Raw genomic sequence first — 57,671 nt, forward strand, 5'->3', positions numbered from 1 at the left:
ACCCGGTTGTCGCCGTCCGACAGCGTGATGCTGTCGCCCGCGCCGCCGCCGATCACCGCGTCCGACCCGATGCCGCCGGTGATCGTGTCCGCGCCGTCCCGCGTCGTGCCGCCGCTGCTCAGCAGGACCGCGCCGAGCGTGGTCACGTCGTGGCTCACGCTGCCGCTGTCGCCGAGGATCAGGTTCGCCCCGTCGCCGGCCGTGATCGCGTCCGCGAAGCCGCCGCCGAGGATCATGTCGACGCCGCTGCCGCCGGTCAGGGTGTCCATGCCGTCGGTCGCGTCCGACAGGCTGACCAGCGTCCCGCCGATCAGGTCGATCGAACCGCTGTCGCCCAGCAGGCGGTTGTCGCCGTCGCTCACGCTCGCGCTGTCCGCACCGCCACCCATCACGACCACGTCATCGCCGGTGCCGGTCGACAGGATGTCGTCCCCGTCGCGCGCATCGGCCACACCGGTCACGACCAGCGCCGCGAAGCTCGAAACGTCGTGCGAGATCGTGCCACTGTCGCCCAGCACCACGTTCGCACCCGCGCCGAGCGTCAGCAGATCGGTGCCCGCACCGCCCGCGACGAGATCCGCCCCCGTGCCCGTCGTGATGTCGTCCGCGCCGTCCGTGTCGGCCGATGCGCTCTCCAGCTGGCCGAGCACCGCGTCGATGCTGCCGCTGTCGCCCAGCACCCGGTTGTCGCCGTCCGACAGCGTGATGCTGTCGCCCGCGCCGCCGCCGATCACCGCGTCCGACCCGATGCCGCCGGTGATCGTGTCCGCGCCGTCCCGCGTCGTGCCGCCGCTGCTCAGCAGGACCGCGCCGAGCGTGGTCACGTCGTGGCTCACGCTGCCGCTGTCGCCGAGGATCAGGTTCGCCCCGTCGCCCGCCGTGATCGCGTCCGCGAAGCCGCCGCCGAGGATCATGTCGACGCCGCTGCCGCCGGTCAGGGTGTCCATGCCGTCGGTCGCGTCCGACAGGCTGACCAGCGTCCCGCCGACCAGGTCGATCGAACCGCTGTCGCCCAGCAGGCGGTTGTCGCCGTCGCTCACGCTCGCGCTGTCCGCTCCGCCGCCCATCACGACCACGTCGTCGCCGGTGCCGGTCGACAGGATGTCGTCCCCGTCGCGCGCATCGGCCACGCCGGTCACGACCAGCGCCGCGAAGCTCGAAACGTCGTGCGAGATCGTGCCGCTGTCGCCCAGCACCACGTTCGCACCCGCGCCGAGCGTCAGCAGATCGCTGCCCGCACCGCCCGCGACGAGATCCGCACCGGTGCCCGTCGTGATGTCGTCCGCGCCGTCGAGATCGGAGGCATCGGCGGTAATCGTCCCCGTCTCGGCGTCGATCCGCCCGCCATCGCCGAGCAGGCGGTTCACGCCACCCTCGACCACGAGCACATCGTCACCGCCGCCGAGGATCACGGCGTCCGAGCCGCCACCCGTGCGGATGTCGTCCGCGCCGTCCTCGGTATCCGTGGCGGACGCAAGCACGCGCGGGGCCGTCGTTCCGACGACATGCGTGATGGTGCCGGTATCACCCAGGATCAAGTTGTCGCCCGCGCCAGCGACGATCACGTCGGCATCCGAGCCGCCGAGGATCATGTCGGAGCCGGAGCCGAGCGTGATCTCGTCCATCCCGCCGAGCGTATCGCTCGCCGTTTCCAGCGAGCCGTTCAGGCGGTCGATCGTACCGCTGTCGCCGAGCACGATGTTGTCGCCCGCGCCGCCACTCAACGTATCCGATCCGCCGCCGAGCATGACGATATCGGCATCGTCTCCGGTGGTGATCAGGTCGTTGCCGTCGAGCGCGTCCGACGCGCCGGTCGCCACGAAGAGGGCGAAGGCTGCGTCGTGAGTCAGCGTGCCGTGATCGCCCAGGATCACGTTTGCGCCGCTGTCGCCGTCGACGGTATCCGCCCCGGCTCCGGCGATGACGATGTCCGCACCGCTTCCTGCTTCGATCAGGTCGGCACCGTCGAAGATGCTTGCCTGCGTGGCGGTCAGGCTCATCGCGGTGACGTCGACCGTGCCGCTGTCACCGAGAATGCGATCGGAGCCCGCGCCCGCTTCGAGCGTATCCGCACCGCCGCCGAGCAGGACGATATCGTCTCCGCTGCCGGTGATGACCGTGTCGACGCCGTCGCGCAGATCGCTCGTCGTGTTCAGAGTGCGCAGCGCCCGCGTTGCGGTGTCGAACAGAACCGTGCCGGTGTCACCAAGGACCGCATCACCTCCGTTTCCGGTGCGAATGAGGTCGCTGCCGCTGCCGCCGAGCACGATGTCGGAGCCGGTCGAGATGCCCCCCGCGACGGCGATGACCAGCGTGTCGTCCCCGGCCTGCATATCGGAGGTCGTGGCGATCTCGCCGATCTGGTCGTCTATATGGCCGCTGTCGCCCAGCACCACGTTGTCGCCATCGCCGAAGGCCACGATATCCCCGGCTCCGCCCGCGATGACGCGGTCTGCACCGCCCAACAGGGTGATCTCGTCGACGCCGTCGCGCGCGTCCGCCGCGCTCTCGGCGCGCAGCAGGGTCGTCGCGCCGACCACATGCGTCACGGTGCCGGTATCGCCGAGTACGATGTTGTGGCCCGCGCCGCCGGTCACGGTGTCCGCACCGCTACCTGCCAGGATTAGGTCGCTACCGTCACCCGTCACGATGCTGTCCGCGCCGGCCATGCTGTCCGAGGCGGTGGTCATCGTGCCGGTCAGCGCGTCGATCGTGCCGCTGTCGCCGAGGATGCGGTTCGTGCCCGCGCCCGCGTTGAGCGTATCGCCTGCGCCGCCGAGGATCACGGCATCGTTGCCCGCGCCGAGCGTCACGCTGTCGATGCCGTCGCGCACATCGGCGGCGGAAGTCGCGGTGCGCAGCACGTTGCCTGCGTCCCAGGTCACCGTGCCGGTATCGCCCAGAACGACATTGTCGCCCGCACCGCCAGAGATCGTGTCGTTCAGGCTGCCGGCGAGGATAATATCGGAGCCGCCGCCCGTGGTGATGCCGTCGGCTCCGGCAACGCTGTCGCTGGCGGTCGTGGCGGTTCGCGCGACCATATCGACGCTGCCGCTGTCGCCCAGCACCACATTGTCGCCTGCGCCCGCATTCAGGATGTCACCGCGCCCGCCGAGGATCACGACATCGCTGCCGGTCCCGCTGGTCACCGTGTCGATGCCGTCGCGTGTATTGGCAGTCGAGCTCGCGGTCAGCACGACATTGCCCGCGCCATGCGTGACGACGCCCGTATCGCCGAGGATGGTGTTGTCGCCATCTCCCGCCTGGATCGTGTCCGCCAGGCTGCCGCCGATCAGGATATCGGCGCCGATGCCTGCAATCAGCACATCGGCGGCGGCGTCACCCGCGGTGCTCGCCGCCGGGGTGAGGTCGAGATAGGTCGCCGAGCTGGCCTCCATCCGCCCCGCGACCACGTCGATCAAGCCACTGTCACCGATGGCGCGGTTGTTGCCCGCCCCCAGTTCCGCTCGGTCCGCGGCACCGCCGAGGATCGCAATGTCGTCGCCCTCGAGCGCACGCATCGTGTCGCGCCCATCGAGTGCGTTGCTGTCGGAGGTCAGCGAGATCAGCGTCTCCGCCCCGATGGCGAAGCGGATCGTACCGCTGTCGCCGATCGCGGCATTGTCGCCCGCGCTCAGGTCCATCTCGTCCGCGCCGGTACCGGCGATGACGAGATCGGCGCCGGTGTTGGAGCCACTGGCAACTCCACCGCTCAGCGCGACGACGATCCGGTCGTCGCCGTCCTCGCTCGACGCGGCCGAGCTCATCTCGCCCGTTTCGCGATCGATGCGGCCGCTGTCACCCAGAACCCAGTTCGCGCCGCCGCCCATCGCCACTAAGTCGTCGTCGCCGCCGAGGATGACGCGATCCGCACCCTCAAGCAGCGTGACCGTGTCGCGACCATCGAACGTGTTGGTCTCGCTCGACATGAAGCGCAGATCCGTGCCACCGACCTGGTGGGTGATGTTGCCGCTGTCGCCCAGCACGAGGTTGTCGCCCGCACCGCCCGACAGGGTATCCGCACCCGTGCCGAGGATGACCAGATCGGCCCCGCCACCTGTGGTAACTTGGTCATCACCCGAGAAGAAATCGACCACCCCGGTCATGCTGCCCAGCGTCGCGTCGATCGTGCCGCTATCGGCCAGCACGCGGTTGACGCCCTCGCCCAGGTTGGCCGTATCGTCGTTGCCGCCCAAGATGACGTGATCGTTGCCGTTCGTGGTGGTGACGATGTCCGAACCGTCGCGCACGTCGCCGGTGGAGCTCATGCTGCGCAGGACGGGCGTGCCGCCGGTCCAGGTGACCGTGCCCGCGTCTCCGAGGACGATGTTGTCGCCCGAGCCGACCGAGATCGTGTCGGTGAACGAACCGCCGATGACCAGGTCGACGCCGCCAAGCGCGGTAATCGTGTCGTCGCCAGCCGTCGAGCTGCTAGTCGTGGTCGCGGTCAGCAGCGTCAGGTCCAGCGTTCCGCTGTCGCCCAGCACGATGTTGTCGCCCGCGCCGACATTCGCCTCGTCCCGGTCGCCGCCGAGGATCGCGTAGTCGCGCCCGGTGCCGGTCGTCAGCCTGTCGAAACCATCGGCATTGTCGCCGGTCGAGCTGAGGCTCAGCGCCGTGTTGTCGGTGACGAGGAAGGACACGCGGCCGGTATCGCCGAGGATGACGTTGTTGCCGTCGCCCAGCGTCAGCACGTCGTTGCCGTAGCCCGCGATCACCACATCGTTGCCGATGCCGGTCGTGATCGTGTCGCTGTTGGCGGTCGTGGCATCTGCATCGGCGCGGGTTTCGGCCACGCCGGTCACCAGGTTCAGCGTGCCGGAGCCGCCGAGAACGCGGTTCAGGCCGTTTCCGAGATTGGCGATGTCGTTGCCGCCCCCGAGGATGACGTCGTCCTTGCCACCCAGCGTCGTGACGGTATCGCCCCGGTCGCCGCTATCGCTCACCGATTGCATGGTGGAGGTCGCGAGGGTCGTCCGGTCATGCGTGATCGTGCCTGTATCGCCCAGGATGGCATTGTCGCCCGCACTCGCATTGACGGTATCAGCCTGGCCGCCCGCGATGACGATGTCGCGGCCCGTGCCGGTCGTGATCGTGTCGCGTCCGGCGAAACCGTCCGCCAAGCCGGTCATGAAGGCCGAACGGGTCTCGATCGTGCCGCTGTCGCCCAGCACGCGGTTGTTGCCCTCGCCCAGATTGGCCGTGTCCGCACGGCCTCCGAGGATCACGAGGTCATTGCCGCCCAGCGTCGTGACCACGTCATCGCCGTCGCCGGTCGCGCCGACCGACTGCATGGTGAAGCCAACGAAGGTCAGCACGTTGTGCCGGATCTCGCCCGTATCGCCGAGGATCGAGTTGTCGCCCGCCCCCGCGTCGATCACGTCCGAGCGCGAGCCGCCGATGATCGCGTCTGCCGATGCCCCGGAGGAGATCGTATCGTTGCCGCCGAACTCGTCCACCGCGGAAATCAGCACGCCGGTGAATGGCGTGATCGTGCCGGAATCTCCGAGCACCGCGTTGAAGCCATCGCCCAGCGTGATCGTGTCACCCTTGCCGCCGCCGATCACCCGGTTGGTATCGTCGCCTGCCGTGATCTGGTCGCTGCCATCGAGGACGTCGGACGTCGCCGTCATCGAGTTGACCAGCCCCGCCGCGACGATGTAGCCGATGCGACCCGTGTCGCCGAGGATGCTATTCTCGCCCGCACCTGCCGAAATCGTGTCGTTGGCGGAGCCTCCGACGATCATGTCCGTGCCGCTGCCGGTGGTGATGCTGTCGCCGCGTGCATCCGTGTTGGACGCCGATTCCAGGTAGCCGCTGACCAGCGAGATGGTGCCGCTATCGCCCAGCACCCGGTTGAACCCGTCGCCCAGATCGGCCGTGTCGGCCTTGCCGCCGAGCACGACGACATCCTCGCCTGCCCCGGTGGTGACGGTATCGTCGCCATCCTCGGAGTTGTTGAGCGAGAACAGGTCGACGGCCGCGAAGGTGGTGGCGTCGTAGCGGATCACGCCCGTGTCGCCGAGGATCAGGTTATCGCCTTCGCCCGCGATGACGGTATCGGACGCGGCCCCGGCGATGACGATGTCGATCTCGTCGCCGGTGGTGATCGTGTCGTCGCCCGCGTCGATCGCACTGTCGGTCCGCACGCTGCCAGTCGTGGCGTAGATCTGGCCGGTATCGCCCAGAACGACGTTGATGCCCTGGCCAAGATCGGCCACGTCGTCGTTGCCGCCCAGGATCACGCTGTCGCGACCACCACCCGTGGTAACCGTATCGGCACCGTCCGCGCCGCCGAGGCTCGAGAACACGGTGATCAGCGTCCCGGTATCCGCGGTCATGTAGAGGTCGCCCACGTCGCCCAGCACCACGTTGTCGCCATTGGCGAGGTCGAGCGTGTCGTCGCCCGAACCGCCGATGATCAGGTCGCCATCATCTCCGGTCGTGATGGTATCGTCGCCGCCGCGCGTGTCCGTGCGCGCGCTGAGCAGGAAGATGTCCTGGCGGATCGAGCCGTTGTCACCGATCGCACGGTTGATGCCTTCGCCAAGGTCGGCGGTGTCGTCGCCGCCGCCCAGGATAGCGAAATCCGCGCCGTCCAGTGCCGTGACCGTGTCGTTGCCGTCCTCGTCGGTGATCTGCGCGTCGAGCCGAATGATCATCGCGTCGATCGCGGCCAAGTCCGCGGCCACGCGGGCCGCCTCCTCGGGGCTCGCGTCCTGCGCGGGCAGGAAGTTGATCTGGGTGCGCCGCGCGGCGGCATCGAAGGTGATTGTCCCGTCATCGCCGAGGATCGCGTTGCGGCCCTGGCCGACCGAGATCGTGTCGTTCTCGGCCCCGCCGATCACCAGATCGGCGCGGTCGGTCAGCAGATCGCCGCTGGCCGACGCGGTGCCGGTCAGGATCGTGTCCGCCCCGCCCGAGAAGGTGGCGATGGCCGTCGCGGTGCCGCCAACCAGATCGATCGAGGCGAGGTCGCCCGACACGATGTTGGTCCCGGTGCCTGCGTCGATCGTGTCGCTGCCCTCGCCGCCGAGCACGACGTCGTGCCCTCCGCCGGAGGTGATGATGTCGTCGTTGCCGAACTGGCTCGCGACCGAGACGACCTGCAAAACCGCCTCGAGCGGCCGCGACCCGATGACATTCGCATGGTCGCCGATCAGCGTGTTGGTGCCCTCGGTATCGGTCAGCTCGTCGACCTGCCCGGTGCCGCCACCGCCGCCGATCAGGATGTCCTGACCCGCGCCGCCGGTGATGGAGTCCGCGCCCTGGTTGGTCGAGGTCACGCCCGATGCGGCGACGCCCTGAAGCACGCGATTGCCCGACAGCGTCAGCTCCGAGAAGTCGCCGACCATGATGTCGGACCCGCCGCCACCGGAGATCGCGTCGCTCTCGCCACCGCCGAGCAGGATGTCGTTGCCGCCATCGCCCGAGATCACATCGTTGCCGTCCGACAGGTCGACCGCGTCCACGACCACCACGCCGGGGAAGCTGAGATGCAGGTCGGAACTCGCCACGTCGATCGCGACGCCGTTGTGGCTGACCGAGAGGCGGCCGCCCGAGATGAGGTCGTTGCCGAGGTTGCCGCGGATCTCGTCCGCACCGTCGCCGCCCTCGATCACATCATCGCCGAAATGACCCCAGATCGTGTCGGTGCCCGCGCCGCCGATGATCAGGTCCGCGCCATCCTCGGCCGCCGCCGCGTTCAGCGCCTGGTCTGTGGAGAGGCCGTCCGCGCTCATTGCCGCGCCCCAGCCATAGGCCCGGTTCACTCCGTCGCCCAAGAAGATGCGGTCGGAGCCCGCGCCGCCCTCGACCAGCACGTCGTCGCCATTGGCGGTGATCGTGTCGTCACCTGCACCCGCATAGATGCGCACCTCGCCCGACGCGCCGCCGGTCGAAATCGAGTCCGCGCCCGCGCCGGTGAAGATCGTGTGATCGCCGGAGCCGACCGTGATCGTGTCGCCGTCGCTACCCGCGATCGCCTGGGTGTCGAGCGTATAGTTGGACTTCAGCTGCTCCAGCGTCATGCCCAGATCGCCCGCCGCACGGGCCATGATCGCCTCGGCCGCGGCCTTGTTGAAGCCACCGGCCGCGAATGCCGCCGCGAACTCGTCGCGCAGACCGTAATCGTCGTCGCCGAAGATCAACGTGTCGCCGGTTCCGCCCACGGTGATGGTGTCGCTGCCCGCGCCGCCAAAGATCCAGTATTCGCCCGTGGCACCCGCGCCCGCGGTGATCGTGTCGTCGCCCTCGCCCGCGAAAACGACGTGGAAGCCATGATCGGACAGCGTGATCGTGTCGGTGCCGCTGCCGGTATAGGTCAGCGTGGGGATCGGATTGCCGCCGTTGTTGGTCATGCCCGACATGTCGATGGTGTTGTCGCCATCGCCGCCGGGAATGATGATCGCGTTGGTCGCGGCGTCGAGCGAGGCGGTCTGGCTGACGCTCCCCGCCTGCCAGGAGACGCCGACGGGCGAGTTCGGACCAGTGATGATGATTGTGTCGTTGCCGTCCTCGACCTGGTTGGTGAAGCTCAGGCCGGACCGCGAGCCGACATTCAGGATCGCGGTATTGTTCGTCTCGGACACGTCCGAGGAAATCTCGCCCGGAATGGGCAGACCGCCGAAAGTGAAGCCCTGGCTGAAATTGAAGATGTTGATGGAGAAGCTGGCGGACAGCTTGCCGACGCCGATCTTGCCGCCAGCCGATGCGCTGAAGCCGAAGCCCGCCTCACCCTTGAACACCAGTTCCATCGCCTCGACGAAATCGCTGGCGTCGAGCGCGGCCTCGCCCACGCGGATGACCTCCGGAATGCGCAGCTTGCCGTCGTTGTTCGGATCGTTGAAGCCGAGACGGAAATAGGCATTTCCGTCACCGCGCAGGAAGGCGGACGCAATGGCGATCGAGATCGACGCATAGGCGCTGAACCCGATCTCGAAATCGACGAGACCGCCATCGGAGCTGTCGATGAACACCCCGTCGAGCAGACGCTCGGCCTGCAAGGTGTCGATGAAGTTGACGATCCCCGACATGTCGTAGCCGACGGTGAAGCCGGCGAAACCCTTGCCGTAAACGCTGGCATCCAGCGCTCCGCGCAGCGGCGAAACCACCTTGCTCGGCAGCCCGGCGGAGGCGATCAGGTCGCCCACGATGCTGACGTCGAACTCGAAGTCGATCAGCGAATAGGTCGCGGTGACGAGGTTCACGTCCTCGTAATTGCCCAGCAGCAGCGCGATGACGTTGGACGGATCGGTGATGATCGGCAGGTCGATGGTCAGACCCTTGCCGCCGAACCGGCCATTGACCGTCGCGCTCGACGAGGTCTGGACCAGATCGTCGCTGTCCAGATCGCCCGCATTCTTCGAGCCGTTGGCAAGGCCATCCTTCTGACCCGCGAAATCGAACGTGCCGAAATTTATCCACCCGCCCGAGTCGACGATGTCGTCCACGAAGATGATGATGTCGGCGATCGTCTGCCCGATTGCGACGACAGGGAAGACGTTGGCCAAGGCGTCGAGCGCGAAGCTGATCGGCGCGGTGTTGAGCGCACGCGCCACATCCGCCAGCGGATCGATGATGGGGTCGATCGGGTCGATGATCGGCTTCAGGAAAGCGTTATAGAGCTCACGCCCATCGAGGCGCACGTCTTCGAATGTCAGCGTGTCGAGCGTGAATTTCGGGCCGGACCGCGCGGTGTCGAAGCTTGCCTCGACCACCAGTTCGGTCATCACGGTCGGGATCGCCGCGACGCCGCCGATGGTAATCGGATCGCCCGTGGTCGGGTTCAGTACCTCACCCTTCAGCTGCAATTCTGCAAAAGCGTCGGCAGAGAAGCCGAGGCCCACCAGGTCGCTCATCTTGAGGGCGGAGAGGCGGATCTCCTTGTCGTACTCGACGACGTCCGCACCCTTCATCACCGTGATGCCGCTCAGATCGCGCGCAGCGGTGCCCTGGTCGCCGAACAGGTCGGCCTCGAGTGCCGCAGTCAATCCAACACGGCCGCCCGCGTAGCCACCCTCGCCCGGCGCGGCGGTGAAGCCGCTGGCTGCCTTGTTCGCGGTGTCCACCGCCGTGGCGGAGAAGCGCAGCAGGTCGAACATGGTGAACGAACCCGCGAAGGTACCAGCGTCCACGGTGAAGTCGATCGAGATCTCCGCCTCGTCCTCGTCATTCAGGAGGTAGAAGCCCTTGGAGTCGATGCCGAAGCCGATATTCGCCGTGTAATCGAGCGACAGGTCGAGCGCGGTGCCCTCCTCGAACTCCAGATCGAAGCCCGGAATCCCGATGTCGAAGCCCGCATCGAGCGAAGCCGAGAACAGGTTGCCCGAGAAATTGAAGTTCCCGTAGAGATAGCTCTCGTTCGTGGCGCCCGACGTGTCGAGGAACGCCTGCAGGTAGGTCACGCCCGACGTTCCAAACAGATCGTTCATCGCATCGTTGACGAAGCCGGTCAGCAGATCGACCGTTGTCGGCAGTGTGCCGTCCGCCTTGGGCTGGTTGGCATATTCCAGCGCGGGCGCGATCAGGTCGTAGCGCAGATCGTCGATCACCGACAGGCCCGCCGACAGGCCGTCGCCGATCACCGGCAGCGTGATGTTGTCGAGGAAGCCGGAGATCACCTTGTCGGTCTGCGCCAGGATCAGGTCCAGCCCGTTCAGCACCAGGCGCGGATCGTTCAGCAGCTCCAGCACGTTGATATCGGACAGGCCATCGGCCAGCCCGTCGAGGTTCAATTCGATATTCGCGGTCGGATAACCCGCGCCCGGATCCTCGAAGAACGTGACGAGGTCGCCCTCGAAATTGCTCAGCACATCGTCGATGTCGAAATTGGCCGCGGTGATCCCGTCTTTGGTCTGGATCAGCGGTGCGACATAGCTGAAGCCCGCATCGTCGCCCAGCAGGCCGAGATTGTCATCGATGGGCAGGTCGATATTCACACCGATCTTCACGTCCGGGATGAACAGGTCGAGAGGGTTGGCGAGATCGCCGAGCTTCGACAGGTCCAGTTGCCCGTCATTCGCGTCGCCATCCGCGTCCGCCAGCGCGATACCGATCCGCGCCGCGTCGCCCGAACCGTCGCCGGCGTCGATCAGGGCGGTGCCGCCGGTCACGGTCGCCTCGACCGGCCCAAGGCCCAGAACCGCGTTGATGGAATTCTCGGCGCCCGCCTTCAGCTCGAACCGGACCGAGGTCTCGTCGGTGTCGAGGAACAGGCGCACCTTGCCGTCCCCCGCGCTCTCATAGACCGCGTCGGAGCGGGCGTCGGCACCGTCCAGCTCCTGCCCGTCCTCGAAGCCGAGCATCCGCGCGGCGTTCGAGCCGTCGAGCTCCTCGATCTCGAACTCGACCGTGTGGCTGACATCCATGCCTTCCAGCGAGAAGGTGATCGGGTCATAGCCCTGCGCCTCGGCGAAGTCAGTCGCCTCGACCTTCAGCATCCCGCCGTCGACGCTGATGTCGAGCAGCTGGCCGATCGCGACGGTGGTGCCCGGCACGGCGTTGGGATCGATGGCCGAACGGGCGATCGACGCATCGCGCATCGCGGCCTCGATCGCATCGGCGAGATCTTCCGCGGTGGTGCGCGCGCCGTCGGCCGCAACCGTCACGGTCGCGCTCTCGCCGCCGATTGTCACGTCGAAGCTGTATTCCAGAGCCGCGTTGCCCGGCGCGATGGTGCCGACAACAGTCTGCGTACCTGCAACATCGGCACTGTCAAAAGTGCCGGTGCCGAACAGCGCGTCGAGGCCCGTGCGGTCGCGCGCAGTCGCGTCCTGGTCCACAATCACGAATTCGCCCGTCGCCGCGTCGAAGGTGAAGGAGGTGTTGGCCCCGGTCCCGTCGCCCAGCGTCGCATTGCCGAAGCCGGTGCCGACCGCCGCATCGATCAGCGCGACCACGTCGGCAACCGTCTCGGCCCCGTCGAGGTCGATATCGACAAGGCTGCGTGCACCGGTGTCGCGGTCGATCCGGGTGATGCGAAGGTCGTTGCCCGTCGCCCCGATGACCGACCCGACCGAGGCGAGCAGCGCCAGGTCGGTCGTCGTCTCGGCCAGATCGGTCGGTTCGGCCAGCAGGCCGGACAGGTCGATGCCGAAGCTGAGATCAAGGATCAGGTCGGTCGTCAGCGACAGCTCGGCATCGCCGCGCGCATCGACGAGGCCGGTCACGAACTCGGCAACGTCCGCACCCAGGATCGTCTCCAGCTCATCGCCCAACAAGGCGGCGAGGTCGATCGCGAAAGGCACCGTCTCGGTATTGCCGTAGACGAGATTCAGATCGAAGGTCAGCACATCGGTCGCGCCGTCCCAGGCCAGCTCGACCGTGTCGTCGCCGAACACTTCCTCCAGCTGCGCATCGACCTTGTCGAGCGTCGCCTGCGGATTGTTGCGCGCGTCCTGCACGCCCTTCAGGAAGTCCTCTGAGAAATTCGCCACGTCCAGCAGCGAGAAGTTGAGGATCGGGATGTCCTCACCCAGGAAGGGCAGTTGCGTCTCGAGCGTCTCGCCGACCTGCACCAGCAGGCCCGCAATGTTCGTCAGGGTGTCGAGCGTGTCACCGGTCTGCAGCCCGATCAGCGCTTCGGCCACGGGGCTGTCGACTACCACCGTCCAGCTGTCGGTGTCGAACAGGTCGGGGGCCGCCACGGTGACGGCGTTCACCGCATCCTCGGTCAGACCGCCCAGTCCCGCGACCTCGATGGACACGTCGCCGAAATGCACGACGGCAACATTGCCGATCTCACCCGCATCGAAGGCGTTCTCGTAGATGTTGTCGTTGAGCTTGAGGTTACCACCCGACAGCACGACCTCTCCGCTTTCGGTGGTGATCGCACCGCCGCCCAGTTCGAGCTGACCCACCAGCTCGCCCGCATAGCCGTCACCGATCTTGTCGAATATCTGCTGGAGAGAGACCGAGTTGGAGAAGCTGCCGCCCTCCTCGGACGTCATCGTGGCGTAGAGCTGCGCATCGACCACAACAAAATTGTCGGTCGGCGTATCCGCGCCGATCTCCGCTTTCACCAGCCCCAGATCGGCAGTCGCGCTGAGCGAAGTCGCAGCCGCGTTCACCCGCCCGAAGACGGAGGTGTCCTGCAGGTAGACGTGATCCGCGAAAGTCGTGGAGCGGTCGAGGTCCCCGCCATTGTCCGCCCGCTCGTTCAGCGCGTCGACCGCATCGCCGATCAATGCTGCCACGTCGACGGCCAGCGCGGTGTTCAGTTCGCCCGACAGCAGCACGGCGAGATTGGTGTTGAGGTCCAGCCCCGCGATGTCGCCGAAGCCCAGCTCGTCCATGTTGAACGATCCGGCGAGGCCGACCATCGCGCCGACCTCGGGCAGCAGGATGACAAGCTTGCCGTCTTCGGACAGCGACAGCTTCGTGTCCGGCAGCACTTCGTCGAGTTCGCCATTCGCCCAGTTCACCAGCCCGTCGAGGCTCAGCGCGCGTACCGCATCGTCGACGGAGGCGATGACCTCGGCCCCGGCCTTGTCGACGTCGATCAGGCTGTAGGCAAGCTTTCCGCCCGACGCGGCGACGTTCAAGTTGAACTTCTCCAGCGCCGCATCCGCCTTGGCCGCGAGATCGGCAAGGGAGGCGAAGCCGGTACCGGCGTCCACCCGGACCTTGCGCTTGACGCCCGCCTCGTCGGTCACGTCGAGGACCAGTGCCTCCATGCCCGCAAGCTCGGTCACGTCGATATCCGCGGACAGTGCCGAGGTCACGGCAGCGAAGGAGGCCCCTGCGTTCAGTCCGAAGAAGGCCGCCTCGACCCCCGCATCCTCGACCACTTCGAGCGAGATGTCCGCCCCCGCCACGTCCGGCGTCAGCACGAACCGGTCCGCCGCATCGAGCGACACGCTAACCCCGAACGCGTCGAGCGCGGCATCCATCGCCGCGGCGATCCCGGACAGATTGGCGAACGGACCGCTGACCGTGATCGTGCTGGTCGACGTGCCGACAGTGACATCGAGGTCGAAGCTTCCCAGCGCGGTCAGCGCGGCCTCGTCTGTTTCACCACCGGTAATCGAGTCCTGCGCGGTCTGCAGCGCGACGCCCGTGTCCAGCCCCGCTGCCGACAGATCGACCTCGAAGCTGGTAACCAGTCCGACGATCGTGTCCGAAATCGGCGCCAGTGCATCGCCCAGCGACAGGTCGGTGAAGGGCAGCTCGACGTCGAAGATGTCCTGGCTCAGGAAGTTCTGGATCTGCGACACGGTCGCGCGCAAGACATCCTGCATCTGCGCGGCCCCGTAGGCTGCGAACGCATCGACCGCGGCCTCGACCGCCGCGCGGATCGTGCCGTTCGAGATGCCCGCGAATTCGCTCGCCACATCAAGTGCGACGGAGTCGGCGAAGGCGCTGACGAAATCATCCTGGGCCGAGCCGAGGATCGCCTCGACCCCCAGCACCAGGGCGAAGTCGCGATCCGTCTGATTGGCCGCGTCGAACGCATCGGCGTCGAGCACGGCACTGACCGCCTGCGTGTCCACGTCGCCTGCGATCGTCACCTCGATCAGGCGGTAGCTCGTATCGTCCGCGATGGCGGTGAAGCCCGCGCCGCCGATCTCCTTCACCGTCGTCGCCACACTGATCGGATCGACGTTGAACGAGTTGCTGAGCGATCCGGTCGAATAGGTGAAAGTCGAGCTCAGCTCGATCGAATCCACGCCCGTGGTCGCGATCTTCACCTCGGCCATGTCGATGGTTTCGAGCGAGCCGCTGACGAAGCCCAGCGACAGCGACGGCCCCGCCCCCGCGCCGTCGTAGATGCCCGCACCGCCTGCCACGATCTCGGGCAGGACGAAGTTGTCGGCAACCAGCTTCACGCCCGTCTGGGTCGTGCCGCTCATCACCGCTTCCTTGGCGATATCGAAGCTCAACTCGGTGGTGGTTCCGTCCAGCAGCGCCTGCGTCAACTCGGTGGTGTCGAGCCCGAAATCGACCGAGCCCAGCAGCACGTCGAGGTTCAGGCCCAGCTGCGCCACGTCCACGACCACGTTGACCTTGGACGTGCCACCATCGTTGGTGAAGGACACGACCGTCTCGCCATCGCGGACGACGTCGTTCAGGTCCAGCTCGAACAGCCCGCCCAGCGGGGCGGCCAGCACCGCCGTCTGCAGGTCGACGCGCAGCGCGTCCACATCTGCACCCGTGACCGCCGCCGACACCTTCGCATCGATCAGCGCGTCGAGCGCGGTTTCCAGTGCGGCCTCATCCGTCAGGTTGTCGAAGGTCAGGATCGACTCGATATCCGTGCCCGTGAAGGTGATCGACACATCGTCGAGATCGCCGCGCACGCCGTTGCTGCCCGCAGTGTCGAAAGAGCCGATATTGCTCGCGATGCTGTCCTTGTTGGCCTGCACGAACGTGTCGAGATTGGCCTCGAACGCGGCCTTCGCCGCTTCGACCGTGTCGCGGATATCAGCGAGCATCGCCTCTGCGGTCGCCTGCGCGCCGGCCAGGTCCGTAGCGCCGCCGACCGCGCTGTCGAACCCGCGCGCATCGAAATCCGATCCCGCGTCGAGCAAACCGCCCGCGACCTCGATCGCCTGGGTCAGCGTGTCCTGATAGTCCGAGAAGGTATCCTGCAGCTCCTGCGTCTGCGCATCGAGCGAACCGACCACCGCATGGAAGATGTCGAGACCGGAGGCCGCGCCGGGATCTAGGTCCAGGGTGGCATCGAGCATGATGCGCGGCTCCATCGGGACCATCTGTGCCTTCATCGCGGCCAGAGTGGCTTCACCCAGACGCTTCTTGGCGATGTTCTCGTGCTTACCCATGGTCTATGTCCCGGACAGAATCGACGGTGTATTTTCTATGCATATTGCAACCGCGGGGCGGCGAAATTGTGTCAGGGCACCAGCATGCAGCGGTAACCCGGCACGATGTTCTCGTCTTCGGTCGTGTAGTAGGCCCGCACCGTGCGCGAACCTTGATCGGCAATGGGCGAGATGTATTCCAGTGTGACCCGTGCGCTCAGATCACCATCGTCGCCTGCCCTGATTACCTGATCCGGAGCTTCGCGTAAGCTCTGTAGTTGCGTGACGGGCACGAAAACCTCGATCCGAACGGGAGCAACCTGGATCAGCGTGGCGACCGGCTGGCCCGCCGCGGTCTCTCCCGGCGCCAGCAAGCCCTCGCCGATCACGCCGCTGGCCGGCGCCCTGATCGCGGCTTTCGCGATCTGGATGCGCAGCGCCTGGGCCTGCGCCTCGGCCAGCCCCGCCGCTTCCCGCTCTCGCTCGAGATCGAACCGCGCGGTCAGGCGGTCGCGAAGCGCCTCCTCATGCGCCGCGGCGCTGATCACCCCGCCCTCGAAGGCGCGACGCGCCGAGTCGTAGAGCCGTTCAGCCACCTCGGAGCGGGCGCGCGCCGCCTCCAGCGTCGCGGTCGCCGCGGCCCGCAGCTCGGCCTGCGCCAGCTCCGCACGCAGGATGTCGGTATCGACGCGGGCGATCACGTCCCCTTCGGCTACCCGCTCGCCGGGACGGACATTCACTTCCGACAGGATGCCGGCGATCGGCTGCGCGATCTCGATGACCCGTGCAGGCAGGATCGCGCAGTCGAGCGCGCCTTCCGGTCGCGGCGGGGCCGCTTGCGGGAACTGTATCCCCTGCCCCAGAACGGGTGTGGCCAACAGGGCCATGAATACGAGCAATCTCACAGCAACGCCTCCACCGGGTCGGAGCCTGTCAGGAAGGCGAGGCGCGCGCGGGCGCGCAGGACCTCGTAGCGGCGCAGGAGCAGGCTTTCCTCCACGCGCAGCAGCTGGATCTCGCGCGCCAGCACCGCGACGGGCGCGGCCTGACCGACCGCCACCGCCGCCCGCTCCGCCTGCACCAGTTCGCGCGCCGCACGCAGCGAGCGTTCGGCGCCGACCACCGCGCTGCGTCCGTCCTCGATCCGCCGGACCAGCGTTCGGATCTCCGCCTCCAGCTCCCGCTGGAGCGAGACCTCGGCGAGCGCGGCGTCGCGGTAGTCGCTTTCGGCCACGCGGTGGGCATATCCGGTCCCCGCGCGGTTGAAGATCGGCACGCTCAAGCGCAGGCCGACCGAATAGTCGTCGGTGTCGTTGCCGATCCGACCGGGTGCGCCGTCTTCCTGTTCCAGCTCTCCACGGGCGAACCCTTCGAGCCGCGGGGCGAAGTCGCGGGCCACGGCTTCGCGGTAGAGATCGCGCTGGCGCAGCGTTTCGAGCCGTCGCTGCTGCATCAGCGGATTGGCCTCCATCGCGCGCGCCAGGTAGGTTTCGATCGGCTCTGCCGCCGCGAAGGCCCCCGCTCCGTAGTCAAGCGGCTCCAGCGCATCGACCGCCTGCCCCGACAGCCGCGCGATCTGCGACAGGACGGCTCCGAGGTCCTGCGCCAGCAGCGCGATATCCGCCTCCGCCGACCCCCTCTCGACATCCAGCACCGAGCGGGCCGCCCCGACCGAGCGGCCGGCATCGAGCAGGCGGGCCTCCGCCGCGATCTGCGCGCGCACCCGCTCCAGCCGCCTGGTAGTGAATTCGGTCCGCTGCTGCGCCTCCAGCCCCCGCAAATAGGCCGCGGTCAGATCGAAGATCGCGGCCTGCGTCTGTGCCGCGTAGGACGCACGGGCCACCCCCTGCTCCGCCTCCGCTGCATCTCGCGCGGCCAGCGCTCCGAGATCCAGGATCGGCTGGGTCGCCTCGACCCGGACCGAGGCGCGGTCGAATGTGCCGTCGGATCCCGCGGCGCCAGCGGTCCGATCGATATCCTCGTTAACCCGCGCATATTCCAGATCGCCGCCGACGCGGGGCGCCAGCGCCAGGCCCGCATTGTCTCGCACGATGTCCGCGCGCACCACCGCCTCCGCCGCGCGGGCGACATCAGAATTTGACCGCCGCACGATCGCGGCCAGCGTGGCGAGATCGGTGCGCGTCGCGACCGGCACCGCCTCCGCCGTGCCGAGCTCCCGCCCGAAATCGCGCATCTCTCCCAGCCGACGGGCGGATGCCGCGACCGGCGGGCCGAGGCCGAACCGGCCCACCTGCGCGCGGTAGATGGGCGAGCCTTCGCGCAGATCCTCCGCGCGCCCCTGCACCGCAGCGACCTCGGCACCCTCGCCCTCCGCGGCGAAGACAGGCTGGTCGATCGTGTCGATCGCCACCCCATCGCGCGGCGTGCACGCAATGGTCGCGAGGAGACTGAGAAAGAGAGCCCGGCGGAGTGCGCCGCGTATGGATGTCATCGAACCGTCCCGGTCTGGTCGCGCGTCTTTTATTCGACGCATTGGCCCGACCCTAACCGGGCTTCGACCGTATCTCTAGTATTTCGCGACACAGTTCAGACCCGTTTACAGCACCCATTTCACTTTGAGCGACCAAAGGTACGACCTGCGCGACAGTGTCTCACAGCGCAGTTTGATCTTGGAACCGGGGCGACTGGCCTATGTTGCCCTTTGGTCTGACAAGGGAGCAACGGAATGGCTGAGGAACGGCAAGTCGATGTCGCGATTATCGGAGGCGGAACCGCGGGCATGGCGGCCTATCGCAAGGCGGCGGCGCAGACCGACAGCGTCCTGCTGATCGAGGGCGATGCCTTCGGGACCACTTGCGCGCGCGTCGGCTGCATGCCGTCCAAGCTGCTCATTGCTGCCGCCAATGCCGCGGAGGCCGGTCGCAGCGCCTCGACCTTCGGCATCTCGTTCTCGGAGCCGAGGATCGACGGCGCCGCGGTGATGGGCCGCCTGCACCACTGGCGCGACCATTACGTCTCGGAGGTCCGCAAGAGCGTGCAGGAGTGGCCGGAGCAACACAGAATCATGGCCACCGCGCGGTTCACCGGCCCCGACACGCTCGCTCTAGAGCCGAACGACGGCGGCGCCACCCAGACCGTGCGCGCCGCACAGATCATCATCGCGACCGGAGCCTCCCCCCGGATGTCCGACACCTTCGCCGCCCTGGGTGCGGCGGCCGTCACGTCGGACGACGTGTTTCACTGGACGGACCTGCCCTCCTCCGTCCTCGTGTTCGGCGCGGGCGTCATCGGGCTGGAGATCGGCCAGGCCCTTCACCGGCTGGGCGTCCGGACGCAGCTTCTGGGCAAGAACGGCTCGATAGCGCAGCTCTCCGATCCGGATGTGGTCGATTGCGCGCATGAGACCCTGCGCGATGCCCTGCCCTATCATACCGATCACGAAATCGAGGTGTTGGAGCGGCGCGACACCGGCGTGTTCGCGCGTTGGTCCTCACCGGAAGGCGGGGGCGAAGGCACGTTCGAGCGGGTCCTCGTCGCCGTCGGCCGCACGCCGAATGTCGAGGATCTGGGCCTCGGGCAGACCGGGTTAGAGCTCGACGATCACGGGGTGCCGCTGTCCGATCCGCAGACGGGACGCTGCGGTGAGTCGAATATCTGGATCGCGGGCGATGCGGCCGACGATCTGCCGCTGCTGCACGTCGCAGCCGATCGCGGAAAGACCGCGGGGCACAACGCCGCAGCCACGGACATTCGCCGGTCCACGCCATCCGAGCCTCTCTCCATTACCTTCTGCGAGCCGCAGATCGCGGTCGTGGGGCGCAGCCACGCCGACCTGGTGGAGCAAGGCGTGTCATTCGAAACCGGCACCGTCGACTGGTCGGAGCAAGGCCGCGCGACCGTGATGAATATGGCGAGCGGCCTGACTCATATCTACGGAGAGCATGAAACCGGGCGCCTGCTGGGGGCCGAGATGTTCGGCCCCGCTGCGGAACATCTCGCCCACCTGATTGCCTGGCAGATCGAAGCTGGCGCCTGCGTCAATGATCCATTGGCACTGCCTTTCTACCACCCGTGCTACGAGGAGGGGCTGCGAACGGCCCTCCGCAAACTTGCGGATGCCCTCGGCATGGCGAAGGAGGAGCCGGTGCCCGGCTGCCTCGACTGCGGCCCAGGCTGCTGAATCACGAGTATAATCAACACCTTAAGATCCATCTAGCGTGCGGAAGAAGGCGGTCATCGCGTCTTCGAGACGCTTGGCCTCGTAGGCTGTAAAATCCTTGTCGAGTGCCATCTCGATCCGGCCCTGACTTGCCGTCAGACGCGCGGTTCCTTCGGGACGCTCTACCCGAAGGGTCGTCTTGTTACGCGGCGCCTTGCCTTGCTTGGCCGGAAGGTTCCCCGCGGGGAACCGCTGCTGCGCAGCCGATCCTGCATACCGGTCCAGCACCGCGAGTTCGGCATCGACGCCCTGCCCCTTCACCTTCTCCAACTCCTTCCGCAGCGCGATGGCGACGTCCGGCATCTCGGTCATACGCACCTTCAATCGCAGCCCGAGCGCGCGTGGTATGGCATGTGCATGGGAAAGGTGATCCCCGATCTCATCGAGCAGCGCGACGAAGGCACGGATGTAGCTTCGCTTCTGCTTCGCGACCGATGCGAACAGCGTCCTGATCGCCGCTTCGGTCCCCGGTGCACCGACCTGAGGATCCGCGCCGTAGTCCCGTGCCAATGACGCCATCTCGGCGAAGGAGATGTCCTTGCGAACCAGATTCTCGTCCACCATCCGGCGATACAGGACCTGCGCCCCCTCGCCGGAGGCCATGATCCCCGCGGGGATCGTATCGAACCGGGCATCCTCCTTCGCCAGCTGGCGGAACGCCGAAAGGCGTCGGAAGCCCTGAATCAGCTCGTAACGCCCGTCCGGGGCCTGCTCGACCTGGATCGGATTCGACAGTCCGATCTCGCGGATCGACGCGATCAATTCGTCGAGTTCCGCATCGGGACCATCATGTCGGTCCCGCGTCAGCTTGCGGGTGTCGACAGTGTCGAGCGGTATGCGCCCGACGATCAGGCCTTGCCGCCTCAGGGCGACGTATTCATGCGCAAGCCTGTCGTTCTCCTCGCGGATCTGCTGCTCCGCGCTGCGGCGCTGCGCGAGGCTCTGCCCGGTTTCGCGAACTGCGGTGGCCATCGGCCCCCGTCGTGCTGGTGCCTCCGGCTCTGGTGCGGGTTCGGGTTTGGCCATCGGCTCCGACTCGGGAACTACGATATCGAATGTGCGGCGCTTGCGGCTCATGCTTCGCTCTCCTCTTGGTTCCCCGCGGGGAACCGCCTGCCAGACTGGGTCAATTCTCCTGACCATTTCCCCACGGGGAATGGATACCGAAACATGTTCACTCCAGATCCTCCCAGACGGCGAGGAGGCCATCGCGGAACTCGCCATAGGCCCGGTCGAAGCTATCGCGGGCCCGGCGCCAGGTCGCGCGGGTCATGTCGCGGTAGTCGATCTCGTAGATCGAGGACAGGAAACGGCCCGACTGCTCGACCGCGCGCGTCAGCTCGACGGGGTGCTCTGCCACCCGCTCTCCCCAAACCTGGCGGAAGGCGTCGAACATGGCGCGGTGCAGCTCGTTGCCCGGCTCGTAACGCGTCAGCAGGAAGCGGATGTCGGCGAAGGCCTTGGGCAGCTTGGGGTTCCCCGCGGGGAACCCTTCGGCGAGGTCCTCCAGTGCCTCGGCGAGCTGGCCGATGAAGGAGGTGGTCGAGTCGTACTCCCAGTATCCGGGGCCCGACGGGATCCACAGGACGTCCGCCGCGAAGACGGCGTTCATGGATTGGTAACCAATCGCGGGCGGGCAGTCGAAGAGGATAATATCGTAGGCGTCGTCGGGCAGGGCGTCGAGCCAACGGTCGAGGGCGGCGAAAAAGCTCCATTCGGGATTCAGTTGGCGGTACTGGGCGGAGGCGAACTCGACGAAGGCGGAGTTGGCGCAGGAGGGCACGATATCGATGGTCGGCCAAGCGGTCGGCTTGATGAAGTCGCCCGCGCGCAGACCCCCGAGACCCATCTCGGTGATCGAGGCGGGCAGTTCCCTGCGGGGAACCGAGCGCCCGCTTTCGGCAGCGACAGGGGCGTCGTTCTGGGCGGCGGTCTGCCGTTCCAGGTCGCGGACCATGATGCCCCAGACCGTGTGGTCCTCGCTGACATCGGTCAGGCCCATCGAATGGCTGAGCGTCGCCTGCGGATCGAAGTCGATGGCCAGCACGCGGTAGCCGTCGAGGGCCGCGGCATGGGCGAAGTGCAGTGCAACCGTACTCTTTCCGGCGCCCCCCTTGAAGTTGGCGACGGCGGCGCGGATGGCGCGACCTTCGGGACGCTTCGGCATCAGCGATTTGCGGCCGACTTTCATGCGGCGGCGCATCTCGTTGACCTCCTCCAACGTGAACCAGCGCTGGCGGCCGTCCTCCTCGACGTTCCCCGCGGGGAACGTGGGGTCGGCGGCGAGCTTGCCGCGGAAGGTGTTCTGGTTCACGCCGAGGATCAACTCGGCTACCTCCCAGGAGGAAAAGCGGCGCAGGATCTTCTCGCTCTCGGGACTGAAGGTCTGGCGCCGGATATGGCCTTGCATCTTCAGCGATCGCGACTGAAGGGCGGAGAGGTCGGAATGATCGAACATCGGACTTTCCCGGAACGTAGATTTTGCCTGTTTCCGGAAATACGCCGGATTTGCGTTTTCCGCAATTCCTATTCAGTGTGGTCCAAGCCTGAAGTCGCGCGAAGCCACAGACCTGTGAGCCAAGGATGAATCTACGCCGAGTCGATTCGGGCAGTCGGTAGGGCCACCCTCAAGAAATGGGGGACAAAGCGGGCTCATCCACATCCGATTGGGGGACAGGGCAGGGGCAATAGGGTGACAGAGTTGGTGTCCCCCTATACCAATGAACCTGATCTTTCGATCTCTGACGGTCGGCTTGTCACGCACTCGCTTGACAGAATCGCAGTTTCCAACGCTAATCCGGTCATGGCAGTGAAAAGCGTTTGGTGATGTGGGGCGTGAAGATCCCTCGGACCGATGCGAGAGGCGAGCGATGCGGGCATATCGGGGGGCGCGCGGCTATACGGGGCCGCAAGCGCCCGAGCGCAAATACGATCTTATCACGGCTCTCGGGGCGTGGGGCATGGCGCGCGGCGGACGTGATGCGACACTGGCGTTGCGACTGATTACGCTGGTCACCGCACGGTACAACTGGAAGCGCGACGAATTGAGCTGCGGGCAGGCGGAGATCGCGTCGCTGTGGTCGGTCGATCCCCGGACGGTAAAACGGGAGATCGCCCGGCTGAGAGACCTGGGGTTCCTCAGCCTGATCCGGCAAGGCGCACGGGGTCGGGTGGCCCAGCACCGGCTGGAGACGTCGGCAATCCTCGCAGCGGCGCAGGGCGACTGGCTGCGCGTCGGTCCGGATTTCGCGGAGCGGATGGGGCAGGGGGCCTCGGTGCCGATGGCGGAAGATCAGGGGAACGTGGTCAGCTTTCCAGGCCTGCCGGTCGAGGCGGGGGACGACGCATGGGGGCGTATCTCGGCACGGCTGGCGCAGGAGAACCCGCATGTCCATGCCTCGTGGATCGCGCCGCTCAAGGCGCGGGAGGTGGACGGCATACTCGTCCTGCGCGCGCCGACACGGTATCACACGCGGCATGTCGAGACGCATCTGCTGACGCGGATCAAGGCGCTAAGTGCGCTGCCTGTGCGGGTGGAGTAAGGGATTGGACCTGCGCGGTGGGCAGCCGAACGCATCGCCCGCCTGTCTTGCGGACCTAAGCTGCGCCCCGTTTACGCTTGAGAGAATGATGGCCGGCCCGATATGCGGGCCAGCCATCACTTTCGTTTACCCGTCGATCAGCGCGTTGAAGGTCGACGAGGGCCGCATGACCTTTGCCACCTTGTCGGCGTCGGTGCGGTAGTAGCCGCCCAGGTCCACGGCTTCCCCGCGCCCTTCCTTCAACTCGGCGCGGATCGTGTCGGCCTGTTCGGACAGGGACTGGGCGAGCGGGGCGAATTTCTGCGCCAGCTCGGGGGAAGTGTCCTGCGCGGCCAGTGCCTCGGCCCAGTAGAGCGCGAAGTGGAAGTGGCTGTCGCGGTTGTCGTCCTGCCCGACCTTGCGGCCCGGCGACTTGCCCTCGCCCAGCAGACGGGTGATCGCGGCATCCGCCGTGTCGCCCATGACGCGCAAGGCGGTGTCGTCCGCCGCTTCGCCTGCGAAGCGCAGGGACTCGGCCAAAGCGCAGAACTCGCCAAGGCTATCCCAGCGCAGGTGGTTCTGCTCGACGAGCTGTTGCACATGCTTGGGCGCGGAGCCGCCCGCGCCGGTTTCGAACAGGCCGCCGCCCTGCATCAGTTTGACCACGGACAGCATCTTGGCCGAGGTGCCGACCTCCAAGATCGGGTAGAGATCGGTGAGGTAGTCGCGCAGCACGTTGCCGGTGACGGCGATGGTGTTCTTGCCCGCGAAAATGGTCTCGAATGCGTCGCGGGTCGCCTCGCGCGGGGCCATGATCGCGATATCGTCGGCGCCGTCGAGCATGGGGGTGATCATCTTGAGAAGCTCCGCGTCGTGCGCGCGGGTCTCGTCCAGCCAGAACACGGTGCGGTAGCCGGTGAGGCGCTTGCGTTCCAGCGCCAGCTCCACCCAGTTGACAACCGCCTCGCGGCGGGTGGTGGCCATGCGCCAGATGTCGCCGGCTTCGGCATCGTGGGACAGGAGGACTTTGTCGCCGGAGCGAACCTCGACCGTGCCGCCCTCGGCGATCTCGAAGGTGGTGGGGTGTGAGCCGTATTCCTCGGCCTTCTTGGCCATCAGGCCGATATTCTGTACTGTGCCCGCGGTGGCGGGGTCGAGCGCACCGTTCTCCTTGAAGAACTTGACGCTCTCGTCATAGACGGGCGCGTAGGAGCTGTCGGGGATCACGCAGTTGGTGTCGGCTTCGTTGCCGTCGGGGCCCCAGCCCTTGCCGCCTGCGCGCAGGACGGCGGGCATGGAGGCATCGATGATCACGTCCGAGGGGACGTGCAGGTTGGTGATGCCCTTGTCGGAGTTGACCATGTAGAGGGGCGGACGCTCGGCCAGCACTTCGTCGATCTCGGCGCGGATCTGGGCGCCGTTCTCCATCCCGTCGATGGTGGCGAGCATCGAGCCCAGGCCTCCGTTCGGGTTGGCCCCGGCGGCGCGCAGGTCGTCGCCGTATTTCTCGAAGACCGGCTCGAGGTAGGCGCGCACGGCGTGGCCGAAGATGATGGGGTCCGAGACCTTCATCATCGTTGCCTTCATATGCAGGGAGAAGAGAGTGCCGTCCTCTTTCGTGGTCTCGATGGCGTCGGCGAGGAAGTCCATCAGCGCGGCGCGGCTCATATAGGTGGCGTCGACGATGGTGCCCGCGGGCAGGGCGATGCCGTCCTTGAGGACCGTCTCGCCCGATGCGCCTTTCAGCACGATAGACAGCGTCGCGTCGGCGTCGAGCGTGGTGGAGCGCTCGTTGGAGCGGAAATCGCCACCCGACATGGTGGAGACGCGGGTCTTGGAGTCGGCCGACCACTTGCCCATCGAGTGCGGGTTGTTGCGGGCGTAGTCCTTGACCGCGGCGGGGGCGCGGCGGTCGGAATTGCCTTCGCGCAGAACGGGGTTGACGGCGGAGCCCTTCACCGCGTCGAAGCGGGCGCGGATCTCCCGTTCCTCGTCCGTCTGCGGATCGTGGGGATAGTCGGGGACAGGGTAGCCCTGTGCCTGCAACTCGGCCACGGCAGCCTCCAGCTGCGGCACCGAGGCGGAAATGTTGGGCAGCTTGATGACGTTTGCGGCTGGCGTCTTGACCAGCTCGCCCAGCCAGGCGAGGTCGTCGGACTGGTGCTGCGTATCGCCGAGGCGATCGGGGAACACGGCGAGGATGCGGCCCGCGAGCGAGATGTCCCGCTCGGCCACGTCGAGGCCCGCGACGCTGGCGAAGCGGCGCACGATCGGTAACAGGGACGCGGCGGCGAGCTGCGGTGCCTCGTCGGTCACGGTGTAGATGATTTCGGAGGCGGGGGTCTGGTTGGCGTCGCCGGGCATGTGCGGTCCTTTCTGGTCGGTTCGTCTGGTGTCTTAGTGCGATCCAGTGCGGAATCGTGGTGTATATCGTCGTATACAATCCAAAGGTAAAGCCGGACGACCCTTTCGCGCGGGCCGCCCCCATGTCTTTATGACGCCGTCCGAGGGAGAACGCGCATGGCCGAGACACGATTTCTGGAAACCCTGCCGGGCTCGCTGGCGCTCGACCACGCGATGCGGTCGGGATTGATCGACCGGCTGCATCTGGACGGCGAAATTGCGGTGCCGGACGAGCCGGTGCTGGTGCGTCTGCTGTTGCGCGCGGGGGTGCTTGCGCAGGTCGGCGGCAAGCTGCGGCTGTCGGAGGCGTTCGCCCCAATCTGGCCCGCGCGGCGCGAGGCGCTGACCCACCGTCTGCGATTCCTGAAGGCGGCGGCGGTAGATCTGACGATGGGACTGCCCGCGTTGCTCGACGATCGCGACGATTTCATGGCCCGCTCCCACACGTTCGGGCTGTTCGATTATTCCCAGGCGGAAGGGACCGAGCCCGAGAACCTTCGCGCGACCCGGTTCTGGTGCGACTATGTCGCGACGCTGACCGAGGAGGAAGCTCCGGCCATCGTGCCGCGGCTCGACCTCGACCCCGGTGCGCGGGTGCTGGAGATCGGCGGCAATGTCGGCGTGATGGCGGCGGAAGTGATGCAGGGCACGGGGGCGTCGGTGCACGTGCTCGACCTGCCGGCGGTCTGTGCGCTGGGGGAGGAGCGAAACGCGGCGCGGCCATCTGGCGCGCGACCGGAATTCATCGCGGGCGATGCGCGGGCAGGGGGCTGGGACGAACTGCCCGGCGCGCCCTTCGATGCGGTGCTGTTCAAGAGCGTGCTGCACGACTGGCCCGAGGCGGCGGCGCTGGAACTGCTCGATCACGCGACGGTCGCGCCGATGGTGGTGATCGCGGAGCGGGCGCCGCTGCCCGCCCAGGGCGACCTGCCGTTCTGGATGAGCGCGGATCTTGTCTTCGCCCCATTCTACCGGGCTGCGGACTTCTACGCGACGGAACTGATGAGCCGCGGCTACGAGGTTGAGGCGACGGCGCTGGCGCTCGACTGGCCGTTCAACCTGATCGTCGGACGGCGGGCGTGATCCTCGCCATCTGCGGCGTGCCGGGCGCGGGGAAGTCCACCGTTGCGCAGGAACTGTCGCGGATCACCGGGCGGCCCGTCGTTGCATGGGACGATTACGAGACGGCGACGGAACAACCTCCGGAGGTCACGAGCGACTGGCTGGCGCGGGGTGCGGACTGGGCCGAACTGGAGGCGCCCGGGCTGGTTGAGGCGCTGCCGAAAGACGCGATCCTCGACGGTCCGTTGGGGCGGTGCTGGCCGCCTCTCGCGGGGCGGATCGACAGGGCGGTCTGGCTAGACTGTCCGCTCGACCTAGCGCTGGCGCGCAAGGCGGCGCAGCATCTGCCCCAGCGCGGCGGTTTGTGGCTGCGCGATTGGCTCGAATCATATCCTGGAACCGTCCGTCCGGCATTGGAGCGGTTGTGCGCCAGTGTCCCGCGATCATGCGATTGCGTTTTCGATGCCACTCAGGACCCGGTCAAGACCGCCCGCTTAATCGCGGGACAAGAGTGAAAAGGATCACGATTTCGCCTCAAAGGATCGCTACAGTCTTCAAGAATTAAGTGGATCGTGACTGTCTTTCCGGCGTATCCAGAAAGGCACACCACCAACCGTCTGCGCGGAGACGTCCGCGTGACCGGCACATAATGCGCCAGACGTTGCAGGAGACTTGCCCGTGTCCATGCCCTTCGGTCGCCGCGATAGCGGCAGCTTGCCCCGCCTCCCCCTCAATCGCGGATTCCGCGCGCGGCTGCGCCACCGGGATCGCGACCGGTTCGAGCGTCTGCGCAAGGCGGCCTGGCGGCTGATGCTCGACCCGATGGAGCAGCGGGTGCTGCTGTCGGCCGATCCGTTCGGGCTGGCAGCCGGAGGAACATACGATCAGGTCGCGGCGACCGGGGCGCTGAGCGCGGGCACGCTCACCGTCACGATCGACGACGAGACGGATGCGGGCAGCGCGATCGGGGTGCGGATCGAGGAGACGGGCAACGCGACCGACGGGTACGTGCAGCGCGTGGTGGTAACGGACAAGACCAATTCGGACGCGGTCATCTATCAGCAGAGTCTGACCGGCGTGACGACGCTAAGCCTGCAGGGCGATGCGGGCGACGATCATTTCGATCTGGAATTCGGCGCACTGACCGATCCCGCGACTTTCGGCATCATCGTCGCGGGCAATGGAGGCGCGAGCGACAGCGTCGAGATCACATCCTTCGCGGACGGGTTCACCGGGTCGATCACCTCGCAGGCGGAGCATTTCCGCGTGCCGGTCGGCGTGGCCGTCGGCTCGGACACGAGCAAGCTCGCCTCGCTCGACGTCGATGCGGTGGCCAGCGCGACCTTCGGCGAAGGATCCTCGACCACCACGGCGTCGAGCTCGATCCTCATCGCGGGTTCGGTGACAGCGTCTGGGACGGTGTCCCTCGACGCGGATGCGACGGCGACGGGGTCGACTTCGGCGCTCGTGGCGGATGTGAGCGGAACGCTCGACGGCGCGGTCAGTGCGACGGTGACGGTGAGCGGCGCGGTCGATGCGGCCGGGGCGGTGAGCGTCACCGCCGATACCGACATGACCATGACGCTGACGACGGCGGCCGTTCCGGCCTATCTCTCGACGGTCGACAGCGTCAGCACCGCGACAGTCGATCTCTCGGGGACGATCAATGCGACCGGCGATCTGACCGTCAGCGCGTCGGACCAGACCGATATCGACGTGGACATCACCACGGCGGCCTATGTCGCGTCGAACAATGCGTACAACACGTCTTCCTATACCGGGAATGTCGACTTCGACGCGGTCTATTCGGATGTCGACGTCACGCGGACGGCATCGATCACGGTGGGCGCATCCTCTGATATCGACGGTGCGAACGTCACCCTGTCGACCGATCTCGGCGGCACGATCTCGACCGAGATCTTCTCGGAGCTGTTCGGCCTGACCGAACACAGTGTCACCGACAACAGCGCCGTCACCATCGGGTCGGGCGCAAACATCGAGGCGACCGGAACGCTCGACATCTCGGCATCGAACGACACCACGCTGAACGCGGAGGGCATCGTCGCCTCCAACACCGTGGGCGGCGACACCAAGGTCGATGTGGATGGCGGCTTTCTGAAGGCGGCGGGCGCGCTCGACCTGTCGGCGACGGATAGCTCGACCGTCACGGTCTGGGCGAAGGATCTCGATATCGGCCTGTCGGGCTGGGATGCGATGTCGCTGCCCTTCGGCCTGGCGCTGAACGAGGTGGACCGCACCGTGTCCGTGACGGTGGATGAGGGCCAGTTGACCTCGACCGGTGCGTCGGTCGCGCTCGCCGCGACCAACAGCATGCAGATCGTGTCGCAGTCCGATGCGCAGCAGGTCAACGTGCCCTATACGCATGAGGCGGAGGACAGCTACGACTACAACGTCGCGGGTACGGCCTCGATCAACGAATTGCTCGGTGGCGTGATCGCGCGCGTGACGGCATCGGACATCTCGGCTGCGACGACGGTGAACGTCGAGGCGACCGCCGACATGCTGATCGACTCCAAGTCTTCGGCGATGGCGGTTACGCTGGGCCAGTCCGGCGCCGCCGCGGCGCTGGCCGTCGCCTATAACAACCTCGGGCGGGACGTCGATTACACCGACTTCAAGCAGGGGATCGACACGATCCTCGGGCTCGGCCTCGACGTGACCTACGAAGGCTTCGAGACCTCGGCGCTGCTGGAGAACACCTCCATCGCCTCCGCCACCGACGTGACGGTGGCCGCGACGGACGAGATGCTGCTGGACGCGACCGTGTCCAATGTCGCGCGTTCGGCGGCGGAGACCGCCATCCGCAAGAGCCAGACCGTCGCCGCGGGCGTCGTGCTCGCCACCAACATGGTCAGCACTCGCACCCGGGCCGAGATCGGGTCGGACAGCACGACGGGGATCGTGGACAGCGTCACGGCGACGGGCACGGTGAAAGTTCATGCCACCGGCGATTCCTCGATCAACTCCAACGTCAAGCTGGTCGCCGATGCGGCCGCCGTCCACGATGGCGGGATCAACGCAGTCGACGAGCTGATCGGAACGCTGGCCGACGCGGATTACCGCACCGACGGAACCGAGGTCGTCACCGGCGGTTTCGCCAACCGGACGGTTGTGGCCGATACGCAGTCGCTCGATTTCGGTGATCGTGTTCAGCTCTACAAGGATTCCGAGGGCACGACCGGCACCGCCACCGGCGACATCGGTTCGATCTACAAGTTCATGGGGGCGGACGGCACGTCGGTCGATCTGACGACCGCCGACTTCACCGACACGACCCTGTGGAAGGAAGCGACCGAAACCAACGTCCTGCCCGAGGGCAACAACGCGACCGAGACGGACGCGGAGGGCCTGGGCGGCATCGTGGTGCGCAACGAGGTCGATGCCTCGGTCGAGGCCCTGGTCGAGAAGGTCTCTGTCAACACGGCGCTGGACATCCAGGCCAACGCGACCGGGTCGCTGACCTCGGTCGGCGATGTCGGCGTGTCGGTGTCGAGCGGCAGCTCCTTCACCGGCAATGGCGACAGCAACGCCAAGGGCGGTGCGCTGGTCTTCAACATCCTGAACGGCGGCGCGTCGGCGACGTTGCGCGATGCGACCGTGACGCCGGGCACCGGCGCGGTCGTCGTCTCGGCGACCAATGCGCAGACGCTCGACGCCACGCTGCATGGCGCCTTCGCGGGCGGCGCGGACACGAAGGCCGCGTTCCTGACCTTCAATACGCTCGGCTTCGAGGCGCAGAACGTGCTGTTCATGGCGCTCGACGCGATCCTGGCCAGCGATATCGGGGCGCAGAGCCCCGCCAACGCGACGGCGCTCGTGACCGGCTCGACCATCACCGGCACGTCCGGCGCGCAGAACATGCTGAGCGTGACCGCGACCAGCGAGGCGACGCTGAGTGCGCGCAACGATATGGACGCGACGACCGCGGCCTCTGCCTTCAACGGGGCCGACGGCGCGTCGGCGGGGGCGCTGCTGACCTCCAACATGCTGTCGGGCGCGGCGCTGGCGCATATCGTAGACAGCACCGTGAGCGGCGGAGCAGTCTCCGTTCTGGCCGACGATTCGGCGATCCTCGATTCCAGCACCTCGATGGTCGTGGCGGCGAGCGCCAAGAACGATCTGGGCGTCGGCGTGGTCAACTCGCTGATCGACCTGGCGATGAAGGATTACGACTTCACCACCAAGAGCGACGGCCAGACGGTCAGCTTCAACGACCGCGTTCTCGATGGCAGCCAGCTTTACGTCTATCTGGGCAATGACGATATTTCGAACGTGGATTGGTCGGCGGTCGATTTCACGGATCTGAACCTGTGGAAGGCGCTTGACGAGGGCAACGTCATCAGCGGCTCGCTGGTGACGGGGCTCGCCAAGTCCTTCGGACTGAAGACGGCTGGCGGGGCGAGCTCGGCCACCTCCTACATGATCACCCGGAACGAGGCACATGGCGGTGCCATCGCGGGTGTCGATCGCAGTGCGATCACATCGGGCGGCAATGTCGGCGTTCGCGCAGAGGAGCGGGCCACGCTGCGCGCGCGCGACACGTCCGGCATCAACGTGCAGACGGACGACAAGACCGTGGGTGGAAAGGAGGCCAAGGGGGCCGTCATTTCGACCAACGCGCTGTTCTCCAAGGCCACCGCCTACATGCGCAACGGCTCGGTCACGACAACCGGCAGCGGTGATGTGAGCGTCGAGGCGCTGAACCTTGTGAGCATGGATGCCTATCTCGACGTGAAATCGGCGGGCAAGGCGGAGGCGACTGCCTACACGATCGCATTCAACACGGTTGGGTACGACAGCGGGAACATCGTGTTCGCGGCGGTCGATGCGTTCCTGGGATCGGACTATTTCATCGAGACCGACCCGGCGGGGGCCGAGGCGTTCATGGACTATGTCGTGGCCACGGTCGCGGGCGATCTGACTGTCGACGCAAGCACGCGCGAGGTCGTGTCCGATCCCTCCGGCACGCTGGCGGCGGCGGTGTCCGGCGACGATCTGGACGACGCGGCATCGGCCAAGCCGGATGACGACGTGGATGCGGCGGGTGATGCGGCCATTCTCGCGGCGCTCAAGGGCGCATTCGACGCGCTGGATGTCGAGAGCGAAGGTGCGCTCGAGGTCGAGATGCTCGCCTCCGGTGCTCAGTGGTACGTGACCGACGAGGCCGGGTCGCGCTGGCAGATCAAGCTGAGCACGGCCGATGGGATGGAACTGGCGAAGGTCAGCCTGCTTGACGCGACGGTCGGAACCTCGGCCAATTCGAAGTCGAAGACCGACCGCGCCGTGCTGAACGCCGCCGTCGTCGCGAACAAGACCGACGAGGACGGCAACAAGGTCAACAAGGACAAGTCCTATACCGAGCTGAAGCACGGGGTGAAGGCGAAAGCGACCGGCGGGATGCTGGCCACGAACCGCGTGGCGAGCGAAACCTCGGCCTGGATTCGCGGTGCTGCGGAAGTGCACGAGGAAGGCGCCACCGTCGACTTGCTGGAGACCGGCGACCGGGTCGTCCACAACGGTCGGGTCTATGCCTGGACCGGCGCGCCGAACGTGATCGACGCTGATGACGGGCTGGGTCTGTTGAGCGTGCCCGACGCGCTGACCACGGGTACCACCGTCCGGCTGATGGGTCTGGTCAACGGCTTCGACATCGGGGCCTATGTCCGTTTCGACGGGACGACCTTCGACAATACCGACGGCAAGACGCTGCAGGAGCTGATCGACGACGCCCCCGATGACTGGACGCTGGTGTCGAGTGCGCCTGCGGTCGATCTTTCCGACAGCGAGCAGTCCTACGCGACCAACGACCTGTGGGTCGATCTGGGTGCGGACGGCCAGCGTGACATCACGGCGGCGAGCCTGAGCGTCACTGCCGAGGACAATGCCAACCTGCGCGCGATCAACACGCTCGAAGTGTCGGCGGAGGCGATCAACAACAACGACGCCCTGACGCAATACGCGAAATACGCATCGCTCGACGAGTATTCCTTCACCACCCATTCGGGCACGCGCGAGGTCAAGGACGGTGATCTGATCCGCGTCGGCACCGTGGACACGACCGGCCTGACCGGAACCGATCTGGAGGCGGCGCTGGCGCTGAACGCGCTGACCGGCAAGGTCTTCCTCTACGAAGCGGCTGAAGAGGACGGGTCGGAGACCATCGACCTCGGCGCGCTGACCGCGGCGATCCTGACGGACACGTCGGAAAATTCCCGCTGGGTGGATGTGGCCGGATCGGTCGATTACCTCGACCTGTTCTCGCCGAACCTCGGCAACATGTCGGATTCCGATTCCACCGCCACCGGCGGCATGATCGTGACCAACCAGGTGACGGGCGGGACGACCGTATCGCTGAACGATGTGGACGTGACCGCGTCGACCGGCGACATCGTGATCGCGGCGCGCGGCAACACCACGCTGCTGGCCAACATCACCAGTGCCGTCACCACCTCGGGCGGCTCGACCTGGGGTTCGGGCACCGTGGTGTCCAAGCAAGGCACCATCGCCACCAACATGCTGCTGGGTGCGACCACGGCGGATGTGAAGAATGCGAGCCTGACCGCCACGGCGGGCAGCATCCGCGTCACCGCCGATCAGGCGAGCGTGATGGATGCGACCGTCCAGACCTCGGGCATGTCGGGCGATACCGACAAGAGCCTGACGCTCGCCTTCAACACGCTGGGCTGGAAGGCGCAGAACGTCCTGTTCAACACGATCGAGGCGATCCTTGGCGACCCGTTCATTTCCGACGACCTGCTCGACGGCAAGATCGAGAGCGGCGCGGCCGTCACGGTCGAGGCGAGCAACCTCGACGCGGGTGCGGCGCTGGATGTGAAGGCGTGGTCCTCCGCGCTGATGAACTCCACGGTCTCGAACAGCTCCACCTCGGAAGCCGGGGCGATCAAGGGCGCGGGCGGATCCTCTACCGGCTACCTGCTGACGATGAACAAGGCGCAGGCCGAGGCGAAGGTTCTGGTCGACAACGCCGATGCCGCGACGGGCGAGAAGCTTAAGGCGGGCACCGACCTGACCATCCGGGCCGAGGACCGCGCGCGCTTCTTCGCGAACACCAAGCTGGTCTCCTCCTCCACGACCACCAACGACGGTGGGGCGGCGGTATTGCAGGAGTCGCTCAACGATATCTTCCCGGTGGATTGGAATGCGACACCCTCCACGGGCACGGTCGCACTAAATTTCCACGACCGGGTCCGCGTCTCCTCCGATCACGCGACCGAGGGCGCGCGCGACAAGATCTATGTCTATCTCGGCGATGACGACGATGGCGCGGATGGCGTCAAGCTGGTCGATCTGAGCACGGCCGACTTCCTCGACGCAGAGCTTTGGCGCGAGACCTTCGAGAGCAGTGTCATCCCGCAAGGCTTCAACGTCACCGAAAGCGACAGCGTCGCCACCGGCTACGCGCTGGTGCTGAACGATCACCGTTCGGGCGCGACGGCGACGGTCCGCGACGCCGTGCTGGAAACGGTGGACGGCGACATCTCCGTCACCGCCGATCTGGCCGCGCAGATGCATGCGACGACCGACAACGCGACGTCGTCCTCCGGCGGTTCGGCCATCGGCGAGGGTACGTCCGAAGCCAAGAGCGGCGTGGGCGCGACCAATGTCATGCTGGGCGCCGCGGAAGCATCGGTGGTGGACTCCGCCTTGACGGCGGGTGACGGCAACGACGACGGTACCGGCGGCAATGTGACCGTGCGCGCGCTCAACGACATGGAGTTGCAGGCGATCACGCAGCTGAATACGGCGAGCGGCGATACCGGTGAGGGCGCTCTCTTCGCCTTCAACACGATGGGGTGGAAGCCCTCCAACATCTTCTTCAACGCGATCGAGACGCTGATCGGCGCGACGCCGATCTCCGAGGCGTTCGATGGTGAGAGCCCGGCGGAAGCCATCGCCTACATGGAGCGCGTCACCGTCGATGCGGATGGCGACATTGCGGTCGATGCGGACAACACGGCGAGCGTGATCGCCAAGACCGGCAACCAGACCACCAGTGCCGCAAGCGCCCTGACCGGCGCGACGGGCAAGGGGATCGGCGTGCTGATCGCGTCGAACAAGATCAGCGCGGGTGCACGTTCCTGGATCGGCGGCGCCGCGGTCGCGCCCGAGGGCTATACCGATATCCTGACGGGCAAGACCGTCATGTCGGTCGAGACCGGCGATTTCGTCATCGCGGGTGACGGCAATGTCTGGAAGCGGACCGGCGCGGATGCCGTCGTCGAGGTTCCCGCGGACGACGAATACGCGACCGTCGGCGGCTGGACGGCGGCGACGCGGGCGGATGTGAACACGCTGGAGGCCGAGGGCAGCATCTCCGTCACCGCGGACGATGCGGCGAGCCTCAGCGTCACCAACGAGCACGAGACGCAGGTCAGCGTGCGCAACGACGGCGGTCTGTCCATCGTGCTGGGCATCATCGACAACGCGCTCGATGAATATGGCTATACCACCGCATCCGGCTCGCGCGAGCTGGCGGCGGGCGACTTGGTGCGCATCGGCGCAACGCGCGCGGGCGTTGCAAATAGCGGTCTGACCGAAGGTGACATGTACCGCTACAAGGGCAATGCCGATCCGGCGGATGCGACCGGCAACACCCGGATCACGGCGCGCCAGCCGGGGATCGAGACCGATCTGGGCACGACCAACTTCTCCGACGAAAAGATGTGGGAAAAGGTCGATGTCTCGCCCGATCAGATCACCGACACGATCGCGGCGGTCGCGGGCGTCGCGGGGCTGGGCAATGTCAGCCCGTCCGACGCCACGGCGGCGGGCGGGTCGATCACCTTCAACGATTTCCGCAGCACAGCCTCGGCTTCGGTCGCCGGCGCGAAGCTCACGGCGACCGCGGGCCATATCACCGTATCGGCCAAGGAGGTCTCGACCTTCACCGCGGCCAATCGCGGCGCGGTGTCGGCGGATGGCGGCTCGGTCGTTCAGGGCGGCTCGACCGTCGGGGCGAATGCCATCATCTCGACCAATGCGATGAACGCGGAGGCTGCCGCAGCGGTGATGCATGCGGATCTGGTCGCAGGCGGTGACGTCTCGATCACGGCGGATAACGACGCGCGGATGCGCGCCGACGTCGACATGACCACGCAGGCGACGGGCGGCAAGTCGGCCATCTCGATCGGCGTGACGGTCGCGTTCAACCAGATCGGCTACGAGTCGAGCCTGATCTTCACCAATTTCGCCGACATGCTGGCGGGCACCTCGATCCTCGGTCTCGACCGGGCGGAGGCTTCCGCGGTGCTGAGCCACGCGACCGTCACGGCGGGCGGCGACCTCGACGTGCTGGCGGATAACGGCACCGATCTCGACGCGACGATCAGCAATGCGGCGATCTCGGTCGCGATCTCGGCCCAGGCGACGAGCGCGATGACGATCGCGCCGATCCTGTCGATGAACCGCGCGGCGGGTGCCGCGACCGCTACGATGTCGGACGTCACCTCGCTGACCACCGGCGGCAGCGCGACCGTCAAAGCGACGGATTCCGCGCTGATCAACGCGACGGTGCTGTCGGCGACGCTCGGCGTCTCCATCTCGGCCGGCGGGTCGAAGGCGATCGGGGTTTCGGGCAGCTTCACCCGCAACCAGATCGACACCAATGTCGAGGCGCGGGCGCTGCGCATCGGCGGGGCGTCCGCTGCGGCGAACGTGACCGGCGACCTCAATGTCGAGGCCGATCGCACGGCGCAGATCAACGCGACCGGTCTCGCCGTGTCCGCCGCGCTGGCGCTGAGTGGCGGTGCGGGCGCGGGCGGCGGTTCGGGCTCGGGTTCGGGATCCGACTCCGGCTCGGGCGGCGACAGCGGATCGACCGGGGGCGATACCGGCAGCACGGGCGGCACCGACAGCGGCACCAGCGCGGGTGGCAGCGTCGCAGACGCGGCAGGCGCCAACGGGGCCGGGTCGACCGGATCGAGCTTCCTGGGCAAGGCGATCACCTGGGTTGCCAAGCTGAAGGTTCCCGGCTCTGACGGGCTGGCCGTTTCGGCGGCGGGTGCGATGGCCGTCAACGTCATCAACGGCAGCTCCGAGGCGATCCTGGAGCAGAGCAACATCGTGCTGGGCGGCGACCTGACGGTCGATGCCTCCAACGCGGCGGCGATCAACGCGACGATGGCGTCGGTCGCGGCGAACGTGAACATCTCGGGCAAGAAAGCGACCGCGGTTGCGGTGGGTGCCGCAGCGGCGGTCAACTATATCGGCTACAACCGCAGCACGCAGACCGGCACCGAATCCATCGCGGCGATTGAGTCGCAGGGCGAGGTCGCATTGAGCCTCGGCGATCTGGTGGTGCGGGAGAGCGCGCTCGACGCCAACGACAATCTGGTCGCGGCGAGGGGATATATCTATCTCGGCAGCGCTTCGACAGTGGACCTCGCCACGACGAATTTCGACAACACCGCGCTCTGGGCGGAGAGCTACAGCTATTCCAACGGTGGCGTGGCTCGGGTCGATGCGGGCGATCTGGTCCGCATTGCGGACGGCGCGCGCCATTCGGGCGCAATCTACGAATATGTCGGTGACGAGTCCCTCGTTGCGGAAAGCGGCGAGCTGATAGACCTCAGCATCGCTGATTACACCAATCCCGACCTTTGGAAGCGGATCGACCTGGTCGCGAGCGGCACGGCAGCGGCCGTCGCCAATATCGACGCGAGCGACATCAGCGCAACCGGCACGGTCAGCGTGACGGCCGACGCGAAGCAGAGCATCACGGCGACGGTCGTCGCAGGCTCCGCCGCCATCGGCGCGGGCAAGGCGGGCATCGCCGTCGGCATCGCGGGTACGGTCGCGGTCAACACGATCTCGGGCGGAGCGTACGCGGGCATCACGGGACAGATCACCTCTGGCATTGACGCGCAGTCCGTGACGGTCATGGCAACCGACAGCTCGATCATCAACTCGGCCACCGCCTCCGCCGCGTTGGCCGCGGCCCTCGGCAAGACGGCGACCGCGATCTCGGTCGGCCTGTCGGCCAGCTTCAACTTCGTGTCCGGCGACACCACGGCGGAGATCGTCAGCGCCGATGTCACCTCGACCGGTACCGGTAGCGAGGATGGCGTCTTCGTCGAGGCGTCGAGTGCTGCGCCCGAGACGTTCACAGCGCTCGCCTCTCCGCTCGTGACGGCGGAGCGTCTGGAGGATGCCACCGAGACCGAGACGAACGAAGCGGGCGACGCGGTCGATGCGACCGACGATGCCGCGGACAAGGAGACCATCGACAAGGTGGTCGAACTGATCAACGACCAGCTCTCGGCACAGGAGCAGGTGCAGGGCAGCTATACCGACGAGACGGTCCGTCTGACGCGCAGCAACGATTCCAACGGCTGGACCCTGGTGGACGAAAGCGGGCGCGCCTTCGCCATCGACCTCGGCCCGGGTGGCGAGATGCAGTTCGCCGTGCGCACGATCAACGCCGTGTCCGCCGCGGCGTCGCTAGCCATCGGAGCCGGGCAGAAGGGGATCGCCGTCGCAGGTGCAGGGGCGATGTCGCTCAACACCGTCATGATGGACGTACGGGCGCGGACGGTGGACGCCATCATCGTGTCGGCGACCGATATCGGCATCGACGCCGAAATGGGCGCAGGGATCAACGCCGCCGTGCTGGCCGCCTCGCTCGCCGCTGGCTTCGGCCAGACGGGCGTGGGCGTCGCGGTCGGCGCGTCGCTCGCCATCAACCTGATCGGCGATGGCGACGACGGCGCGGTCGAGGCCTATGCCGAGGACAGCCGCCTGAGCGCGGCGGGCGCGCTGACCATCGCGGCCGAGAATGCGGCGCAGATCGATGCGCTGGCCTTCGCGGGTGCTGTGGCGATCGCCGCCGGTTCAACCGGCGTGGGGGTCTCGGGCTCCGGCGTCGTGGTGGTCAACGATATCGACATCGAGACCGGCGCCTGGATCAACGGCGACGGCTCCGGCACCAGCCAGGGGATCACGGCCGGCACGCTGTCGGTGACGGCGAAAGGCGAGGGCGAGATCAATGCGCTGGCTGGCGCGGCCTCGGTCGCCTTCGCGGCGGGCTCGACCGGCGTGGCAGTGTCCATCGGCATCACCTCGGTGACCAACACGGTTTCGAACGATGTGACGGCCGAGATCCGCGATGTCGATACCGGTGTCTCGATCACGGCGGGCAATGCGGCGGTCGGCGCGACCAATGCCTCGACCATCAACGCGGCGGGGGCCGCGGCGGCGCTGGCGGCAGGTTTCGGTTCCACCGCGGTCGCGGTCGGCGGCGCGGGTGCGATTATCGTCAACACGGTCGATGGCAGTACGGTCGGGCGCATCAGCAATTCCGACACCACCGTCAGCGCGGGCAAGCTGAGCGTCACGGCGGATGGAGCGGGCACGATCCGCGCGGCGAACATCGCGGCCTCTCTGGCCGTGGGCGCGGGCTCGACCGGGGTGGGTGTGTCGATCGGTGTGGCGCTGGCGCGCAACCTGATCGGGCGGGAGATCGTCACCACCTTCGCAGGCGCGGATTACGATACCGAGGATGACGTGGCTTCGCTGAGCGCGGGCGACACGGTCAAGGTGCTTGGCGGTGTGCGCGGCGGCGACGTCTACGAATATATCGGCGCGGGCTTCACACCCGAGAGCGGGACGCTGAGCCTCGATACGGTCGACTACAGCGATGTCGACAACTGGCGCTTGGCCAATACGCAGCTAACCGGCAATACCGTGGCAGCGGAAATCCTCAATTCCGATGTGACGACCTCGGGCGCTCTGGAGGTTCATGCAGGCTCCACCACCCGTATCGACGCGTTCTCCGCCGCCGCTTCCGCGGCGGTCGGGGCCGGTGCGACAGGCGTGGCCGTGGCCGGTGCTGGCACGGCGACGGCGAACCGGATCGTGTCCGATGTAACTGCGCGGATCGCCGGTTCGGGGGCGGATTCCGTCTCGGCCGGGTCGGTTTCCGTCAAGGCGACCGATGCGAACCGGATCAATGCCTTCTCGGGCGCGGCGGCGGCCACGGCGGCTTTCGGCGGCAGCGCGGGTGTCGGTGTCTCGCTGACCCTGGCGCTCGCCTACAACGATGTCGAGAACGACGTTTATGCCGCGATCACCTCTATGGATCAGGTGACGTCGGCGGGCGACGTCGCAGTACAGGCCGTGACGGGAGATACGGGTGCGGCCTTGAGCCTGAGCGGGATCAGCCGCAGCGATCTCAACGACGCGGTCGCGGTCGATCGCGACGAGAACGATGCAATCGACACGGCGGACGAAGCGGCCGATGCCGCTATTCTGGAAACCTTGCGCACGCGCCTCGCGGCGGCGGGCGAGGTGGCCGAGGGCGACCTGCGCCTCGCGCTCGTCAAGCGCCCGGCGGATGCGGATCAGTCGGACAGCGACGGATCGACCATCGCGACCAGCGATGACGGCAGCTGGGTCTGGCAGCTTCAGGACGCGGCCGGAAATTCGTGGAGCATCACCGAAACGGGCGGCCTCTTCAGCCTTGAGGCGACCACGATCAATGCGGCGGCAGCCTCGGCCAATGTGGCGCTGACGGGCTCGGGCGCGGCGGCGGTGTCGGTTGGCGGGGCAGGGGCCCTGTCGGTCAACGCGGTGCGGACCTCCACCATCGCGGAGATCGCGAATTCCGACACGACCACCACGAACGAAGGTGACGTGATCGTCACCGCGCAGGCGGCGAACCGGATCAACGCGGCGGTCCTTGCCGCCTCCGGCTCTCTCGCCATCGGCGGCGGCGCAGGGGTCGCGGTCGCGGTCGGCGCCTCGGTCGCGCGCAACTCGATCGGTGCGACCCTCGAGGGTGCGCCGGACACGGACGGGCAGGTGATCGCGCGGATCACCGGGTCGGACATCACGGCGTCGGGCGACGTGACGGTCACGGCGACCAGCAGCCAGCGCATCTCCACCGTCGTGTTCGCGGGCTCCGCAACGGCGGCGGGCGGCACGGCGGGTGTCGGTGTTTCTGTCGGCGGCTCGGCAGCCTACAACACGGTCGAGATGAACACACTCGCGCAGATCGCGGGCGGCACCGGCGTCACCGTGTCGGGCGATGCGATCAACGTGAATGCGAACGACACGAGCCGCATTGACGCGGCTGTGGCGGCGGTCGCGCTGTCGATTGGGGCAGGCGGCGTCGGCGTCGGTGTGTCCATCGCGGCGGCGGGAGCGGTCAACGAGATCGACAACGACATCACGGCGGCGCTCGACGCGGATACCGGCACCCTGTCGGTCACGAGCAATACGACGGACGTCACTGTCCGCGCATCGGATTCCAGCAAGATCAACGCGATGACCGCGGCGGCGGCGTTGAGCTTCACCGGCGGCGGCGTCGGTGTGTCCGTATCGGGTGCAGGTGCGATGGCGGTCAACCGGACCGGCAACGCGGTGCGTGCCCGCATCAGCGGCGCCACGGTAACGAGCGCGCGCGACATCCTGGTCGGTGGTACGGGGTCCTCTCAGATCAATTCGGCAGTCCTGACCGCGTCTGCAGCCCTCGCGGGTGGCGGCGTCGGTGTCGGCGTGGCGGTCGGCGGTTCGCTGGCGACCAATGTGATCGGCGGCAGCAACACGGCGGACGGGGTGTTCGCGCAGATCAGCAATTCGACGCTGACCGCCGACCGCAATATCGATGTCACCGCGACGCAAAGCGCGACGATCAACACGATCGTGCAGGCGGTGTCCTTCGCGCTCGGCGCCGGGGGATCGGCGGTGGGTGTCGCAGCTTCGGTCACGACCAGCGTCTCGGTGCTGTCCTACGCGGTCGATGCCAGTGTGGACGGCTCGAATTTGACGGCGGGTGGAACCGTGACCGTGTCGGCAGCCGATACCGGCGAAATGCTGGCAATCATCGGCGCGACCTCGGCCTCGGCCACGATCTCGGCGGCCGGTGCCTCCATCGCGGCGGCGGTCAGCGTGGCGACGGCGACGGTTGACAACCGGGTCACGGCGGATGTGTCGAGCTCGAACGTTGCGGCCTCGGGTCTTGTGATCCGGGCGACGGACAACATGGCAAGCCGCGCGATCTCGGCAGCCTCGGCGCTTGCGGTCGATATCTCGATCGGTGCGGCGGTGTCGGGAGGCGGTGCGAACGCCACCCTGACCTACACCTCGCAGGTGACTGCGAACCTGTCGGGCAGCGCGTCCAACACGATCCGCCTGTCCGACACGCTGGACATCGACGCGGAGAGCCGGGCGGACCTGCTGGCGGAGACGCTGTCGAACTCCACGGCGCTCGGTCTGATCGGGGTCGCGGCCTCGGGCGTGAACGCGACGCTGGTGGCGCGCCCCGTGGTGCGCGCGGGCGTCAGCGGCGTGAATATCGGCGATCGCGAAAGCGATACGGCGACCCTCGCCCCGGATGACATCGAAACGGCAACCCTCGACGCGAATGTCGACGCGATCAGCCGCCTCAGCGCGGTCGGTCGGATCGCTTCGGTTTCGGTCGGCACGGTCGCGGCCCTCGGCGGCGCCTCCGGTATCGTGACCCTCGGCGCGGACGTGGCCTCGACGGTCGGCGGAACGCTGGACCTGCGCGACCTGTCGGTGACGGCGCGCACGGACGGGCTGACCGATGGCGCGCGCACGGCTGAGCTGACGGTCCTCGCCGGTGGCGGCGCGGCATTGCTCAGCGCCCAGGGGGCGGATGCGCGGATCACCACGGCTAATACCGTGCGGGCGGAGCTGACCGGCGGCACGATCACCGCGCAGGACATCTCGGTCCATGCGGAAGGCGACTCGAGCGGGTATGCACAGGGTCTTGCGGCGTCGCTCGCATTCGTCGGCCTCGGCGGTGCGGGGGCCTATGTCGACACGACTGCGGATGTGGACTCGACCGTGGCCGCGGGTACGACGATTTCGGCCCGCGACCTGTCGATCACTGCGGACGGTGTGAACGAGGCACTTGGCGCGGTCGCGGTGGGTGCCGCGGGGGCCTATGCCGCGGCGCTCAACATCGTCGATCTCGACGTGGATGCGGACGTGACGGCGGGTGTCGCCAACGGCTCGTCCGGCACTGCCGCCGATATCGACCTGACCGGTACGTTTACCATCAACGCAGCGCATGAAGCGAAGCCCGACAGCCAAATCCTGACTGTCTCGGGCGGCGCGATCGGCGTGGCCGGTGCGCTGACCGATATCGACGTCGACTCCGACGTGACGGCGCTGGTCGGCACCTATGCCGATATCGACGCGGCGGCGGCGGTTCTGGGTGCGAGCAGCCGCGTGACCAAGAACGCCATCAGCGGCAACAACATGACCGCGCGGACGGGCGGTGTGGCAAGTGCGGCGGGCGCGTTGACCTCGGCGGACCTGAATCTCAATTCGATCGTCCGGTTCGGCGGTCAGTCCGATCTGGACTTGACCGGCAATCTCGACGCGACGGCCTTCAATCAGATCACCTACAAGGAGGTGCTGAACTTCCTGACCGCGGGTGCGGTTTCGGGGGCTGCCGGGTCCAGCGGCGTCGATGCGCGCGACGTCTACGGCCAGATTATCCTCGACGCGGGCGCAAACGTGCGCGCGGGCGGCACGATCTCGATGGAGGTGGACGGCCTCTATGACATCAAGGTCCACACCTCGGCCGAGACCTGGGGTCTCGCGACCGCGGCGGCCGGTGCCTCGACCATCGACCTGACCCCGCATAACGAGATCATCCTGCGCGGCAATGCGACGATGCTGTCGGAAGGCGACATGACGCTGACCACCGGCGTCGGCGCCGATTTCGTGACCACGCAGCACAATCTCGACGTGGCGATGGAGACCTTCGCAGGCTCTCTGGTGCCGCTCGACTTCATCACGGCGCGTGCGACCTATGTGGCCTACAACACAATCGAGGTCGAGGCGAACGCGATCCTCGAAAGCTATGGCGACATCCTGATGAACGCGGACCAGAACGCCGTGTTCGACACCAGCTCGATCGCCAAGGCGACCAGCTGGATTTCCGAGGCGACCGACGCGGTCGACGGGATGCTGGGCGGCTCGATGGCCGATCAGGACGATGGCGAGCTGCTGGTTCGCGCCTATGGCAAGGTCATCAACGACGGCACGATCCGCACGGGGGCCTTCCGTCACAAGACCCTGACCATCGACAACCGGGTGAACGCGGCGGGCACGGGGCTGGAGTACTACTCCTCCGGCACCAAGCTGCTGCTGGGCGATCTCGACGGTGACGGGCGGCGCGACACGGTCGCGGACCGCGCGATGGCGGCCTACGGGACACGTGTATCCAGCGAAGAGGCCGATATCGGCTACACAGCGGGCACGCAGACCATCACGACCTCGGTGCAGACCGAGATCGAGCGGCTGGAGGCGGCGCTGGCGCAATATGCCGACAGCCCCAACCTCGCCGCCAGCTACCAGGGCGCGATCGACGATCTGGAAGCGCGTGCCGTGGCGCAAGGCTTCGCCGAGCGTCAGTCCGACGGCTCGGTCGTTTTCCTGCAACCGCAGCTTCAGGTCATCCAGGTGCACGACGTGACGGCAGCGGCCGGCCAGGTCCGCGTCTTCGGCAACCAGCTTTCGGGTTCGGGCAAGTTCGACACGCCGACCGATGCGTCGATCCTGATCACCAACAATACCGAGGCGAGCGTCCTGCTTGGCAACATCACCATCCCTGAGACGAATGGCGGGCTGGTGTTCAACGGCGTGACCATGACCGATGTGGACACGACCGGGAAGTCGCAGGCGCAGATCACCGCCGAAGTGAACGCGGCGGTCACCGCGGGGATCCGCGGCGTGTCCGACGTCACGATGGATGGGGACGCCATCGCCTTCTCCGTGTCGAGCGAGACCTTCGGAGGCGGCACCGGCGTTCCGACGCTGACCGCGGATGCGCCGCAGGCGGCGCGGGACAGCTTCAACAATTCCGAGGGGCCGCGCGTCTATGTCGTGGTCACGAAGGACGTGCGGGCCATCGCCGCGATCCGCGCGGCGGAACATCCCGATGCCTATGGTGACGCCACCTTGCCTGCGCAGGACGTGCAGATCCTCGGGGATATCGAGAACCGTCGCGGCACCGTGGGCATCTTCAACACCGCCTCCCCGGGCGCCTCGATCACGCAGACGGGCGATGTCTACGCGCTCAAGACCGACATGGCCGCGACTGGTACGGTCAGCATCAACGCGGAATACGCGGCCTATATCGGCGGCGATCCCTACGGTGAAATCGTCGGCCAGACGACGAATGCCGAAGGCATTACCGCGGCCAACGGGTCCAGTGTCGCCAACATCCTGCAGGATGGCTCGCGCGGAAACATCTACGGCGAGCGGGTCAACATCTCGGCGGAATACATCAACGTCGCGGGCACGATCCAGGCGGGCAAGTCCGACTTCGCGGTCACGCTCGGCGCCTCGCAGCGCCAGCAGATCCTGAACGCGCGGGCGACCGTGACCGAGATCCACACGGACAACGATGACTTCCTGTTCCTTTACAACAAGGCGACCGGCGTCCTGACGATGGAGACGCTGGAGCCTGCGGGCGGTCGGATCGAGATGTCGGGCTCGGTCGTCTCGACCGGGTCGGGCAAGCTGGTGGCCTATTCGGGCTACCCGCAAGTCAACGTCGTCAACAACATGGGTCTGTCGGGCATCGACATCCTTGTAAAGGGCATCGATGCGGACACGCGCGGCACGGGCGAGATCCTGATCCACGACAAGACGCGCAACCAGGCAGGTGACGGCGATAGGATCCGCAAGAGCTTCCTTTACAAGAAGGAAGCGGGCGGGAACCTCGCCTATACCGAGTTCGACTCCATCACGAAGGCGGAGACGATCCACAACCTCGGCACGGGCAACACGACCACTTTCGACACCTCGAACGACTTCCGCTACGGCTTCACCATCGGCCAGTCGCAGCAGACCAAGACGGTATCGACCTTCGGCAAGTCGGGCTGGCTGGGGATCGACTTCCTCGCCATCGACCCGGCTGACGCGATCAGCTCGAACACCACGACGCTGAGCTCGGAGCTGGTTCCGAACTCCAACTACTTCTTCAAGCGGACCGGCGACGCCTCGGATTATGCCTACAACAAGCGGGTCTTCGACGATCCCGATCTGGACGTGCCCGCCAAGCTGACCAAGAAATGGACGACCTCCACCTGGTACGGCAAGAAGACCTATTATCAGGAATGGACTGAGCTCTCGGGCATCTACACCCTTCACGAGCATGACGTGAACGCCTCGCGCGATATCGCCATCGAGTTCCTGCACAACGAGGCGGCGAATGTCTGGATCGATGCGGGCAACGCGGATCTGATCGTCGGCGGCATGATCCGAAACACCACCGGCTCCACCATCCTGTCCACGACCGGCACCCTGACCACTCAGGACACCGGATCTGGCAGCGGTCCGACCATCGGCGGCGCGACCATCACGCTGACCGGCTCGGCCGGCGTGGGAACCGATAACATGGCCGTACAGACCGACCTGTCGGACTCGGCAGCGTCGACGCGCCTTGACGTGACCTCGGGTGGCAACATCCGGGTTAACGAGGTGCTCGACGACATGACGGTCGGCTACGTCCGCTCCACCGGCGGCGGCCACGTCCATCTGAGTGCCCAGGGCAATATTCTGGCGGCGAGCGGTGTGGATGCCAGCTCCACCGCGCATGTGACCGGCGGAGCGATCACGCTGGAGACCGAGAACGGCTCTATCGGGACGGCGAGCACGCCTCTCGTCATCGATTCCGGCAACTACACGTCGAGCCTCGTCAACGCGTCGGCCAACGGCACCATCGCGCTGAAAGAGCTGTCGGGCGATCTGCAGGTGGACTCCGTCCAGACGACCGGCGATGTCTACATCACGGTCGCGGCGGGCAACCTGCTCGACGGCAACCGCACGGAAAGCCGCGACGAGCGGGCCATCGCGGAGTTGCGCGGCGCGTGGTCGGCGGCGGCGCTGACCGGCGATGCGGCGCAGGAGAAGGTGGACGCGGCCAAGGACGCCCTCATCACCTCCAAGACGCAGGAATACGCGACCTACTGGTCCTGGCGTTCGGCGCAGGACGACTACACCGTCCTGATCCCCGGCGAGGCGAACTACGACGCGAATGCCGAAATCGAGATCCCGGCAGCCGAGCTTGCCTATCTCGAGGACGAGCTGGAGGCGCAGATCCGCGCTGCCAACCCGACCTATACCGACAGCCAGGTTTCCGCTGCGGTGACCAGCGCGGTCGCCGCGATCCGGGCCAGCCGGACCGAGCAGTTCCGCACGCTGCACGGCACCTATGGCGGTGAGACCACCGAATACGACGCATCGCATCGTGTGGCGCTGAGCGCGGATGAGGCGGCCAAGATCGACGCCTCGATCAAGATCTGGACCGAGGATGAGCTGGTCAACGCCGTTGGCGCGGGCCTGCTGGTGCCAGTGACCGACACGCAGACCTCGATCGAGGAGAACAACATCACCGGTGCCTCGGTCACGCTGGACGTGTCGGGCACGGTGGGTCGCACGGGCGGCTCCGTCCTCATCACGCTCTCCTCGGGGGACCTCAGCGACGAGGATCGCATCGCGCTCGCCTCCGCCGAGCGGGACGACACCTACTTCCTGACGACTGAGCGTTTCGCGGCGACCGTCGACTTCTCGGGCAACTCGATGACCCGCAGTTCCGGAACGTGGGACGCCGATCTGCGCGTCGGCCAGACCGTGCAGATCGAGGGCTCCACCGCGAACGCGACCGAGGAAGGCGCGTTCCTGACCATTGCGAGCATCTCCGCCGACCGCACGACGATCACCTTTGTCGAAAGCGTGACGGGCGAGAGCCGCCAGAACGTCATGGTTTCGGGCGTGGCACTCGACCCGCGCGGCGACAGCATCGAGGCGACGATCGCCGTCACCGATGGCGGCACTGCGATCCAGGGTGCGGCGGGCGACTTCTCGGCCTTCTCGGTCGGGGACAAGATCATGATCCGCGACCAGGTCTCCCGCTCGGCGGATGACGACCTGACCGGCTCGAACAATGTCGGCAGCGCGGATAAGCTCTATATCGTAGGCGCGATTTCGGCCGACGGGTCGAAGATGACCTTCTCCGACGTGCAGCTGAATGGCACCGTCTCCGACATTTCGGCGGCCCTGCTGACGGCCGAGGATGCGGGCGGTGCGGACGTGATCGTCGATCAGTGGATCGACCTCTACGCCGTGCAGATCCAGGAGCGGGAGGACTTCGACCTCTCCGCCACCGGAACGCTCAGCGTGAGTGCGGGCGGCGAGACCTATCTCGGCTCCGAGGGTGACCTGGCGCTGCGCACCATCTCCACCAGCGATGACCTGCGGATCAAGACCGCGGGGGCGATCACCAACGCGCTCGGCGTGTCCGGCTCGACCAACGTGTCGGGTGTCGACATCGTGCTGGAGGCGGCGCAAGGAGGCATCGGCGCGGTGGGCGATACGACCCGGATCTATATCGACACCACGGCGGCGGGCAGCCTGACGGCGCGCGCGGCGCAGGACATCGCGATTACCGAAGTGTCGGGCGATCTGGTGCTCGGCACGATCTACTCGCGCTCGGGCGATTTCGACCTGCGGGTCGCGGGCTCGGTCATCGACGGCATCGACAGCGATTTCGCCAATATCGACGCGGGCAACATTCGCATCGCGGCGGGTGGGGCCATCGGTTCGGCCTCCAACGCGCTCGACCTGATCGCCGGCGGCACCGTCACGTTGCACGCGGGCGGCGGCGACATCTACGTGGCCGAGACCGAGGGCAACATGGACCTCGCCAACGCGTGGGCGACGGGCGACATCTCGCTGAAGGCGGCGCTGTCGATCCTCGATGCGGGCGACCAGTCCAATATCGCCGATCCCGACGCGGCGCTGAACGCAGCGGGCCTTGGCGTCGACGTCAGCGCGGGCGGCTCTGTCATCCTGGAGGCGACGCTGGGCTTCATCGGTGGCGCGGGCAACGAGCTCGACATCGACTCCAACCGGACGTCGAGCACTGGCACCGTCACCACGAAATCGGGTCAGAACCAGTACATCATCGAGGCGACCGGCGACCTGAACGTCGCAACGCTGGAAACGGATGCGGGCAAGACCGCCTTCATCGTGGCCACCACCGGCGCGATCCTGAACGCCGCCGGGACCGGTGTGTCCAACATCAAGGGCGGTCGGGCCTATCTCGTCGCCTCGGGCAATATCGGCGCGGCGGACAAGGCGCTCTACACCCAGATCGGGACGCTTCAGGGCCGCTCGATCACCGGGGCGGTCTGGCTGACCAACGCGGGCGATCTCAATGTCGACGTGATCCAGTCGGGCTTCGCGCTGCAATCGGCGGGCGATGCGACGATCATCGCGGAAAGCCCGGTGACGGTGTCCGCCGACATGGACGTCGCGGGCGACCTGACCATCACCGCGACCGAAACGGCGAGCGCGGATGACGACACGTTCACCCTGGCCGACGGGATCGAGATCAAGGTCGGCGGCAATCTGCGCATTGAGGCGGGCGACGACATCGTGACGGGCGCGGGGTCGTTGATCCAGGCGGAGTCCGTCTCGATCGAGGCCGATTACAACGACGCGGACGCGCATGGCGGCGACATGACCCTCGCAGGCCAGATCATCGCGCGGACCGGCGACATCACGCTGACCTCCAATGCCGCGGACGACACGATCAGCATGGCGGCCATCGGATCGCTGGCATCGGACGAGGCGGTCGCGACCGTGTCGGGCGGGGTGGCGAGCTTCACCACCGCGGGCGATGTCGCCGACACCTCACAGCTCTACCTGCTGTGGGCGGCGAACGACATCACGATCGATACCAATACCGGCGCGGACACCATGACCATCCAGGGTCGCGTGCGGGCCGAGAACGACCTGACCGTCGATCTGGGCGCGGTCGACAGCGCGGCGGACAGCGCCAGCTTCGGCGGCACGCTTGAGGCCGGCGCGGACTTGCACGTCACCGATACCGGGGCAGGGACCACCGGCTTCGCCGTCACCGGCGACATGGCGGCGGCGACGATCCTGGTCGAGACCTCCTCCGGGAACGACACGCTGACGATGGGCGGTTCCGTCATCGCGAGCGGTACTGTCCGCATCGACACCGATGCGGGGTCGGACACCATCTCGACCGGCGGCACGCTGCAATCGACCGGCAGCTCGGTGACGCTGGACCTCGGCGCAGGCGACAGCGGGGCGGAGACGGTGACGCTGGGCGGCACCACGCAGGCCGCGACCTCGGTCCTGATCACCGATACCGGCGTGGGCACCACGAACCTGACTGCGGGTGGCGCGGTCATCGCGGGCTCGACGCTCGACATCCTGACCTCCGACGGCGACGACGTGATCCGTCTCGAAGGCGCGCTAAGCGCGGTCGGCGCGCTGACGCTCGACACCAATTCCGGGTCGGACAGCGTGACCTCCACGGCGGCGGCGAGTGTCACCAGCACCGGCGCGAATGTCCGGATCGACCTCGGCGCGGACGATAGCGGGGTCGAGACCTTCCAGCTCGGCGGCGCGATCACCGCGGCGACAGACCTGACGATCACCGACACCGGCGCGGGCAAGACCGACCTGACCGTGGGCGGCGCCGCGACGGCGGGCACGACGCTGAGCGTCGCGACCTCCGACGGGGCCGACACCCTGCGCTTCGAGGGATCGTTGCAGGCGGCGGGTGCGCTGGTCGTGGACACCAACGCGGGCGGCGACAGCCTGACCACCGTGACCGGGGCGAACGTGACGAGCACGGGCGCAAACGTCACGATCGACCTCGGCGCGGGCGACAGCGGCACCGAGACGGTCGTGCTCGGCGGCGACGTGACCGCTAATACCGCCGTCCTGATCACCGATACCGGGGCCGGGGCCACGACGATGACCGTCGCGGGCACCGTGACGGCAGGCACGACGCTGGATGTTACGACCTCCGACGGCGCGGACGTGCTGCGCTTCGAAGGTTCGATGCAGGCGGGTGGCGCGCTTACCATCGATACGAACCGTGGCGGCGACAGCCTGACCACGGTGAGCGGTGCCGATGTCATCAGCACCGGCGCGAACGTGCTGATCGACCTCGGCGCAGGGGACAGCGGCACCGAATCCGCCATCCTCGGCGGCAATGTCGAGGCGGCGACCTCCGTACTGATCACCGATACCGGTGCCGGGGCCACGACGCTGAACGTGGCGGGCACCATCACCGCGGGCACCACGCTGAGCGTCACGACCTCGGACGGGGCGGACGATCTCGACTTCTCGGGCGCACTGAGCGCGACCGACGCGGTCCTGATCTCCACCGCCTCGGGCGGCGACGATGTCGATGCGGCGCTGGCGGCGGACATCTCTTCGGCCACCTCGTCCGTGACCATCGACCTCGGCCAGAACGATAGCGCGGCCGAGAGCCTGACCATCCTTGGCCAGGTCAGCGCGGCGACCACCGTGACCGTCACCGATGACGGGGCGGCGGCGAACTCCGACTACACCGTGACGGGCGGCATCTCCTCGGGCAGCCTGATCGAGTTCATCCTGGGTGACGCGGCCGATACCGTCCTTCTGGACGGCGCGATGACGGCGGACGAGCGGATTTCGTTCGATCTCGGCGGTGGCAGCGATGCAATGACCTTGGCCGCGACCGGCTCGATGGTCGCAACCAATGCGACTGCGACGTCCGCCGTGGTCGAGATCGACTTCGGCGCGGACGATGCGGGGATCGAAAGCCTCACCAATGCGGGCACGATCACCGGCAAGTCCTCGGTGACGCTGACCAATACCGGCAGCGGCTCGACCACCATCGGTAACACCGGCACGATCGAATCCACCGAAGGCTTCGTGCGCTTCGATGGCGCGACGGGCACCGATAGCCTGACCAATAGCGGCACGATCTCGGGCTACACGACGCTCGACATCTCGACCGATACCGGCGCGGACGACCTGACCATCACCGGCACGCTGCGCGCGGTGACCGGGGCGGCGACCATCGACCTCGGTTCCGACAGCGATACCGAGACCGTGGACATCTCCGGCAGCCTGACGGCAGGTACCGCGCTGACGCTCGACAATACCGGGCTCGGCAAGACCGTGCTCGACGTCACGGGCACCGTTTCGGCCGGCACCGACATGCTTTGGGATCTTTCCGACGGCGAGGAGCGTGTGACGCTGACCGATGCCACCGTGACCGTCGGCGGTGATTTCGACCTGATCGGCGGCAGCGGGCGTGACTTCATCACCGTGACGCGCGGCAGCATCGACGTGGGCGAGACCCTGTTCCTCGATACCGGCGAGCGGTCGGTCGAAGGCGACGATCGCGACCAGGTGCGCATCGTCGAGAACACCCTGTCTGCCACCACGATCGATATCGATCTGGGCGAGGACAACGACATGTTCTGGCTGATCGACCCGGTCGCCTTCGACGGCATCGCGCGTGTCGAGGGCCAGACCGGCGACGACCGGATCGAGATCGTGCGCCTCGACGCCCAAAGCGCTGGTGACAGCCTCGCCATGGACGGCGGGATTGGCTCGGACGACTATTTCGTGCAGGGCTGGGGCTCGGCGACCGGTGCCGCGGGGGCCAAGGACTACATCATCGACGCCTATGATAGCGGCCACCCGGCCGATGGCGCCGACACGATGCAATTCGACGGTACGGCGGAGTCGGATATCTTCCTCAGCCGCGGCAACTTCGCCGCGCTGATGCACGGCACCGAGGACCAGATCCGCGCGAACGGCTCCGACCGTCCGCAGAGCGTCGAGCGCATCAACTACGACATCTCGATGAACGGGCGTTTCACCCTGTTCGGGTACGAGGGCGACGACGTCTTCATCTCGGACGACAACGCGACGATGATGACGCTGGATGGCGGCGCGGGCGACGACCAGTTCCAGTTCGGCCAGCTCTTTGGCAACAAGCCGACTCACGAGTTCTTCGACGAGAACGGCATCGCGGCGGGCGACGATATCGACGCCGTCCTGACGACGCGCGGCTGGCTCTCCAAGGGCATCCGCTTCGCCACCAATGCCAAGGGTGGCGACGGGCAGGACACCTTCACCGTCTACTCCAACAAGGCGAAGCTGAAGCTGGAGGGCGAGGACGGCAACGACGTGTTCATCGTGCGCGCCTTCCTGCTCGCCGATGACGGCTCCGGCACGGCGGAGGACCTCGTCGAGGTCCTCGGCGGCGGCGGCGACGACAATATCCAGTACAATGTCAACGCGCCGGTCGACATCGACGGCGGCGCGGGCTTCGACCGGGTCATCGTGCTCGGCACCGAGGCGGCGGACAACTTCGTCATCACCGACGAGGGCGTGTTCGGCGCGGGTCTGAACATCAACGTGTCGGGCGCGGAAGAGGCGATCGAGATCGACGGTCTGGAGGGGGACGACAACTTCTTCATCCTGTCGACCAACGCGTTCGCCGTGACCAACGTGATTGGGGGCCTCGGCTCCGACACGTTCACCATCGCGGGCGACGTGACCGAGCGGATCATCTCGTCGGATATCGACGGGCGCTCGGGCCTGATCAACCATCAGGCCTTCTCGGACGACGACACCTATGACGGCGCGTTCATCGCGGGTCTCGGGACCACCATCGCAGACCCGAACAAGGGGCAGGTGGTGATCTCCAACGACACCGGCGCGACTCCGGGCGACCTGGTAGTCGACGAAAGCGGTGCGACGGATGTCTACACGGTCGTACTCGCCAGCGCGCCGACGGCGGCGGTCTACGTCACCGTGTCCGCAGGCCGCTCCTCGCTGCAGGATCGCGACCTCGCGGTACCGGGCGTGACGGGCAGCCCCTCGCTGAGCCTGAACGCGAGCGCCAAGACGATTACCCGCGACAGCGGCTCCTGGATCACGGACGGCTTCGCCGATCATCACTCGATCACGCTGGGCGGCACCGCCGATCTCGACAATGACGGCACCTACCGCATCGTCAGCGTCACCGACACGACCCTGACGGTCGAGGAAGTGTTCGAGGGCGGCGATGAGATCCTGTCCGCCGATGCGACCGCTACCGGCGGCATCGCCGACAGCGTGCGCGTTTCGGCCGACGGCACGAATTTCTCGGATGCCATCGTACTTGTCTTCGACGCGACCAACTGGGATCAGGCACAGACCGTCACGGTCGAGGCCGCGCAGGACGCCGCCGAAGAAGGTGAGCGCCTCGTCCAGATCAGCCACGGCGTCCGCTCCGACGACGCGAAGTTCGATCAGGCCCAGGTCGAGAATGCCGAGGCCACGGTCCGCGACGACGACAAGGCCGCGGTCCAGATCACGCAGAGCGGCACCGACACCTACGTTCACGAGGGCAATTCGGGCACCGAGATCAGCGATACCTACGAGGTCACGCTGACCCGCGCCCCGAATCCGGGCGAGGTAGTCACCGTCACGCTGTCCGACGACAGCAATTCGGGCGACCTGAACTTCTCCAGCCGCACGCTCAGCTTCGATGCGAGCAACTGGGACCAGCCGCAGACCGTCACCGTGACGGCCAAGGCGGACGGGATCGTCGAGAACACCGAGGGCGTGCGGATCACGCACACCGTTACCACTTCGGGCGGGCTCTACGATGCTGTCGAGGAGGCGACGCTGGATCTGACTGTCACCGACGGCGACAGCGCGGGCGTCATCGTGCGCGAGAGCGCGGGCGACACCCTCATCATCGACCAGGCGGGCGAGACCGACACCTACACCATGCGCCTGACCCGCGCGCCGAGTGCGGATGTCACCATCAATATCGCCGATGACGGGCAGACGCGCATCATCTCGGACGCGCGCGTCGCGCTGAACCAGATCGCCGCCTTCTCGGGCGCGCTGCAATTCGTGTCGGTCGCCGACGGGCCGGACTACATCGTCCGCACCGATGGCGGCAGCTTCACCGCCGACGGCTTCGCCATCGGTCAGAACTTCGATGTGAGCGGCACCGCCTCCAATGACGGTGCCTATGCGATCGGCGCGATCATGGAGAACGGCACGCGGATCGAACTGTCGGGCGGCATGACCGTCAGCTCCGAGACGGTGACGGCGGACCTGTCCACGACGGTGGCGCAGATCACCTTCACCAAGGACAACTGGATGGACGAGGTCACGGTGACGCTGGAGGCCGATCCCGATTTCGCGCCAGACGCGCTCGCCTACGTGACCAAGGTCTTCCCGACCGAGCCGCACACGGCGTCCAAGATCAAGGGCCCGCTCATCATCGACGGCGGCCCGACCACGGGGCGCGAGATCAAGATGGCCGTCATGCTCCCGACCGAGCGCGACAGCGGCCCGCTGGACATCACGGTAGTGATCGACGAGACGCAGCAGACCGATCGAGTGTTCCTGCACAACGACACCTCGGTCGCCGTCGACAGCGGCTGGATGGGCAATATCGTCGATGCGAACGGCATCGCGCGCACGCTCATCAACGGGCTGGGCATGGGCACCGGCTCCGTCACCTTCGACGAAGGTCTGCCGGGCGCACCGGAGCTCGTCACCTACCGCCAGGGCGTCAGCTTCTCGCAGATCGAGGTGGCCGAAGTACTGCTGGGCCAGAACGACGACACCTTCGTCATCGACGGCACCAACGCGACCGCCGATGGCGTGACCGCGCAAGCGCTGACGGTCGTGCACGGCGGCGGCGGCGCGGATCGCCTGACGGTCAATGACATGACGGCGGACACGCTGCTGGTTCTCTACGGCGACACCGACACGCATGGCGCCCGCTACAACTGGGAAGGCGGCGCGGTGAACGGCAACGGTCTGAGCTTCGACGCCGTGAACGGCGGCGCGGGCTACGACCCGGACGACTTCGCCGACGTTATCGATGCGCGCAATGTCAGCACGGCAGGCCTGACCATCTATGGCGGGGTCGGAGACGACACCATTACGGGCGGCCAGCTGGGCGATCACATCGCGGGCGGTTCGGGCAACGACCGGATCGACGGCCAGGGCGGCGACGACCACATCTACGGCGACGCAGGCTTCTCGGTCGAGATCATGAGCCGCGAGCTGACGGTCGACAACTCGGTCGTCCCGGCACCGGAATTCGACAGCGCGGACACCCGCGCGGCCGGGTCCGACAGCATCGACGGCGGTTCGGGCGCGGACATCATCCTGGCCGACTACGGGATCATCACCCAGGCGGCGGGCACGCTGCGCATCGGCACCACCGGCTCCGTCACGCGGGTCGAGAGCACGACCTTCGGCGAAGGCGGCAACGACACGGTCGAGGGTGGCTCGGGTCGCGACCTGATCTTCGGCGGCAAGGGGGCCGACTGGCTCTACGGTGAAGAGGACGCGAACGTCGTGATCGGCGATCACGGCTATGTGGCGTTCGATGGCGCGGCGATGACCGCGATCGGCGGGCTTTCCGTCACAATCGGCGGCGCCGACATGATCTTCGGCGGCGACGCGGCCGACATCCTGATGGGTGGGCTGGGCGAGGATCGCCTGACCGGCGGCCACGGCACCAACGTTCTGATCGGCGATTACGCGATGCTGACGGGCGATGCGTCCGCGGCGGCGCTGGCCGGCCTGCCGATGGCGCTGGCGCGGATCGACGGCACGGATTTCGCCGCCGGTCGCGGCGACATCATCACCGGCGGCAGCGGCTACGACATCGCGATGGGCGGCTTCGGCGGCGACCTGATCGAGGTGGACGGCAACCGCTCGACCAGCGACATGGCCGACGTGGTGGCGGGCGACTATGCCAGCCTCGTGTTCCGCACCGGTGTCGCGGGCGACGCCGTACCGATCCTCGTCTCGGCCGAGACCATCGCCGAGAGCGTGGGCGGCGTTGACGAGATCGTCACCGGCGCGGGCGGCGACATCGTCCTGGGCGGCGCGCAGCAGGATACGATCCAGCTCGGCTCCGGCGACAACATCGCCATCGGCGACATGGGGGTCCTGACCGGCTCGGCCACGCTGTCGCCGCTGTCCGGCGCGGCCCCGATCCGGCTGGAGCGGGCGGAAAGCCGCACGAGCGCACTGGCGGGCAACGACGTGATCTCCGCCGGGTACGGCGCGGATATCGTCATCGCGGGATCCGGCGACGACGCGTTCACCACCAGTTCCGGCAGCGGCTCCGCACTCGGCGACATCGTCGCGGGCGACAATGCCGTGCTGGCCTTCCGCGAGCTTTCCGCGGGCGGCACCTACGTGCTCGCCACGGCAGAGACCTTCGACGACGCGGTCGGTGGCAGCGACATCATCCTGACGGCCGGCGGCTCGGATATCGTCCTGGCGGGCGCGGGGACGGACAACGTCTCGGCGGGCGAGGGCGACAATATCGTCCTGGCCGATACCGGCCGGATCGAGGGCTCCTTGACGCAGCTCGTCGGCGGCGGGGCGGCCCCGGTCAGCCTGGTCGCGATCACGGCGCATCACGCCGCGAATGCAGGTGCCGACACCGTGTTCACTGGCCAGGGCGACGACATCGTCTTCGGCGGCTCCGGTTCGGACGAGGTCATCGGCCAAGGTGGCGAGAACATCGTCCTTGGCGACAACGCGGCGCTGACGGTGCGCCCGCTGACGGCGGATGGCCGCTATATCGTGGCGACGCTGGAAAGCATCGACACCGATCAGGGTGGTTCCGACATCATCCAGACCGGCACGGGCTCCGACATCGTGATCGGCGGCACGGGCCTCGACGAGCTGGCGCTCGGCGACGGCGATAACATCGCCATCGGCGACAGCGGGCTGCTGACCGGCAGCCTGACCGACGCGGCCGTCGCGGGCAGCGCGCCCATCGCCATGACCCGGATCGAGACCACCGCGTTCGGTGTGGGAGACGGCGACGCGATCCGCACCGGTGAAGGCCGTGACATC

The 57,671-nt window shown here is 67.1% G+C and carries 11 protein-coding genes (1 of these 11 running past the window's edge); 5 read left to right on the forward strand and 6 right to left on the reverse strand.

Annotated elements, in window-relative coordinates:
- The 3 genes from RX333_RS10975 to RX333_RS10985 all read right to left on the reverse strand — a co-directional run.
- Nucleotides 1–15,782: hypothetical protein (locus tag RX333_RS10975; protein WP_316014983.1), on the reverse strand; the 15,782-nt coding region annotated here is incomplete at its 3' end.
- 71 nt (nt 15,783–15,853) lie between these two features.
- Nucleotides 15,854–16,666, reverse strand: coding sequence for an efflux RND transporter periplasmic adaptor subunit (locus tag RX333_RS10980; RefSeq protein WP_316014984.1), 813 nt, complete (start codon nt 16,664–16,666; stop codon nt 15,854–15,856).
- Nucleotides 16,663–18,132: a TolC family protein gene (locus RX333_RS10985; protein ID WP_316014985.1), complete on the reverse strand. Its 1,470-nt coding sequence runs from the start codon at nt 18,130–18,132 to the stop codon at nt 16,663–16,665. The genes RX333_RS10980 and RX333_RS10985 overlap by 4 nt, the downstream gene beginning before the upstream one ends.
- A 315-nt stretch (nt 18,133–18,447) precedes the next feature.
- Between RX333_RS10985 and RX333_RS10990 the strand changes: the two genes are divergently transcribed.
- Nucleotides 18,448–19,902 (forward strand): dihydrolipoyl dehydrogenase, encoded by a 1,455-nt coding sequence (locus RX333_RS10990; protein ID WP_316014986.1) that lies wholly within the window; start codon nt 18,448–18,450, stop codon nt 19,900–19,902.
- Nucleotides 19,903–19,923: 21 nt separating this feature from the next.
- Here the strand turns inward: RX333_RS10990 and RX333_RS10995 are convergent, their stop codons facing one another.
- Together RX333_RS10995 and RX333_RS11000 are read right to left on the reverse strand one after the other, a co-directional pair.
- Nucleotides 19,924–21,150 (reverse strand): ParB/RepB/Spo0J family partition protein, encoded by a 1,227-nt coding sequence (locus tag RX333_RS10995; protein WP_316014987.1) that lies wholly within the window; start codon nt 21,148–21,150, stop codon nt 19,924–19,926.
- Entirely contained in the window at nt 21,116–22,399 is a 1,284-nt protein-coding gene (locus RX333_RS11000; protein ID WP_316014988.1) for an AAA family ATPase, read from the reverse strand. Before RX333_RS11000 ends, RX333_RS10995 begins: the two co-directional genes overlap by 35 nt.
- A 412-nt stretch (nt 22,400–22,811) precedes the next feature.
- Here RX333_RS11000 and RX333_RS11005 point away from each other — a divergent pair, with 412 nt between their 5' ends.
- On the forward strand, nt 22,812–23,483 hold the full coding sequence (locus RX333_RS11005) for a DnaA N-terminal domain-containing protein (protein ID WP_316014989.1): 672 nt from the start codon (nt 22,812–22,814) through the stop codon (nt 23,481–23,483).
- A 126-nt stretch (nt 23,484–23,609) separates the two neighbouring features.
- Here RX333_RS11005 and RX333_RS11010 read toward each other — a convergent pair whose 3' ends face one another.
- On the reverse strand, nt 23,610–25,826 hold the full coding sequence (locus RX333_RS11010; RefSeq protein WP_316014990.1) for an NADP-dependent isocitrate dehydrogenase: 2,217 nt from the start codon (nt 25,824–25,826) through the stop codon (nt 23,610–23,612).
- A 156-nt stretch (nt 25,827–25,982) separates the two neighbouring features.
- Here RX333_RS11010 and RX333_RS11015 point away from each other — a divergent pair, with 156 nt between their 5' ends.
- The 3 genes from RX333_RS11015 to RX333_RS11025 all read left to right on the forward strand — a co-directional run.
- The gene (locus tag RX333_RS11015) at nt 25,983–26,948 is read left to right on the forward strand and encodes a methyltransferase (protein WP_316014991.1); all 966 of its coding nucleotides are present in this window, start codon (nt 25,983–25,985) and stop codon (nt 26,946–26,948) included.
- On the forward strand, nt 26,945–27,442 hold the full coding sequence (locus tag RX333_RS11020) for a hypothetical protein (protein WP_316014992.1): 498 nt from the start codon (nt 26,945–26,947) through the stop codon (nt 27,440–27,442). The genes RX333_RS11015 and RX333_RS11020 overlap by 4 nt, the downstream gene beginning before the upstream one ends.
- Nucleotides 27,443–27,641: 199 nt before the next feature.
- Nucleotides 27,642–57,671 carry the 5' portion of an LEPR-XLL domain-containing protein gene (locus RX333_RS11025; protein ID WP_316014993.1) on the forward strand. 1,977 nt of this gene lie beyond the right edge of the window, so only the first 30,030 of its 32,007 coding nucleotides appear in the window; the start codon lies at nt 27,642–27,644; its stop codon lies beyond the right edge, outside the window.

The sequence above is a fragment of the Roseobacter sp. HKCCA0434 genome (assembly GCF_032464675.1).
Taxonomy (GTDB): Bacteria; Pseudomonadota; Alphaproteobacteria; order Rhodobacterales; family Rhodobacteraceae; genus Pontivivens.

Excerpts from the sequence above, each read along its gene's own strand:
- RX333_RS10990 (WP_316014986.1), top strand. The coding sequence starts at position 18,448 with ATGGCTGAGGAACGGCAAGTCGATGTCGCGATTATCGGAGGCGGAACC.
- RX333_RS10995 (WP_316014987.1), bottom strand. The coding sequence starts at position 21,150 with ATGGCCTCCTCGCCGTCTGGGAGGATCTGGAGTGAACATGTTTCGGTA.
- RX333_RS11000 (WP_316014988.1), bottom strand. The coding sequence starts at position 22,399 with ATGTTCGATCATTCCGACCTCTCCGCCCTTCAGTCGCGATCGCTGAAG.
- RX333_RS11005 (WP_316014989.1), top strand. The coding sequence starts at position 22,812 with ATGCGGGCATATCGGGGGGCGCGCGGCTATACGGGGCCGCAAGCGCCC.
- RX333_RS11010 (WP_316014990.1), bottom strand. The coding sequence starts at position 25,826 with ATGCCCGGCGACGCCAACCAGACCCCCGCCTCCGAAATCATCTACACC.
- RX333_RS11015 (WP_316014991.1), top strand. The coding sequence starts at position 25,983 with ATGGCCGAGACACGATTTCTGGAAACCCTGCCGGGCTCGCTGGCGCTC.